The sequence below is a fragment of the Thioclava atlantica genome (assembly GCF_000737065.1).
Taxonomy (GTDB): domain Bacteria; phylum Pseudomonadota; class Alphaproteobacteria; order Rhodobacterales; family Rhodobacteraceae; genus Thioclava; species Thioclava atlantica.
Window position 1 is genome coordinate 1 of the sequence record NZ_AQRC01000018.1, and the last position, 55,075, is coordinate 55,075.

Here is a 55,075-nt window from a genome sequence, read left to right on the forward strand (position 1 = left end):
TACCAGGAGATGAAGCATGAAGACTGTCGCCCCCGCCGACGTGAAGCCCGATTTCGAGATCGAGGTCGAACGCGCTGTTCGGCATTACGTGTCCGAACACGACGGACACTTTCCCAGCCGGCGTAATTTGCTCGCAACCCTCGGCGGTTCGATGCGCGACCTCAATCCGGTCGCGAAGCGAGTGATCCAGCGTCTCCGAGAAGAACAGACCGCTCTTGCGGCACTGCCCGAAATGCCGGAGACTGTGAGGGATGCGACCGATCGCCTCGCGCAGGCGGCTTGGAAAGCCGCGTGCGAGATCGCAAATTCCGAGATTGAGGCACTCCGCACTTTGCAGGGTAAACGCGAAGCGAGCCAGCGCGCGGAACTCGCAGATCTGGAAGACGTAATCGATGATCTTGAGGAAGCGCTTGATATCGAGCGCCACCGTGCCGACGGCGCGGAGAAGCAGATCCGTACTCTCGAGTGTCGGCTCGAGACGGCAGATCGCGAGATCTCCGCGCTCAACGGCCGCCTCGCTGAACGTGCTGCATTGCTCGAAAGCCTGCGTGCAGAGATCACGCAGCCGACCCCGGGTCGGGGCTCAAAGCGCGAGAACAATTCCGGTTTCGACCGCGACGACACTCCCGAAACTTGAAGATCGCGACGGCCGGTGCGGCACTCACCGCTCATCGCCGCCCCGGTCCTTGTCGTCCCGCTTTCTTCGCTCGTTTCGTGTTTTCACCCGCGCGACGTTCATGAGCAGTTTTCTGAGTTTGCCGTGTTCGTTTTCACGGCTCGCTGGCGGCACGAAACGCGCGATCAGTTGCGCCGCAAATTCGGTCACGCGCGCCACGGCGTCGAGGCCATCAGCGAGTTCACGGCGCTCATTTTCGACCAAGGCCTCGGCCTCGGACTGGGCGGTCGTTCTCAAACGGATCAGCGCTGCGCCGAACATCTCTGCCAATCGCGTCGCCGCATGCGGCGCGCGTCTCATACGTGCCAGTTTCGCATGAACGTTTTGGTTCGCCTGCGTCGGCATGCTCTTTAGCAATTCAGGCACCTGATCTGGTGTGGATTCTCCTTGTCCGAGCAGGTCCGCTGTCGCGAGAACGGCATCCGCAGATCGATATCTTCGATCCGCGATCTTCTCTTTCTCCGCTATCTCTTTTTTCTGAGCGATCAGATCTTCGCGCGCATCCCGCAGGCTCCGTTCCTGGGCATCGAGTTCGCGCGCTCGAGCCACATTCGCTTCAGCCTGAGAGGCGTTTTTTCGGCGCAAAATTTCGTCGCGCTCCTTCTCTTCGTTGACTGCGGCGCGATCCGCTGCAATCTCCGCGAGCTGTTCATTGCCGAGCTCGAAAAGACCGTCAGCGGCACGTTTGAGACCTTCCGCCGCCTCGCGTGTTTTCCGAGCCTCCGCAGCCCGGCGCTCATCCATTGCGTTCTGTTCACGAGCCGCCATTCGGCTACGATATTCTGCGCGTGACAACCGCTCGCGCCGGGGGCCGAACCTGAGCAATCCTGCATGGCGCGAGACCGCCTCGTAGAGGTCGTCCTGCCACTCTCTCATCGCTTCTTTGTAGAGCTTGTCGCCCGCTTCTTTTGATAACGACCGCTCGCGCCCGCAGGCGCGTAAATGCCGTCTGCTGTCTTCAAAAGCCGCGCGTCCCGGATGCAAATCAATGACCGATCCTCGCTCCCGATCGAGCGCGAAGAGATGAATGTGCATCTGCGCTTCATCAGTGTGAATAACAGCGAGCGCAAACTCTCCTCCAGCCGCCTCGATCCGACCCTTCTCAAAGGCGATAAAGTCGTCGAAGACGGCGCGGCACTCCTTCATCAAAGCTGGATCGGCGCGCGCTTCCGCGCTCGTGATCGGAAGCGAAAACACGCTCGAATAAAGCGTGTGCGCATCTTTCCGAAGCTTGCGCTGGCGCGTCGTCTTCACGCCGGTCTTTGGATCTGTGTACGGAAAGCTTTGCCTGACATTCGTGGCTTGCTCATGTGCTGCGCGAAGTTCGTCGAAAGACCCACACGAGCCGGGAATGATTTGCGGTGTCCGGTCCGGGCGGTGCACATGATCGCAACTTCCCTCGACACGCTCGGCTTCGTCGAGAACTTGCTGCGCCCGCCAGGCGCGCTGACCGTTTTTGCGCGCGCGACCGACCTTCCCACCCGACTTCGTCGCTCCCTGTTGCGACCAAGTTTCCACATGCCCGAATTGATAGCCCCGCATCCAATTTACCTCGCGTCCCGTTTGATGGATGCGGGGGAACTAAGGACAACTGAGAACGATCAAAAAACGCGCGCGCCGCCGCGTGCCTCGGGCGCTGTAACAACAGGCTATAGGGTCCGACTATACCTATTCGCCGCTTCGCTTCGAATACGTGTCGGCCAAAGGGGGGCGTAGCCGGCCCCCTCTGGACACCCCCGGCGCCGCTACGCGCCACATGGGGGAAGCTCCACATCCCCCAAACCCCCTGGCGCTTTCAGCGAGACGATGGGGAAGCCGCGCATCCCCCTTCGAACCCCCAGCCCAGCCCCACTCGTCGCTCTGTCTGGACCCTCCGGCGCCCCCGGCGGGTCGAGAGGAGGGCCTCTCGACGCTCTCCCTGATGCGCATCTGGATCGCTTGACTGGTCAAGCGATCAATCGCGGTCGCGAAGGAAGCATCGAAGCATGTCTTGCTTGCGTGCTGCGTCTTTGACGCACGCAATCAAGCCACGCTCCGACGCTCCGATATCGGTGAAGTGGTGAGGTGTTGTGCGTCGTTTTCTCTACTCAAAAAACGAGGCTCTCATGCTCCACGACCGATACCTTCACCTGCTGCCGGGTGGGCAGCTCAAGCCAGGTGATATTTTTCTGATGCGCTTCCCTTACGCCTCTGATCGAAGGCCCGACGGGGAGTTCGATATTCCGCCCGGCACACGGCCTTGCTTGCTGCTTTCTCGGGGTCGTATCGGCGATGCACCGATGAATATCGTAGCACCAGGGCTGAGCCCCGAAGGGCGGCTGGTGCGGCCTGATGACATCGTCGTCGAAAATGACGATCAGGCGAAAGCTTGCGGCCTCTATCGCCCGACAATGTTTCGTGCATCGCACCGCCTTTTCATCTCGACCGGCTCCAAATTGTTCGAACGCAACGCACGCATTGGTCGACTCGGGCTTGAACAGCGAGCGCAGTTCGAAGCAGTCGATAAGATGCTTGCGAACGTGCGACTGGAAATCCGATCGCGGCTCAAGCCGCCGGTCGAAATCTACCGTCCGAAGCGCCTCCTGAAACCGTGAACCGCGCTCCTCACAGGGCTGCAGTTTCCGTCCGCCTAACTCGTGAGGCGGACAGATCTTGCAGCTCTGTTTCTCTCCCATTCTACATTTGAAAGGCCCCGACATGACCCACGCAAAACACCCGTCCGAAATGACGCGCGAGGAACTCCGCGCTGAGCGCGATCTGCTCACGACAATCGTCGCTGCCGCAACCGAGCGCCCGACTCCGCAAGAACTGGCGAACGCGCCCGTTATCGACGATTGGTCGCTGTTCACCGCCTTCAATGACCTCTCGCTCGTGGGCCGCATCACGGAAGCCAGCGGACGGTCCCGAGTACGAACGACGCGCGCGATCATCGCACTCGATGATGATCTGAACTGGGTGCGTTTTGAAGACGGATGGATGCGTCTCGGACCGAGGTTCGGCTTCGAGCCGGCTGCTCCCTATGTCGTCTATCATGCTGCACCGGTGGATCTACGCAAGATCCGCGACCATCTGAAAGGACAGGCCAAGTGGCTTCAGATGGCGCTGGATGCTCTCGGCAGTCCACGTTGCGATGCGTGACTCCAGGATCGCCCGATGGGCGGCTGAACTACGATCGCTGCGGCCCTGCAAGTGAGGGCCGCAGCGCCCACCGTTCAGCTTCGAGAGGATGCCAGATGTTTCATCAAATGAACCCGATTGACGACGTGATCTCGACGGCGCGCGCAGCTCTCGAGGCGCTCGACGTCTTGCCTCCCGTGTGCTTGTTCGGCACCGAGGAAGATCGCAATTTTTTCCAGGAAATCGTGACACGCGGCGAGGTACTCGGCGAGGATTTTCGTGATTGCGGTGCAAGCCTCTTGCGGCACTTGGCACGAGTTGAACCTGACGAAGAATTCGAGCGGAATATCGACACAGCTATCCGTCAGATCCGAGATGCTATTAACGGCTCGTACTGCATTGCAGGAGGCCTTGCCAACGATTGCGAGCCCGGCATCCTGCGAGCCGCATGACCGAGATACGACGCGAAATTGCGTCAGATATGGCGGTGTGAACCCGCCCGGGCGCGCCATAGAAACCTTTCCGCACTTGCTCCACAAACCAAACGGAACCGGCGCGCCCGACTTTCCCTCAATACCAGCTAATTTGAAGCGGAGGCTGGAAGATGATTTCATTTGAAATCTGAAAGCCTAATAAAAACAAGGGACTCACAATTTTCTTCGACTTTGATGGAGTCGCTCCAACTGGTCGAACGAATATTGAATCCAGAATGAATTTTCTGGAGCCAAAAATGTCCTTTCACCCCCGCGATTTCACCAGCCGTCCCGCCGCGAACGACAACGGCGACACCCCGGCATCCCATGACTTCTCCCAGATCGTATCGGCGGAGCAATTCGTCCGCTTCCTCGCACGCGTCGAAACGCATCGTCTGCACGCGGCAAATGAGAATGCAGCTCCGGGTCCGGGCCAAATTCAGGAGTAAACGACGATGACTAAACGGGTCGCAGTCTATGCACGCTACAGCTCGAAACTTCAAAAACCGACCTCGATCGACGATCAGTTCGACATGGCGGAGCGGTTTGTGCAGACACAGGGCTGGACCGTGACACAGCGCTTTTCGGACTCGGAAATATCCGGGCGCCTCGGCCAACGCCCCGGTCTTCTGGAACTGCGCGAGGCGATCCGACGGGGAGCAGTCGATGTCGTCGTCGTCGAAGCAATCGACCGTCTTACACGTAACGTGACCCACGCGCTTCAAGTCTTCGATCTGATGAGCTTCGCAAACGTTGAACTGCACTCGCTTGCAGAAGGACCTCAGAATTTCATGTCGGTCATGCTGACGGCCTGGGGTGCGCGTGAATATTCGAACAACGTGAGCATCCATACTAAACGTGGCATGCAAGCGGCGTTGAAACGTGGGACGTTCCATATGCGTCCATATGGCTATCGCAAATGCGAAGGCGGCGAAGGCCGCAACCGGGAGATCGACCCCGATCAAGCGCGGATCGTTCGGCGAATTTTCAAAGCGTTCGCCGACGGTCAGTCCGCGCTCGCTATCGCGCGGAGGCTGAATGCCGAAGGAGTTCCGGCACCGCGCGGGGGCACGTGGGAGCCAAGGACGATTCGTGGCAACAGCGAGCGCCAAGAGGGTATTCTGCACAACCCAATCTATATTGGGCGTGTACTCATGTTCCGTACGACGAAGCGCGTCCATCCGGAAACCGAAGCCTGCATCACGGAAGCGACGCCAGATCGGGTTGAAGAAATCGAGATCCCGGCGCTCAGGATCATCCCTGATGATCTCTGGGAAACGGTACAGGCGCGCGCCGCGAAAACCCGACGCAAAGTCACCACTCGCAATAACCCCGAGGGCGCACGGCGTAAGAAATACCTCCTGAGCGGGCTTCTCAAGTGCGGCTGCTGCGGTCGGAGCTTCGTTATGCGTTCCCGGGACCATTACGGCTGCGCAGAGAACATCAAAGGGGTGTGCCCAAACCGCTCCTACATCAAGCGCGAAGAGATCGAAGCGCGGGTCTTCGCGGCGCTCCGCGCGCCGCTCGCCTCGGAAAGCCTTTCAAAGACGTTCGATGCCGCGTTGAGGCAAGAGATTAAGGAGCTTCGCAAGAACCCACCAGATGCGGAACTGCCAGCCAAACGCGCCGCCTTGGCGCGAACAGAAAGGAAGCTGCGGGCGCTTGTGCAATCCCTCGAAGATGGCGCGCCTTTTGCTCAGATTAAGGGACGCATGAATGAACTTGAGGCACAGCAGGTGAAATTTAAGGACGAAATCGCTCGCCTCAGTGCTGCAGCGCCAAGTGCGCCCCTCGTCGAGAGCGCGCCTCGAGCTCTCTCTCAGGTGCTGCAGAGGCTCGAAGAAGTGCTGAATGACCCAGACTGGGTCCATCTCGCAAACGAGCACTTATCAGCGCTGATAGGGAGGGTGACGCTGCTACCCGACCCAGATGACGAAGGTCGTATGAACGCCGAGATCATGATCGATCTCGGCGATTTGCTTTCTGCCGCAGGCCAGCCACAAGCGCTCGCAGACGCCTTCCGTGACAAACGACAAATAACGGTCAAACTGGGGGCGCTGCCCCCTCTGGCTTCGCCATTCACCCCCGGGATATTTGGGGCATTTGGAAGCCTGCTTCCTCTTGATCCAAATATCCCGGGGGAGACCGCGAAGCGGGCGGGGGCAGAGCCCCCGTTTTGACGGTTGAATGTCGCCATCCGTCGAGGGAGGGGGCCGCTCCCCCTCTTGTCTCACCCCTCGGCGCGTGCGGCGCGCTTGCGCTCATGCGGGTCGAGATGGCGCTTGCGCAGGCGGATCGCCTTGGGCGTCACTTCGACCAGTTCGTCATCGTTGATATAGGCGATGGCTTCCTCGAGGCTCATCCGGACCGGCGGGGTGAGGCGGACCGCCTCGTCGGTGCCGCTGGCGCGCACGTTGGTCAGCTTCTTGCCCTTGAGCGGGTTCACCTCGAGATCGTTGTCGCGCGAATGCTCGCCGATGATCATGCCGGTATAGACCTGCTCCTGCGCGCCGATAAAGAGCTTGCCGCGCTCCTCGAGGTTCCACAGCGCATAGGCCACGGAGACGCCGTTCTCCATCGAGATCAGCACGCCCTGACGACGGCCTTCGATCTGGCCCTTGTAGGGCGCCCAGCCGTGGAAGATCCGGTTCAGCACGCCGTTGCCGCGCGTGTCGGTCATGAACTCGCCCTGATAGCCGATGAGCCCGCGCGAAGGCACGAGCGCCACGATGCGGGTCTTGCCGTGGCCGGCGGGGCGCATCTCGGTCATCTCGCCCTTGCGCGCGCCGGTGAGCTTCTCGATCACCACGCCGGAGAATTCGTCATCGACATCGACGATGACCTCCTCGATCGGCTCCATGCGCTGGCCGTCCTCCTCGCGGAAGATCACGCGCGGACGCGAGATCGACAGCTCGAAGCCCTCGCGGCGCATGTTCTCGATCAACACGCCCATCTGCAATTCGCCACGGCCCGAGACCACGAAGGCCTCGCCGCCCGGCGTGTCCTCGACCTTGATCGCGACATTGGTCTCGGCCTCCTTCATCAGGCGTTCGCGGATCACCCGCGATTGCACCTTGGAGCCGTCCTTGCCGGCGAGGGGCGAGTCGTTGATACCGAAGGTCACCGAGATCGTCGGCGGGTCGATCGGCTGCGACGGGAGCGCTTCCTCGACCTCGGGGGCGCAGAGCGTGTCGGCCACGGTGGCCTTGGTCATGCCCGCGACGGTGACGATATCGCCCGCGACGGCCTCGTCGATCGGCTGCTGGGAGAGGCCGCGGAAGGCGAGGATCTTGGTGCAGCGGAAGCTCTCGATCCGCTCGCCCTTGCGCGAGAGCGCCTTGAGCTGGTCTCCCACCTTCAGCCGGCCGGCCTCGACGCGGCCGGTGAGGATGCGGCCGATGAACGGGTCGGCCGAAAGGGTGGTGGCGAGCATCTGGAACGGCTCGTCGGCGCGGAATTCCTGTTTCGGCGGCTCGACATGCTTCAGGATCAGGTCGAAGAGCGCGTCGAGGTTCTCGCGCGGCCCGTCCAGTTCGGTATCCGCCCAGCCCCCGATGCCGGAAGCATAGAGATGCGGGAAGTCGAGCTGGTCGTCATCGGCGCCGAGATTGGCGAAGAGGTCGAAGACCTCGTCGAGCGCGCGGTCGGGTTCGGCCGCGGGCTTGTCGACCTTGTTGAGCACGACGATCGGCTTGAGCCCGAGCGCGAGGGCCTTCGAGGTCACGAACTTGGTCTGCGGCATCGGGCCTTCGGCCGCGTCCACCAGCAGCACCACGCCATCGACCATCGACAGGATGCGTTCGACCTCGCCGCCGAAATCGGCGTGGCCGGGGGTGTCGACGATGTTGATCCGCGTGCCTTTCCACTCGACCGAGGTGGCCTTGGCGAGAATGGTGATGCCGCGTTCACGTTCGATGTCGTTGCTGTCCATCGCACGTTCGGCGACGGCCTGGTTTTCACGAAACGCGCCGGATTGGCGCAGGAGCTGGTCCACGAGCGTCGTCTTGCCGTGGTCCACGTGAGCAATGATCGCAATGTTGCGAAGATCCATGGGAGGTCCGCCTGTTTTGAAGTTGCCCCGCCCTTAAGGGAAAAAACCGGGCGCGGCTAGCCCCCGGAAACCGATCGCGGTGGCAGTTCATTGGAAATGTGACTTCGAGAAGAGGTTGATGATCACGATCCCGGCCAGGATCAGCGCGATCCCGATCAGGGCAGGCGCGTCGAGGCGCTGGCCGAAGAGCGCCCAGCCCGCCCCGGCGATCAGCACCATCCCGATGCCCGACCACAGCGCATAGGTGATCCCGAGCGGCAGGACCTTCAGCACCAGCGTGAAGAAATAGAGCCCGCCGAGGAACCCGGCCGCCACCCCGAGCGAGGGCCACAGGCGCGTGAATTGCTGGCTCGCCTGCAGGCAGGCCGAGCCGAAGGTCTCGAAGGCGACCGCGATCAGCAGGAAGAGATAGGTCTTGAGCATGGCGTGCAGGGTGCCAGATCAGGTCACCACATACCAGTCGCGTCGATGGTTCATCGCGATGACGAAATTGAGCACCATCGCGCCGAGAAGCGACCAGAGCACCTGCGGCGGCGCGAGGACGAGGCTGGCGATCACGAAGAGGATCAGATCGTGGAGGAGCTGCGTCCAGCCCGCACGGAAGCCGAATTTGTCCTGCAAGATCACCGCGACGATGGAGACGCCGCCGAGCGAGCCGCCATGCCGGAAAAGTCCCAGCAGGCCCACCCCCGCGGAGATCCCGAAAAGCGTGGCGGCGACGGCCGGGTGGATCTGAGCGACATGCAGGAAGGGTTTGAGCGCCTCGGCCATCAGCGAGACGAGGCTCACGGTGAAGAGGCTCTTGAGCGCGAAGCTCGTGCCGCGCGCATGATAGGCGAAGGCATAGAAGGGGATGTTGATCGCGAAGAACACGAGGCCGAAACTGATCCCCGTCACATAGGAAAGGATCAGCGCGGCCCCCGCCGTGCCGCCCGTCACAAGCCCTGCCGCACGCAGCAGGTGGATGCCGAGCGCCGCCTGCGCGGAGGCGATGACGAGGCCCTGAAAATCCTCGATCCGGGAGTAGCGCGGGCGCGGCTGCGTATGAAGGTCAATATCCATGACCTAAATATGAGGCAGATTCGCCGAATTTCAAAACCGCCCCATGCAGGGCGGCTATGAGCGCGCGGAATGGGTCAGGGGGCGTTCAGGTCGCGATGTAGCGGTCGCGGCGGTGATTGATCAGGATGATCACGTTGAGCACCATCGCGCCCAGAAGCGACCAGAGCACCTTGTCGAGCGGCAGCACGAAAAGCGCGAAGAGAAAGACGCAGCAATCGAACAGGATCTGCGTGCGGCCCGCCTTGAAGCCGGTCTTGTCCTGCAGATAGAGCGCGACGATCCCGACGCCGCCCAGGCTCGCCCCGTGCCGGAAGAGCGCCAGCAGACCCGCGCCCGCGGTCACCCCCGCCAGCACCGCCGAGGCGGCCGGATGGAGCGTCGCGAATTGCAGCAGCTGCGGGAAGATCTCGGTGAAGCCCGAGAGCAGGGCGACCGAGAGCACCGTCTTGATGGTGAAGCGCATCCCCATCCGCCGGAAGGCCAGCCAGTAGAAGGGCAGGTTCAGGGTGAAGAAGATCGCGCCGAAGCTCCAGCCGGTGACATAGGAGAGCACCAGCGACAGGCCCGCGATCTGCCCCGTGAACAGCCCCGCGCCATGCAGCAGCAGCACCGAGAGCGTGACCAGAAGCGTGCCAGTAAGCAGCCCCTGGCTGTCCTCCACGAGGGAGTGACGGGTCGGATTGGAGTGGCGCGACATGGTCATGGCCGCCAGATGCCATGCGCCGTGCGCGCGCGCAAGTACTGCGGCGCTTCCGCCACAGGTGCGCCGCAAAGGTCGGGATCGCGGCTTGAAAAGGTTGCGCGCTTTTGTCGCATCGGGCCAAGTGCCGGCAGTTCGCAACGCCCATGCACGAAAGGAGGGCCTACATGACTTATCGTCGTCTCGCCCTCGCGTCGCGTCGCGGACATTCCGTCAGCACCCATCGCGTCACCGCAGATCGCATCGGCCTCCAGCGTCGACAGCAATTTTCGCGCCTGACCCGCCGCTGACGTTTTCGGGGCCTGATCGGCTCCATCCCGCAACCTGATCCGATTCCGCGTCCCGGGCCGTCCCGTGACGTCACAGCCGTGACCGCGGGTTCGGATCGTCTCTTCAAACTGCAAAATGAAAGGCCGGTTGCGGGGTGGACCCTCGCGCCGGGAGAGATCCATGATCCAGACCATCGACCACAAGGCGGACCCCGTCACCATCGAGGCCGCAATCGCCAAGTTCGGCGCCGCGAAATTGCTGCGTGCGGCTCTTGTCGCGCTGATCGCCCGGGGGCCCAAGCCCAGCAAGCTCGATGCGGGGCAGCTGAGCGATCACCTGCGGCGCGATATCGGGCTGGGGCCCGCCGAGCCTCCACCCGAGCCGTGGAGCCTGCTCCGGTAAGCGAAAGGGCCGGGCGTCTCACGCGCCCGGCCCCCATCAGTTTCTTCTCGCGATTGCGCCTGGCGATCAGACGGTCAGCGCCTTGTTGAGATACTCGTCCACCTTCTCGAGGAAGCCCATCGTGGTGAGCCACTTCTGGTCGGGACCGACGAGCAGCGCGAGGTCCTTGGTCATGAAACCGTCCTCGACGCATTGCACGCAGACTTTCTCGAGCGTGGTCGCGAAGGTCATCAGCTGCTCGTTATTGTCGAGCTTGGCGCGGTGCTTGAGGCCGCCGGTCCAGGCGAAGATCGACGCGATCGAGTTGGTCGAGGTCTCTTTGCCGGCCTGATGCTGGCGGTAGTGACGGGTCACGGTGCCATGCGCGGCTTCGGCCTCGACGGTCTTGCCATCGGGCGTCATGAGGACCGAGGTCATCAGTCCGAGCGAGCCGAAGCCCTGCGCGACGGTGTCCGACTGCACGTCGCCGTCGTAGTTCTTGCAGGCCCAGACATAGCCGCCCGACCATTTCAGAGCCGAGGCGACCATGTCGTCGATCAGGCGGTGCTCATAGGTGATGCCGGCGGCTTCGAACTTCTCGGCGAACTCTTCCTCGTAGACCTTCTGGAACAGATCCTTGAAGCGGCCGTCATAGGCCTTGAGGATGGTGTTCTTGGTCGAGAGGTAGACCGGCCAGCCCTTGACGAGACCGTAGTTCATCGAGGCCCGCGCGAAGTCGATGATCGACTCGTCGAGGTTGTACATCGCCATGGTCACGCCCGAACCGGGCGCGTCGAACACTTCCTTCTCGATCACCTCGCCGTCGTCGCCGACGAACTTGATCGAGAGCTTGCCCTTGCCGGGGAAGCGGAAATCGGTGGCGCGGTACTGGTCGCCGAAGGCATGACGGCCGACGACGATCGGCTTGGTCCAGCCCGGCACGAGGCGCGGGACGTTCTTGCAGATGATCGGCTCGCGGAAGATCACGCCGCCGAGGATGTTGCGGATCGTGCCGTTGGGCGAGCGGTACATGCGCTTGAGGCCGAACTCCTCGACGCGGGCCTCGTCGGGGGTGATGGTCGCGCATTTCACGCCGACGCCGTATTTCTTGATCGCCTCGGCCGCGTCCACGGTGATCTGGTCGTCGGTGGCGTCGCGGGACTCGATGCCCAGATCGTAATATTTCAGGTCGATATCGAGATAGGGCAGGATCAGCTTCTTCTTGATGAAGTCCCAGATGATCCGGGTCATCTCGTCGCCGTCGAGCTCGACGACGGGGTTCTCTACCTTGATCTTGGTCATGAAGGCCCTCTTGGTTTGGGTGACTCGGGATTGCGCGCGTCATAGCCCATTCCGGGACGCTTGGCTAGGCGGTATGCGATTGTATGCCGAGGGGTCGCGGGGGCAGGGGTCAGACGCGGTCGCGGGCCGCGAACCAGGGTTCGACCTTCGCCTTCACCCAGTCCCAGACCCCCGGCAATCCGCGGGCGATCTTCTGGCCCACCCGGCTCTCGAGCTGGCCGAACTGCACGTCATACTCGACCCAGGAGCCGCCGCCCGAGAGATGGTTGAGCAGCACCGGCTGCACCCGGTCGAGCGACTTGGCGAAGATCGCGTCGGCGCTCTCATTGGCCTCGAATTCGTGCCAGAGATCGAGCAGCGCCGCGCCCTGTTCCTGGGGCAGCAGGCCGAAGATCCGTTCGGCCGCGCGCGCCTCGGCGGCCGCGATCTCGGGCGCGCCATGCGCCGCGCCGTTCTGGCTGTGGATCGGCACGTCGCCGACGTCGATCTCGACGAGGTCGTGCAGGAGCAGCATCCGGATCGCGCGGTTCACGTCGACGCCCTCGGGCGCGTGATCGGCGAGCACCAGCGCGTAGAGCGCGAGGCTCCAGCTGTGCTCGCCGGAATTCTCGGGGCGCGAGGCATCGTGGATCGGCGTCGCGCGGGTGACCGATTTGAGCTTTTCAGCTTCGGCCAGGAAGGCGAATTGCTGGTCGAGCCGGGTCACGCCGGGTCCTTGTCGTCGGATTTGCCGGCGCGGGCCTCGAGCGCCGCGATCTTCTGTTCGAAGAACGTCCGACCGCGCCGTTCGGCCAGATGCAGGCGGCAGGCCGTCAGATAGGCTTCCTGCAGCGAGGGCGACGAGGTGCCGATATGGTTGCCGATCTCCAGAAACAGGCGATCGTCTCCATATTTGGTCATCGCCTCCATCGTGTCGGCGGCGAGTTTCTCGGCAAGCTCGTCGATCAGCGCCATCAGCGCGTGCCCTCCGTCAGCCTCCGGCGCACATAGGCCTGGACCGTTTCGATCATCGGCTTCATATGCGCCTCTTCGTTCTTGAAGAAGTGATCCGCGCCTTCGACCACCTCATGGGTGATCGTGATGCCCTTCTGCTCCTGCAGCTTGGAAACCAGTTGCTCGGTCTCTTTCGGCTGGGCGATCCGGTCATTGCTGCCGTTGATGATCAGGCCCGAGGAGGGGCAGGGCGCAAGGAAGCTGTAATCGTAGTTGCCGGGGCCGGGCGAGGAGGGGCCGGGCGGGGCCACCGAGATGAAGCCGGTGATCTCGGGGCGGCGCATCAGGAGCTGCATGCCGATCCAGGCGCCGAAGGAATGGCCCGCGACCCAGCAATGTTTCGAATTCGGGTTCATCGCCTGCAGATAGTCGAGAGCGGAGGCCGCATCCGACAATTCGCCCACGCCCTGATCGTATTCCCCTTGGCTCCGGCCGACGCCGCGGAAATTGAAACGCAGCACGGTGAAGCCGAGCTTGTGGAAGGCGTAATGCAGGTTGTAGACGACGCGATTGTTCATCGTGCCGCCGAATTGCGGGTCGGGATGCAGAATGATCGCGATCGGCGCGTCGGGGGCGGCTTGCGGATGATAGCGCCCCTCGAGGCGACCTTCGGGACCGGGGAAAATGACTTCGGGCATCGTCTCTCGTTTTTATTCGCCAGCTTTCCTGAGGGAGGGGTCGCGACCGCCACCGCATTTCTTGACGGGTCGGCGCGGCTGCCCTAGGAGGAAGCCACCCCCGGCGCCATGCCGGGAGATCGGGTATTGGTGGAGGTAATCGGCCCGCGCGCTTGCGTCAATGCTTTGAGCGGGATTTGCATGCTTTGGCGGAGGTTTTCCCCGCCGGATCACCGGGAAACGGGAGAGGGTCGCATGAAACTTTCGACGAAAGGGCGCTACGCGATGGTGGCGCTGGTCGATCTGGCGCTGGCAGGCGAGGGGCAACGCACCTCGCTCTCGGCGCTTTCCGAGCGTCAGGATATCTCGCTGCCCTATCTCGAACAGCTCTTCGTGCGGCTGCGCCGGGCGGGGCTGGTGACCTCGGTACGCGGACCGGGCGGCGGCTACCGGCTTGCGCGCGAGCCTGCCGAGATCCGGATTTCCGATATCTTCGAGGCCGTCGACGAGACCGTCTCGGCGATGCATGTCGGGGCAGGCGCCTCGGGCGGCATTTCCGGCTCGCGCGCGCAATCGCTGAGCAACCGGCTGTGGGAGAGCCTCTCGGCGCAGGTCTTCGTCTTCCTGCATCAGACCACGCTTCAGGACGTGGTGAAGAACCAGCTCAAACCCTGTCCGGCAGTGCCGCATCTCTTCTCGGTGGTGGACGAATAACACCCGCGCACCATCTCGAGCGGTCGTGACGGGTATTTTCATCTAGGTGAAGGGGAGCGCAGGGCGCCGTTTCCTCTCGTCGGAATTCTCTCCGCCGCAGACTTTCTTTCTTTATCCCGGGCGATCCGCGATGGCTGACAGAACCTATCTCGACTGGAATGCGACGACACCGCTGCGCGCGGAAGTGCGCGCGGCGATGATCGCGGCGATGGATGTCGTGGGCAATCCCTCCTCGGTCCATAGCGAGGGACGCGCGGCCAAGGCGCTGATCGAGCGCGCGCGCGCCCAGGTGGCGGCCGCGCTCGGGGCCGAGGGGCAGGATGTGGTCTTCACCTCCGGCGCGACCGAGGCGGCGGCGCTGGCACTGGCGGGGCGCGAGATCCATTGCGCCGGGGTCGAACATGACGCGGTGCGCAGCTGGTGCATCGAGGATCTGCCGGTTTCGGCCTCCGGGCGGATCACGGTGGCCGATCCCGCGCATTCGGCGGTGCAGCTTGCCAATTCCGAGACCGGCGTGGTGCAGGAGCTGCCCGAGGGGCTCTGGTTCTCCGATCTCACGCAGGGTTTCGGCAAGATCCCCTTCGCCTTCAACTGGCTCGGCTGCACCGCGGGCGCGATCTCGGCGCACAAGCTGGGCGGCCCGAAAGGGGTGGGGGCGCTGGTCGTGCGCCGCGGCACCGAGATCGCCGCGCAGCTCAAGGGCGGCGGGCAGGAAATGGGCCGGCGCGCGGGCACCGAGAACATCATCGGCATCGCCGCTTTCGGCGCCGCGGCCCAGGCGGCCGCGCACGATCTCGAGGCCGGGATCTGGGGCCGGGTGGAAAAACTTAGAAACATTCTAGAGAACGCCATTGCGGATCGGGCAAAAGAAACTATTTTTGTCGGGAAAGAGTCGCACAGGCTTCCGAACACCTCCTGCTTCCTCACGCCCGGATGGAAGGGCGAGACGCAGGTGATGCAGATGGATCTGGGCGGCTTTGCGGTTTCGGCGGGCTCCGCCTGTTCGAGCGGCAAGGTCAGATCGAGCGCGGCGTTGCGCGCGATGGGCTTTGACGAGGAGCAAGCCGGCTGCGCGATCCGGGTTTCGCTGGGGCCCGATACGCGCGAAGAGGATGTGATGCGTTTCGCCGAACACTGGCTGAAATGCGAAGGGAAACACCGCGCACGGCGCGGATGAGCGACAGGAGAGGCCGGATATGGCGAGCGTGGATCAGGTCGAAGTGCGTGAGGGTGTGGACCGCGAGACGGTCGAGACCGTCCAGAACATGGGCGCCTACAAATACGGCTGGAACACCGAGATCGAGATGGAATACGCGCCCAAGGGCGTGAACGAGGACATCGTCCGCCTGATCTCGGAAAAGAACAACGAGCCGGAATGGATGACCGAATGGCGCCTGAAGGCCTTCGCGCGCTGGCAGGACATGAAGATGCCCGAGTGGGCGCTTCTCGACATTCCCGAGATCGACTTCCAGGACCAGTATTACTACGCGCGTCCGAAGAGCATGGTCGAGAAGCCGAAATCGCTCGAAGAGGTCGATCCCAAGCTGCTGGCGACCTATGAGAAGCTCGGCATCCCGCTGAAGGAGCAGATGATCCTCGCGGGCGTCGAGGGGGCCGAGGACATGGTGCCGGGCGATCGTCAGGTTGCCGTGGATGCGGTCTTCGACAGCGTCTCGGTCGGCACCACCTTCAAGGAGAAGCTCGCGGAGGCGGGCGTGATCTTCTGCTCGATCTCCGAGGCCATCCAGGATCACCCGGAACTGGTGAAGAAATATCTCGGCTCGGTCGTGCCGCAGGCGGACAATTTCTACGCCGCGCTGAACTCGGCCGTGTTCTCGGACGGATCCTTCGTCTACGTGCCGCCGGGCGTGCGCTGCCCGATGGAGCTGAGCACCTATTTCCGCATCAACGCGGAAAACACCGGGCAGTTCGAACGCACCCTGATCATCGCCGACAAGGGCTCCTACGTGTCCTATCTCGAAGGCTGCACCGCACCCAAGCGCGATGTCGCCCAGCTGCACGCCGCGGTCGTCGAGATCATCATCGAGGAAGACGCGGAGGTGAAATACTCCACCGTGCAGAACTGGTATCCCGGCGATGAGGACGGCAAGGGCGGCATCTACAACTTCGTCACCAAGCGCGCCGATTGCCGTGGCGACCGCGCCAAGGTGATGTGGACGCAGGTCGAGACCGGCTCGGCGATCACCTGGAAATACCCGTCCTGCATCCTGCGCGGCGATGACAGCCAGGGCGAGTTCTACTCGATCGCAATCGCGAACAACTACCAGCAGGCCGATACCGGCACGAAGATGCTGCATCTGGGCAAGAACACCCGCTCGCGCATCGTCTCGAAGGGGATCTCGGCGGGCCACGCGCAGAACACTTATCGCGGTCAGGTCGCGATGCATCCGAAAGCCACCGACTCGCGCAACTACACGCAATGCGACAGCCTTCTGATCGGCGACAAATGCGGCGCGCACACGGTTCCCTATATCGAGGTGAAGAACAATTCCTCGCGCGTCGAGCACGAGGCGACCACCTCGAAGGTCGATGACGATCAGCTGTTCTATTGCCGCGCGCGCGGGATGGACGAGGAAGAGGCCGTGGCGCTCGTCGTGAACGGGTTCTGCCGCGAAGTGCTGCAGGCGCTGCCGATGGAATTCGCGATGGAAGCGCAAAGCCTTGTGGCGATTTCGCTGGAAGGGAGCGTCGGGTGATCCTCTCCGCCTTACAGACGGAAATTTCCCCGGCCTCGCCCAAATTCGGGCGTAATTGCTGGCCATTTCTCGACCTGTCTAAAGAGACAGGTGAGGTGAGCCATGACGATTGCCAGATCCAATTTCAGCGACCGCATCGCGCGGATCGAACGGGACCGGATCACGACGCAGGGCAAGGTGCGGCTGCATGTCGGCGATCGCGAGATGCAGGTGCGCGCGGACTCGGCGATGCTGCGCCAGGCGCTCCACGCCAAAGCGCGGACGCGCGGTCATTGGCTGAGCGTGGTTCCGGCGCTTCTGACGGGGCTCGCGGGCGTCGTCGTGGTCACCGCGTTGCGGGTACGCTTCCTGCCGCCGGAGATCGAGCTGAGGCTGGCCGCCCATTCGGAGCTTGCGGGCTTCGGCATGGCGCTGGCCGTGGCGGTGCTGTTCGGCGTCCTGCTGAACTTCTTCTCGGCGCGTCTGCTGGTCTGGCAGGCGATCGGGGTCGTGTTCGCGCTCGCCAGCCTGCACAATGCCGCCTTCTGGCAGCCCGCGCTTTCGGATGCGGTGTTCACGCCCGGCTGGGTGCAGACCCAGCAGGACCTGCACGCACCGCGCACGCTGGCCCTGGGCGGGATCGCGATCGGCTTCTGATCGCCGGATGTGCAGGCCTCCCGGAGGGCAAATCCGGAGGCCGCGCATGATCGTCACCACCACTCCGAGCGTCGAGGGACGCCCGATCACCGCCTATCACGGCATCGTCGTGGGCGAGGCGATCATGGGCGCGAATATCGTGCGCGATCTCTTCGCGCAGGTCACCGATATCGTCGGGGGCCGCTCGGGCGCCTACGAATCCAAGTTGCAAGATGCCCGGGCCACCGCGCTCCGCGAGCTTGAGGATCGCGCCCGCGAACTGGGCGCGAATGCCGTCGTCGGCGTCGATCTCGATTACGAGATCGTCGGCCAATCCATGCTGATGGTGTCGGCTTCCGGCACCGCCGTAACCGTTTCCTGAAGGACCGAGAACATGCTTGAGATCAAGAACCTGCACGTCAAACTGGAAGAAGAGGACAAGCAGATCCTCAAGGGCGTGGACCTGACCGTCGAGAAGGGCAAGGTCCATGCGATCATGGGGCCGAACGGCTCGGGCAAATCGACGCTGTCCTATGTGCTTTCGGGCCGTGACGGCTACGAGGTGACCGATGGCGCGGCGAGCCTCGAAGGGCTCGACCTGCTCGAGGCCGAACCCGAGGAGCGCGCGGCCGCGGGCCTGTTCCTCGCATTCCAGTACCCGGTCGAGATCCCGGGCGTGGGCAACATGACCTTCCTGCGCACCGCGCTCAACGCGCAGCGCAAGGCGCGCGGCGAGGAAGAAATCTCCGCCGGCGACTTCCTGAAACTCGTGCGCGAGAAGGCGAAATCGCTCAAGATCGACGCCGACATGCTCAAGCGTCCGGTGAACGTGGGCTTCTCGGGCGGCGAGAAGAAGCGCAACGAGATCCTGCAGATGGCGATCCTCGAGCCGAAGATGTGCATCCTCGACGAGACGGATTCGGGTCTCGACGTCGACGCGATGCGTCTGGTGGCCGATGGCGTGAACGCGCTGCGTGACGAAGGCCGCTCCTTCCTCGTGATCACCCACTACCAGCGCCTGCTCGACCACATCAAACCCGATGTCGTGCACATCATGGCCGATGGCCGCATCATCGAGACCGGCGGGCCGGAGCTTGCGCTCGAGGTCGAGAAGAACGGCTATGCCGATCTGCTGGCGAAACACGGGATCTCGGAGGTGATGGCGTAATGTCGGCAGTCGAGAAGATGACCCCCGCCGAGACGCGGCTGGCGCGTCTCACGCTTCCCGAAGGGTTCGCCCCTGCGCGCCGCGCGGCGCTCGAACGCCTGACTGCGATGGGCCTGCCGGGCCGCCGCGACGAATACTGGCGCTGGTCCAACCCGACCGATTTCATCGCGCCCGAGCCGCCCGCGGCCGCGCCCTTCCAGGATGACGAGCCCGATCTCTTCGCCGAGATCGACCGGCTGAATATCGTCTTCCGCGATGGCGTCTTCGATGCGCAGGCCTCGGACGATCTGAGCATGTCGGGCGTCGAGATCCTGCGTCTGGCCGAAGCGGGCGACGTGAACTGGGCGAGCAGCCTTTACGGCACGCTCGAGGCCGATGGTCAGACCCCGGTCAAGCGTCCCTTCGCCGCGCTCAACACCGCGACCGCCACCGATGGCGTGCTGATCCGGGTGACCGGCGCGGCCGAGAAACCGGTGAGCCTGGTCTACCTGCACGAGGACGAGAGCTCCGACCCGGTGCTGCACCATCTGGTGAAGCTGGAAGAGGGCGCCGAGATCACGATCCTCGAGAACGGGCCCGCGGGCGCGCGTTTCAACATGCTGATGGAAGTCGATGTCGCCAAGGATGCGCGCTTCCACCATATCCGCGTGCAGGGCCGCGACCACGAGCGCCGCGCCGTGACCGGGATCTTCACCCGGGTCGCGGAAGGGGCGCTGTTCAAGAGCTTCACGCTGACCTCGAACGGTATTCTGACGCGCAATGAATGCGTGATCGACATCGTGGGCGACGACGCCAACGCGCATGTCGCGGGCGCGGCGCTTGGCGATGGCAAGACCGGCGCGTTCCACCATGACGACACGGTCTTCATCACCCATGACGCCGAGCGTTGCGAGAGCCGTCAGGTCTTCAAGAAGGTGCTCAAGAACGGCGCCCAGGGCGTGTTCCAGGGCAAGATCCTCGTGAAATCGGGCGCGCAGAAGACCGATGGCTACCAGATCAGCCAGTCGCTGCTGCTCGACGAGGACAGCCAGTTCCTCGCCAAGCCCGAGCTCGAGATCTACGCCGATGACGTGCAATGCTCGCACGGCTCGACCACCGGCGCGATCGACGAGACGGCGCTCTTCTACCTGCGCTCGCGCGGCGTGCCGTATGAAGAGGCCACGGCGCTTCTCGTCCTGAGCTTCCTCGCCGATGCGATCGAGGAGATCGAGGAAGAGCGGTTCCGCGACGCGATCCTGACCCGTCTCGAAGGCTGGCTGTCGCGCCATCGCGGCTGAGCGCAAATGGCGGCGACGGACGATATCCTGCGGAGCTACCGGCGTCCGCGCGCGGTGATGCGCGAGCATCTTTCCCGCGCGCGGTCCGAGCCGCGCGCGCTGGTCTTCCTGCTCGCCGCGCTCACGGTGATCTTCATCGGCCAATGGCCGCGCCTGTCGCGGCTGGCCCATGAGACCCCCGATCAGCCAATGGTCGGCCTGATGATGGGCACGGCGCTTGCGCTTCTCGCGACGGTGCCCATCTTCTACCTGCTCGCGGCGCTCGGCCATGTCGTCATGAAACTGTTCGGCGGCCGGGGTAGCTGGTATGGGGCACGGGTGGCGCTGTTCTGGGCGCTGCTCGCCGTGTCGCCCCTGATGTTGCTTCAGGGGCTGGTCGCGGGTTTCATCGGGGAGGGGGCGCAACTGTCGCTCGTCTCGGTGGTGGTGACGGCGGTCTTCGCGATCTTCTGGATCGCCGGGCTCCGGGTGGCGGAATTCGAAGAGGTTTCGAGCTGATGCAGATCGACCTGAAGGACTTGCTGACGCGCAGCTTTTCCGACCCGCGCGGTGTCGCACGCGACCTGATGGCGTTGCCGCTGTCGAACGCGACCCGCTTTCTCGCGATGATGCTCGTGGTCATCATGACCGCGATCCTCGGCACGCTGGCGCAGATGGTCTTCGGGGTGATCACCGGGGTGGAGATGGGCGCGCTGACGCCGCCGCTCGCCGTGGTCGGGCTGCAGGCGACGCTCCTGGTCTACGGCGCCTTCGCGATGAGTTTCGTCGGCCAGCGCTTCGGCGGGAAGGGCAGCTTCTCGGATGCGCTGATCCTGCTCACCTGGATCGAGTTCGTGCTGATGATCGGCCAGGTGATCCAGGTCCTGCTGATGGTCTTCTTCCCGATCTCGGCCACGCTGATGTCGATCCTGCTGATCGGTCTGATGTTCTTCCTGCTGGTGCAGTTCACGATCGAACTGCACGGCTTCGAGAACCCTTTCGCCGTCGCGGTCGGCGTGCTTTTGACATTCATCGGCTCGGCGCTCGTCGCGGGCATCGTCCTGGTCTCGACCGGGCTCGTGCAGATGCCCGCGCCGCCGATGCCGCAGTAAGGACAGGCCATGTACGATATTCAGAAGATCCGCGCGGATTTCCCGATCCTGTCGCGTGAAGTGAACGGCAAGCCGCTGGTCTATCTCGACAACGGCGCATCGGCGCAAAAGCCGCGCGTCGTGATCGACGCGATGACCCGGATGTACGAGGAGGATTATTCCAACGTCCATCGCGGGCTGCATACGCTGTCGAATATCGCGACCGAGAAATACGAGGGCGTGCGCGGGATCGTGGCGCGGTTCCTCGGCGTGAAGGACGCGGAGGAAATCGTCTTCACCACCGGATCGACCGAGGGGATCAACCTCGTGAGCTATGCCTGGGCCGCGCCGCGGTTGCAGGCGGGCGACGAGATCGTGCTCTCGGTGCTCGAGCATCACGCCAATATCGTGCCGTGGCATTTCCTGCGCGAACGCCAGGGCGTGAAACTGGTCTGGGTGGAGCCGGAGGCGGATGGCTCGCTGCCGGCCGAGAAGGTTCTCGAGGCGGTGACCGACCGCACCAGGCTGATCGCGATCACCCATATGTCGAATGTTCTGGGAACGAAGGTCGATGTGAAGGCCATCGCCCATGCCGCGCGCGAGAAGGGGATCGCGACGCTGGTCGACGGATCGCAGGGCGCGGTGCACGGCCCGGTCGATCTCGACGATATCGGCGCGGATTTCTACGCGATCACCGGCCACAAGCTCTACGGGCCGAGCGGGTCGGGCGCGATCCATATCCGCCGCGAGCGGATGGAGGAGATGCGCCCCTTCCTCGGCGGCGGCGACATGATCGACACCGTCACCCGCGACAGCGTCACCTACAACAAGCCGCCGATGAAATTCGAGGCCGGGACCCCCGGCATCGTCCAGCAGGTGGGGATGGGCGTCGCGCTCGACTACCTGATGCAAGTGGGCATGGAGAATATCGCCGCGCATGAGCGCGATCTGCGCGACTATGCGCAGCAGAAGCTCTCGGGGCTGAACTGGCTCAACCTGCAGGGCAGCGCGCCGGACAAGGGGGCGATCTTCTCGCTCACCCTCAACGGCCCGGCCCATCCGCATGACATCTCGACGATCCTCGACAAGCGCGGCGTGGCGGTGCGTGCGGGCAGCCATTGCGCGATGCCGCTGATGGACTGGCTCGGCGTTTCGGCCACCGCGCGGGCGTCCTTCGGGATGTACAATACCCGCGAGGAGGTCGATGCGCTCGTCTCGGCGCTCGAGCTTTGCCACGAATTGCTGGGGTGAACCGCGTCAGGCCTTGGTCTCAGGCCTTGGTCGCGGCTAGCTTCGCCTTGGTCTTCTTCGCCTCTTTCGGCTGCGGATAGACGAGGCCGGCCGAGATGATCAGCTTGGCCGCATCCTCGACCGACATGTCAAGATAGCTCACCTGAGATTGCGGCACGAAGAGCAGAAAGCCCGAGGTCGGGTTCGGCGTGGTCGGCAGGAAGACCGACACCAGAGGATCATCCTCCTCCGCCGTGGCCGCGATCTCGCCCTTCGCGCTCGAGGAGACGAAGGCGATGGCCTTGAGCCCCTCGCGCGGATATTCGATCAGGCAGGCGCGGTCGAACTTGGCCTCCGACTGGCTCAGCACCGTCTCGGCGATCTGCTTGAGCCCGTTATAGACGGTGCGCACCAGCGGCAGCCGGTCGACGATGCTCTCGCCGAAACGGATCATCGTACGCCCGAACAGCCCCTTGGCGAGCCAGCCCACGATCACCGTGAAGAACAGGAAGATGATGACGCCGATGCCGCGGACATTGATCCCGATATAATGCTCGGGGCGCATCTCCTGCGGCACGAGCGGCAGCACCCAGCCATCGACCCAGCCCGCCATCGTCCACATGATCCAGATCGTCAGCCCCACCGGAGCGACCACGATCAGCCCCGTGAAGAAAGAGGTGCGCAGCGCGGCAAAGCGCGAGCGGCGACGCGCGGGGTGCTCTTCTGGATCGGTCATGGGGCTCTCGGCGGTGAATGTGTCTTCTATCTAGGCAGAGCCGCAGACCGGGGCAATGGGCATTGCATCACCCTCGCGTGGCCGAGGCGATTTCGCCCGCGATTGCGGCGGCGAGCCGGGCATTGTTCAAAACGAGGGCAATATTGGCCTGAAGCGAGCGGCCCGAGGTCAGCTCGAAGATCCGCTGCAGCAGGAAGGGCGTGACCGCCTTGGCCGCGATGCCCTGCGCCTCGGCCTCCGAAAGCGCGGCCTCGATCACCGGAACGATCTCCTCGCGGGGGATTTCGGCCTCGGTCGGGATCGGGTTCGCGACGAGCTGCCCGCCCGGCAGCCCGAGCCGCGCCCGCATCAGCTGCGCCTGTGCGATCTCGGCGGCGCTGTCGGCGCGCAGCGGGGCAGGGAGGCCCGATCCGCGCGACCAGAAGGCGGGAAACTCGTCCTGCCCATAGGCGATGACCGGGACGCCGTGGGTCTCGAGAACCTCGAGCGTCTTCGGCAGATCGAGGATGGCCTTCGCGCCGGCCGCGACCACGGTGACCGGGGTCTGGGCCAGTTCGAGCAGGTCGGCCGAGATGTCGAAGCTTTCCTCCGCGCCCCGATGCACCCCGCCGATCCCGCCCGTGGCGAAGACCGCGATCCCGGCGAGATGCGCACAGATCATCGTCGCCGCGACCGTCGTGGCCCCGGTCGCGCCTTTGGCAAGGCAGACCGCCAGATCGGCGCGGCTCACCTTCATCGCATCGGGTGTCTGGGCGAGCCGGTCGAGCGTCTCGGGTTCGAGCCCGATATGGATATTACCATCCATCAGCGCGATCGTCGCGGGCACGGCACCCGCGCGGCGTATCTCGGCCTCGACCGCGCGCGCGGTCTCGAGGTTCTGCGGATAGGGCATCCCGTGGGTGATGATCGTCGATTCCAGCGCCACGATCGGGGCGCCTTGCGCGCGCGCATCGGCCACCTCGGCCGAGAAGATCAGGGGGGCTTCGGTCATGTCGCGAGTTCTCCGGAAACGTAGCGCGCGGCGGCACGAAGCGCACGGTCGAGCGCCTCCTCGCGGGTCGCGTCGCGCTGTTCGGCCACCAGATGCGCGGCCATGAAAGTGTCGCCCGCGCCGGTCACACGGGTCACGAGAACGGCGGGCGGCGCGGCCGAGATGACCCCGCCGGACGCTGCGCATCCATCGGCCGCGGCCTTGCCCCCATCGGTCACGAGCACGCGCCGGGCGCCGCGTTCGAGCAGGTCCGAGGCCGCCTCCGCCGCGCTCTCGAAATTGCGTTGGCACAGGATGCCCGCCTCTTCGAGATTGAGATAGAGCGTCGCCTTTCCGTCGCCCAGAAGCGGCATCAGGCGCTCGGCCTTGCCGGGGCTTGCCGGCGCCACGCGCAGATCCGATTTCGCGAAGAGCGGCGAGCGGGCGATCTGCGACAGCAGCGCCTCGGTCAGATTGCCGTCGAGCGCGATCGGCCCCGCCCAGGGCGCGCTCTCCGAACCGAGCCGCCCGTCGGAAAGCGGGGTCAGGATCTTGTCGCCCGCCGCCTCGAGACTATGGGCGTCGGCAATGGCCGCGATCAGACCGTTCGCGCCCTCGATCGCCATGTAACGGTCGGTCGGCAGGTCGTCGGAGCGGTAGAGATAGCTGCAATCGATCCCGAGCACTTCCGCCGCCCGGATCAGATCGCTGCCCTGGCTGTCGCGCCCGAGCGCGGTGAGGATCGCCGGCCGCAGGCCGAACCGGCGCAGCGTCATCGCGATATTCATCGCCACCCCGCCGGGCAGCCGCTCGATCCGACCGGGCATGTCGGCGCCCGCGCGCATATGCACGCTGGCGCGGCCGATGATGTCCCAAAGGGCCGATCCGATACACAGAATGTCAGGTCGTTGTGTCATGGGCTCCGATTGCACCGTCGCGCGCTGCGGTGCAAGAGGAGAGTGTCGGGCCCGCGCGCAGCGCCCCGAACGCGCCCGATGCGCACAGGCGCGCCTGGGGCTTGCCATCGCCGCACGCAGCGTCTATATGGCGCGCACTTCACAGGCGGAGGCGGGCCGACGGGAGAGACATCCCCGAAGGTCCACCGGTTGGGGCATATGCCCTGAGATCCTCCGCTCAGGCGCAAACCGGAAAAGGAAATGGACATGGCGCTTCCCGATTTCTCCCTGCGTCAGCTTCTCGAAGCTGGCGTTCACTTTGGTCACCAGACGCAGCGCTGGAACCCCCGCATGGGTCAGTACATCTACGGCGAGCGGAACGGGATTCACATCCTCGACCTCACCCAGACCGTGCCGATGCTCGACCAGGCTCTGCAAGTCGTGCGTGACACCGTCGCCAAGGGCGGCCGCGTGCTCTTCGTCGGCACCAAGCGTCAGGCCGCCAAGCCGATCGCGGATGCCGCGGAACGCTGCGCGCAATACTACATGAACCACCGTTGGCTGGGCGGTACGCTCACCAACTGGAAGACCGTTTCGCAGTCGATCAAGCGTCTCAACGAGATCGACGAGAAGCTCGAGCAGGGCGCGGAAGGTCTGACCAAGAAAGAGCGTCTCGGCCTCGAGCGCGATCAGGCGAAACTGCAGGCCTCGCTCGGCGGGATCCGCGAAATGGGCGGTCTGCCGGACCTGCTGTTCGTGATCGACGTGAACAAGGAAGACCTCGCCATCGCCGAAGCCAAGAAGCTCGGCATCCCGGTCGTGGCCGTGGTCGACACCAACTGCCCGCCGGATGGTGTGGATTACGTCATCCCGGGCAACGATGACGCCGCGCGCGCCATCGGGCTCTATTGCGATCTCGCCTCGCGCGCCGCTCTCGACGGCATGAGCGCCCAGATGGGTGCCGCGGGCGTCGACGTCGGCGCGCTGACCGAGACCCCGGTCGAGGAAGCGCTCGCCGAGGCCGGGATCGAGTCCGAGGCCTGATCCCAGACCGTCACCCAGTTGACATGAGGGCGGGCTATCCCGCCCTCGCAGACTTCTTGAAGGAGATCCGACCATGGCGATTACGGCTGCAATGGTGAAGGAACTGCGCGAATCGACCGGCGCAGGCATGATGGACGCGAAAAAAGCGCTGACCGAAACCGATGGCGACATGGAAGCCGCGGTTGACTGGCTGCGCACCAAGGGCCTCGCGAAGGCCGCCAAGAAATCCGGCCGCGTGGCCGCCGAAGGGCTCGTGGCGCTCGCCGTGACCGACGGCAAGGGCGTCGCGATCGAGATGAACTCGGAAACCGACTTCGTCGCGAAGAACGCCGACTTCCAGAAACTCGTCTCCGACATCGCCGAAGTGGCGCTGGAGACCGGTGAGAATGTCGAGGTCGTCAAGGCCGCGCATCTGAACGGCAAGAAGGTCGAAGACGTGATCACCGACGCCATCGCGCGCATCGGCGAGAACATGACCCTGCGCCGGATGCACCTGCTGAGCGGCGACACGCTCGTGCATTACGTGCACAACGCCGCGGCCGAAGGCATGGGCAAGATCGGTGTGCTCGTCGCGCTCAAGGGTGCTGACAACGGCATCGGCAAGCAGGTTGCGATGCATATCGCCGCGACCAACCCGGCCGCGCTCTCGGAAGCCGATCTCGACCCGGCGATCGTCGAGAAGGAACGTCAGGTCCAGATCGACATCGCGCGTGAATCGGGCAAGCCCGAGCAGGTGATCGAGAAGATGATCGAAGGCCGCATGAAGAAATTCGTGGCCGAGGTGACGCTGCTCAACCAGCAATTCGTGATCAACCCTGACGTCACCGTCGCTCAGGCGGCGAAGGATGCGGGCGTCGAGATCACCGGCTTCGTGCGCATGGAAGTGGGCGAAGGCATCGAGAAGAAGGAAGAGGATTTCGCCGCGGAAGTGGCGAAGACCGCCGCGGGCAACTGAGCCCCGCATCTTCGATGACATGATGGGCGCCGCTCCCCCGGGAGCGGCGCTTTTTCATGTCAGGCACGCACCGGCGCGGCGTTGAGGAAGATCTGCTTTTGCAGCGAGGCCTTGAGCACCGCCTGCGCGGTCGTATCGACGTCGAGCGCCTCGCGCGCAAGCCGCAGGTGCTTCTCGACGGTGGAGTTCGTCAGCCCCATGATCACCGCGATATCGGCGATCGTCTTGCCCTCGGCGACCCATTCGAGCACCTCGCGCTGCCGGTCGGTGAGCGCGCGCCGGGCCGTCGAATAGGGCATGGTCGAGATCCGCAGGTGGACGAGCGAATTCATCGCCATGAGGACGCGTGCATTCTCGGCCCAGATCCGGTCGACCGCGTCCTGCGGCAGGCCTGGGCGGGCGCAGAGCCCGATCGCGCCGCGGGCACGGCTCGCCGGGTCGCCGAACCCGATGGAATAGCCTGCGGTGACGTTGAACTTGTGATTGAACTCGATCACCTCCTGCTCGGCTTCGGTCAATTCGCCCCGCGCGAAGCGTTCCGCCACGATCCGCCACGAACAGGGACCGTCATGGTTCGCGGCCCAGGTCACCATCGGGGCATTGCGGTACAGCCCTTCGCCCACGAACACGTCGAGATACTCCCGAACGTGGTTCGACAGGATGAGCATGTCGTCGATATCGCCGTAATTCGTGCCCTGCCGGAAGCTGGTGAAGCCGTAGATCAGACGGTTGAATCCGAATTTAGCCATCTCGCGGCAGTGAAGATCCCAGATCTCCTTGATGCCGTTAGATTTAAGAACAGCTTCAACAAATTCCAGCATGCCCACACCTCTTCCTATAGAAGAGGTCCCCCTTCGACGACCGTCCTCTTGCATTGCGCAAATGAAACCGACCGATCAAGTCGATCACAAGGTTAACAGTTTTTGAACCCCGGTGGAACGCGTGTTTAGCGATGCGTCTCGCAGCGAGATTGCTCGAGCGTGTCCCGGGTCATCTTGGGCGCGAGAGTCGCCAGGGCGTCGTAATGGGTGAGGTAGATCTGGCCGGTCAGCTGGGTGAGAAGATCGGAGCGGGTGAGGCGGTCCATCACCGGTCCCTTCACCTCCGAGAGGTGCATCCGGACCCCCGCGTCACGCAGCTGGGCATTGACCTCCTCGAGCGCCTCGAGCGCGGAGGCGTCGATATGGTTGATCGCGGGGCAGTTCAGCACGACATGCTTGATCGAGGTGTCCTCGGCGATCCGGTCGTAGATCAGCTCCTCGATATAGCGCGCATTGGGAAACCACAGGCTCTCGTCGATCCTGAGCGACAGGATGCCCGGCGCGGTCTCGACGCGGTGGCGCAGGATGTTGCGGAAATGCTCGGTGCCCGGGACCTGCCCGAGCTCGGCCACATGCGGGCGCGAGCTGCGCCAGAGCTGCAGCCCGATCGAGAGCAGCACGCCGGCCGCGATCCCGTCGGTCACGCCGTAGATCAGCGTGATCGCCATGGTCGCGATCATCGCCAGCCCTTCGGATTTCGAATAGGTGAAGACGCTGCGGATCGCGCCGAGATCGACCAGCGTCAGGACCGAGACGAAGATCGTCGCGGCAAGGGTCGCCTGCGGCAGGAAATAGAGCGCGGGGGTGATGGTGAAGGTCGCGAGCGCCACGCCGACCGCGGTATAGGCGCCCGCGGCGGGGGTGGCCGCGCCCGCCTCGAAATTCACCACCGAGCGCGCGAAGCCGCCGGTGATCGGGAAGGCGCCCGAGACGGCGGCGGCGATGTTCGAGCCGCCGAGCGCGATCAGTTCCTGATCCGGGTCGATGCGCTGACGCTTCTTCGCGGCCAGCGTCTGGGCGACCGAGATCGTCTCGACATAGCCGATGATCGAGATCAGCAGCGCCGGCATGAAGAGCTGCTTCCAGAGCCCCGGATCGAACGGGGGCAGGGTGGGCGCGGGCATCCCGCGCGGGATCGTCCCCACGACCGCGACGCCGTGCTTGTCGAGCCGCAGCGCCCAGGCAAGGATCACCGTCACCGCGACCGCGACCACGGGGGCCGCGCGCACGAGAATATCGGCAAGCCTCGGCGCCAGTCCGCGATGGATCAGCACCGGTTTCAGCCCGCGCCGTGCCCAGTAGAGGAACGCCACCGCGAGGATCGAGATCACCACGCTTGCGGCGTTGGTCTGGCCGATATTGCGCCAGAGCCCGTCCGCGATCTCGGGCAGCGTGTCGCTCGGGGCTTTCACGCCGAGGAAATGCTTGATCTGCCCGCCCGCGATCAGGAGGCCCGTGGCCGAGATCACCCCCGAGATGACCGGATGGCTGAGAAACGAGGTGATGAAGCCAAGGCGCAGCACCCCCATCACCAGCAGCATCACCCCCGACAGGAAGGCCAGCGCGATCGCCGCGGTCGTGTATTGCGGCGTGCCGCGAAGCGCCAGATCCCCGATCGCCGTCGCCGTCATCAGCGAGATCACCGCGACCGGCCCCATCGCGAGCGGCCGCGAGGTGCCGAGCACCGCGTAGATCAGGAGCGGGATCACCGAGGCGTAGAGGCCCAGTTCAGGCGGCAGCCCGGCCAGTTGCGAATAGGCCAGCGATTGCGGGATCAGCATGATCGTGACGATGACCGCCGCGATCATGTCCGCCTCGAAGGTGGCGCGCGTATAGTCGCGCGCCCAGCCAAGGATCGGGAAATAGCGTTTGAGCATAGAAGGTTATCAGAGGATCTTGCCGCGACGCGTGGCGTAGAATTTCAGGACCGGCATCAGCGAGGAATGATCGTAGCCCGCATGGGCCGCGGTCTCGATGATCTTGTCGAGCTCCATCTTGCCTGCCTGGCTCATGCCCCACAGATGCGACGAGCGCGTGCCGGAGCGACAATATCCGAAGGCCGGTTTCGGGGCCGATTTCATCACCGCCTCGAAATCGGCGACCAGATCGAAGGTCATCTCGCCCGGGTAATAGGGCAGGTAGTGGTAGTTCATCCCCGCCTTCGCGGCGGCCTCGGCCATCGCCTTGCTCGAATGCGCCTCGTCCACCTCCTCGTCGGGGCGGTTGGTGATCAGCGTGCGAAAGCCCATCTCGGCGAGCTTGGCCACGTCTTCGGGCTCGATCTGCGGCGCGACCGAGAAATCATCGGAGAGTTTGCGCGGTTCCATGTGGTTTCCTGTACGTCCTGCCTGTCGTGGTGGAAAGGGGCGGGTGTTCGCGTCCCGCCCCCTCTTTCTGCTCAGAGCCCGTTCACGGGCACCTTGAGATAGGTCTTGCCGTCCTCGTCGGCGGGCGGCATCTGCCCGGCGCGCATGTTCACCTGCAGCGAGGGGATGATCAGCTTGGGCATCGCGAGGGTCGCGTCGCGCTCGGTCCGCATGCGCACGAATTCCTCGGCCGATTTTCCGCCGCCGATATGGATGTTGCGCGCCTTCTCCTCGGCCACGCTGGTCTCCCAGGCATATTCGTCGCGCCCCGGCGCCTTGTAGTCGTGGCCGACAAAGATGCGGGTCTCGTCGGGCAGCGCGAGGATCTTCTGGATCGAGGCATAGAGCGTTTCCGCCGAGCCCCCGGGAAAGTCGCAGCGCGCGGTGCCGAAATCGGGCATGAACAGCGTGTCGCCCACGAAGGCGGCATCGCCGATCACGTAAGTCAGACAGGCAGGCGTGTGGCCCGGCGTGTGCAGGACCCGGCCTTCCAGCGCGCCGACGGTGAACGTGTCGCCCTCGACGAAGAGCTTGTCGAATTGCGATCCGTCGCGCTGGAACTCGGTGCCTTCGTTGAAGATCTTGCCGAATGTGTCCTGCACGACCTTGATCCGGTCGCCGATGCCGATCTTGCCGCCGACCTGCTGCTGGATATAGGGCGCGGCGGAGAGGTGGTCGGCATGGACATGGGTTTCGAGGATCCACGCCACCTCGAGCCCGTGCGCCTTCACATGGGCGATGACCTCATCGGCGGATTTGGTATCCGTGCGCCCGGAGGAATAGTCGAAATCGAGAACGCTATCGACGATCGCGCAGGCAGTGCTGCCCGGGTCTTTCACCACATAGGAGACGGTGAAGGTGGCGGCGTCGAAAAACGCTTTAACGTCGGGTTTGATCATCGTGGCCTCCGTGATCTGCGCGGACCTTATCTAGGTCACTCCCAATCTAGGTGATTGCGTCACTCTGTCCCAGCCCCCGCGTGATCTCAACCGGTAAGGGATGGGAGAGGTCGGGCAGCAGCCAGTCCGCACTGCCGAACTCTCCGTCCTCGGTATAAGCCGAGGGCGTCAGCACCACGCGCAGACCGGCCGCTTGCGCCGATTTCAGCCCCATTTCGCTATCCTCGAAGGCGATGCAGGCCTCGGGCGGCAGCGACAGGCGGTTCAGCGCAAGCTCGAACACGTCGGGGGCGGGTTTCTTCGCGCGGACCTCGTCACCGGCGGCGATCGCGTCGAACAGGTGATCGGGATCGGCGCCCAGCGTCGCGCGGATCAGCGCATCGACATTGGGCCGGTTCGTGGTGGTCGCGATGGCGAGCCGGATCCCGGCATCGCGCGCATTGGCGATGAGGCGCGCCACCCCGGGGCGCAGCGGTACCTCTCCGCTGGCGATGATCTCGACATAGCGGGCGGTCTTGAGCTTGTGGAGCTCCGCGATCTCCGCGTCCGAGGGCCCATGGCCCAGCTCGTCGCGATGGCGCGCCATGCGCTCCTTGCCGCCGGTGGTCTTGAGAAGTTCGCGGTAATCCTCCGGCGACCACGCCCAGTCGATCCCCTGGGCGGCGAAGGTTTCGTTGAAGGCGCGGCGATGGGCCTCTTCGGTCTCGGCGAGCGTTCCGTCGACGTCGAAGATCAGCGCGCTCACCATTTCCAGCCCTCCACCAGACCGGGGAGCATCGCCCAGTCCGAGAAGGCCACGTCATGGGGCACCTCATGCAGCGGTGCCTTGCGATACCCCTCGGAATAGATCGCGAAGGGGGCCTTGGCATTCACCGCCGTTTCGGCGTCGACCTCGCTATCGCCCACATAGATCATCCGCCCGCCGCCCAGGGCCTCGTGGCAGTGATGCAGCATCGCGGGTTCGGGCTTTCGGGTGGGCAGGGAATCCCCGCCCAGCGTCATCTCGAAATACTCCCACAGGCCGACATGGCGCAGCGCCGCCTCGGCCGGACCGAAGGGTTTGTTGGTGCAGACCGCCATCCGGCAGCCCATCGCGGCGAGCGTATCGAGCGCGGAGACCACGCCCGGATAGGGCACGTTGCCCTCCACATCGGTCTCGTAGCGCGCGATCAGGGCATGTTCGACGCGGGGGAAGAGCGGCCCGTCGGGATCCTCGCCGGAGGTGATCAGCAATTGCCGCACGAGGTTGGGAACGCCCTTGCCGACGAAGCTGCGGATCGTCGGCAGCGAGAGGGGCTCGAACCCCAGTTCGGTCAGCACCGCGTTCGAGACCGAATGGATTGCGGGCACGGAATCGATCAGCGTGCCGTCGAGATCGAAGATGACGGCGGGGGAGGAACCGGCGCTCATGCGGCTTTCCACTTGATCGAGCAGCCCATCGAGGGGATCTGATCCTTCGGGCCGACGCCGGTCTCGGCCACCATCATCATCCCTTCGAACAGCTCGCGGCGCGCGTCGGCCGGACCCGCCTGCTTGGTCGACGCATCCAGTCGGCCGCGATATTGCAGCCCGTCCTCGGCGTCGAAACCGAAGAAATCGGGGGTGCAGGCCGCGCCATAGGCTTTCGCGACCTCCTGGCTCTCGTCATGGAGATAGGGGAAGGTGAAGCCCTTCTCCTGCGCGAGCTTCGCCATGTTCTCGAAACTGTCCTGCGGGTATTCCGTCGCGTCATTGGCCGAGATCGCGACAACCCCGATCCCCGCCGCCTGCAACCCGGCCGCATCGCGCAGGATGCGATCGAGGATCGACCGGACATAGGGGCAGTGATTGCAGATGAACATCACCAGCGTGCCCTTGGGGCCGCGGATGTCCTCGAAGCTGTAATCCTTGCCGTCGGTGCCGGGCAGGGTGAAGCCCGGAGCCTTCCAGCCGAAGTCGCAGACGGGGGGTGTGACGGCCATGATCTCTCCTATTCGAATTCCATTTCCTCGTAGACGACGCCGGCATTCTTCGTCGCCAGTTCCTCGAACGTGTCGAGAGTCTCGTAGGGCGACTGGTCGACGTAATAGGCCTGCGCCAGGTCGCCGCCAGTCTCGATATGCTCGCCGATCTTGCCGCGCAGGTATTTCAGATAGCCCGTCGTGCCCCGAGTCACCTTCTCGAGATTGGTCGGATGGCCATGACCCGGGATCACGAAACTCGGGTCGAGCGGGACGAGCTTGGTCTCGAAGGTCTCGATCCAGCACGAGGTGCAGGTGCCCGAGAAGATCGGCGGCATGCGCTCTGAAAAAGCGATATCGCCCGCGATCAGGAACCCCTGCTCGGGCAGCCAGACCTGGGTGTCACCGGGGCTGTGGGCGGGGCCGAGATGCATCACGTGGATCTCGAAATCGCCCATAGTGATGATCTTTTCCTCCTCGAAGGTCTCGGTCGGCCCCATCGGGTCGGTGCCTTCGGCGTTTTCCTTCGCGTAGGATTTCAGCGCGGTCCAGGCGCCGGCCATGTCATGTTCGAACTCGGCCGCCGCATCGACATGGGCGAGCACCGGCACGCCCTGTTCGATCCAGTAATTGTTGCCCAGCATCGCATGGCCCTGGCCGTTCTCGTTGATCACCAGCTTCACGGGCTGATCGGTGACCGCCTTGATCTCGGAATGCAGCGCCTCGGCCAGCTTGTAGGACGCGCCCGAATTGACCACGACCACCCCGTCACCGGTGACGATGAAGGTGAGGTTGTTGTTATGGCCCGCATTCTCGTAGGTCGGCGGCGCGGTGGCCCCGATCGAGGACCAGATGCCGGGGATCACCTCATAGGGTTTCGAATAGAGGACCGACTGCGGATACTGGTCGGGGATGTCCTCGGAGGCGACAGCGGCGCCGACCTGCAACATCCCCGACAGGAGACACGTTACCAACAAGGCTTTCACGTCAGGCCTCCGGCACATAGCGGTAGGCATCGTCCTTGCGCTCGACATGGCCGACCCCGCCCTCGGGCAGGTGGAAGCCGATGATCGGCATCTTCTCCGAGGCGAGCTGATCGAGCAGCGCGACGCGGGTCTTCGCCCCCAGATCGGGATCCTGATCCGAGCCCGAGGCCATCGCGGGAGCCGCGAAGGCGAGGTAGTGATTGACGATCGCATCGCCGGTGACGAAGGCCGAGCTGTTGCCGTTGCGGATCTCGAAGGACATGTGGCCCGGCGTGTGGCCGGGCGTCATCCGCGCCGCGATACCGGGCAGGATTTCCTCGCCATCCCCGAAGGTTGCGATCTGATCTTCAAGCGTCTCGAGCCGGCGCAGGGCGCCCGCGGCGAAGGTCTTGCGCCCGTCATCGATCGTGTTGACCGTATCCGGGTCGCGCCAATAGTCGAACTCGTCCTTGCCCATCATATGCGCGGCGTTGAAGAATATCGGCTCGTCGAAATCGTCGAGCACGCCCCACAGATGGTCGGGATGGCCATGGGTGAAGACGACGTGGGTGACGTCCTCGGGGGCCACCTCGAGCGCATCCATCGCTTCCATGATCTTGCCCGCGGTGGGCATGAAATCGGGGCCTGCGCCGACATCGAACAGCACCGTGTTGGTGCCGTCGCGATAAAGCGTCACGTTGCAGGGCGGCTCGACCTGGGGGCCGGTGATCCCGTATTCCTCGAGGATCGGCTTGGCGGCCGGATCGCTGCTCACGAAGCCCATCGGCAGGATGAGATTGCCATCCGAGAGCGTGTCGATCCGGGCCGCGCCGAGCTCGAGCGTGTTGGCGGCGAAGGTCATCCGGGGCAGGGCGGTCATCGCACCAGCCGCCATCGCCCCGCGCAGAATCGTGCGTCGCGTGAATTTCATGCCTGTTCCTCCCTCGACAGGTATTCAATCCTGCGAATATGACCGACCCGACGTCGCGGGGCAAGCGCTCAGATCACGCATCCGCGATGGCGGTTTGATCGCCGCTGCCCTTACTGCGCCGCCTTCAGCGCCCCTTCGGCGGCCGCGCGGATCGCGGCGATGTTCTGGCCATAGACCTCCGGCTTGTCGACCGAGCCGCCCTTGAACACGGCCGAGCCCGCGACGAAACAATCCGCGCCCGCCTCGACGAGCGAGCCGACGGTGGAGGGATCGACGCCGCCATCGACCTGGATATGGATTTCGCGGTCGCCGATCATCTCGCGCACCTGACGCACCTTGTTGATGCTCGAGGGGATGAATTTCTGCCCGCCGAAACCGGGGTTCACGCTCATTACCAGCACCATGTCGACAAGGTCGAGCAATTCCGAGATCACGCTTGCGGGCGTGCCGGGGTTGAGCGAGATGCCGCATTTCACGCCCTGCGCCTTGATCGCCTGAAGCGTGCGGTGCGGGTGGGGGCCTGCCTCCCAATGCGCCACGATCATGTCGGCGCCCGCCTCGGCATAGGCCTCGATATAGGGGTCGACCGGCGCGATCATCAGATGCACGTCCATGAAGGTCTTCACATGCGGGCGGAACGCCTTCACGGCCGGAGGACCGAAGGTCAGGTTCGGCACGAAATGCCCGTCCATGACATCGACATGGACCCAGTCGGCGCCCTGCGCCTCGATGGCGCGGATCTCGGCGCCGAAATTGGCGAAATCGGCCGAAAGGATCGAGGGCGCGATCTTGATGGAACGGTCAAAGCTCATGGGGTCCTCCGTGGGGCCTATTTCGTCAGTTGCGCGAACAGGGTCGGCAGTTTCTCGGGCAGGCGCTCGACCTGATCGATGATCGTGTAGTTGTTGGTCCCGAAGATCCGCGACACGTAGCGGTCTGCCTCGGGGTCCAGGGTCAGGCAATAGCTGTTCACCGCCATCTGCTGCAACTCGGAAACCGCCTTCTTGGCGTCCATGCGCAGATATTGCGGATCGCGCTCGTCGATATCGGCGGGTTCGCCATCGGTGACGATCAGCAGAAGCTTGTGCGCCTCGGGACGCGCGGCAAGGTGATGGGCGGCATGGCGCATCGCGGCCCCCATCCGGGTCGAGAGCCCGCCCTTCATTCCCGCCATCCGGGATTTCGCTTCTTCGTCAAGACGTTCCTCGAAGTCCTTGAAGCGGAAATACCGAACGTCATGGCGCCCGTCCGAGGCAAAACCATGGATCGCGAAAGGATCGCCGATCCCCGAGATCGCCGAAGCCACCAGCGCCGATGCCTCGCGCGTCAGATCCAGCACGGTCTTGTCCGATCCGCGCACGGTTTCATTGGTGCTTTCCGACAGATCGAGCAGGATCACCACCGCCAGATCGCGCCGGTTGATGACGTTGCGCATGGTGATGCGCATGTCGGGCTGCATGCCGATGCGTTGCATCACCATCGCATCCACGGCCGCGTTGATGTCGAGCTCGTCTCCATCCTCCAGCCGGCGCTGGCGCGACACCCCTTGCGGGCGCAGCCGGTCCACGATCTGCTTGATCCGGTGGCGGATGCCGCGATGCTCGCTCAGCACCCGGTCGATGATCTTCGGATCGCCCTTGCCCGCACGGCGCTCGTAGACGGTGGCCCAGCTCGGGCGCATCAGCTGCACCTTGTAATCCCATTCGCCGTAATGGAACGGGTCCGAGACCGGCTCCTTGCCCTCCATCTCGTTATAGGAGACGCCCTCGTCCTCGTAGGGGAAAAGCTCCGAGGACAGCACCCAGACCTCTTGCGCATCGTCGCCCGCGGTCTCGACATCGACCTCGTTGACGAATTCCATCAGGCCCACATGCTTGCGCACCTGTCCCTGGTCGGGCTGGTAGGCGGACATGTTGTCCCAATCGTACTCCTCGAGCGCCCAGATGAAGCGGTTGTCGTCGCGATAGGGGATGTTGAGCGATTCAAGGATGCGCAGGGAGGGCACGGCCCGACGCTGCGCGAGGATATTGTAAAGCTCCACCCCGAGCGACCATGAGAACATCGTCTCGCGCTCATTGCCCGCGATCTCGGAATGGAAGGTCTCGACGAGATTGTCGATCTCGAGATCGCCGGTGCGCAGCCCGGGCACGTTCAGCGCCTTGGCGACCTTCTCTAGCAGATACATCGTTTCGTGCTCGTAGGCCTTCGGCCCGGTCTCGGGCATCAGTGAGGCAAAGAGCGCCTTCAGGCCCGGGAAGGCCTGCGTGGCGCAATATTCAACGCGCGCATCCTCGATCATCCCGATCAGGAAAATCTGTGCGGGATTGAGCGCCTGCTGGCCCAGACCGCGATCGGAATAGACGATATGGGCGGCCATATGCGCGCACATCGCGCGATAGAGATCGAGCCCGGTCCGGCCCCCGATCCCGTCCACGGCGTCGGGCAGGTGCAGCGCGCCATCCTCGATGAACGGGCGGAAGCCCGCGAAATCCGCAGCCGAGGGGCGCAGGAAGAAATCGCGCCCCCAGAAGGCGCGCAGGTAGAAATTGAGCCGCCGCTGGCTGTCGATGAAGAGCGTTCCACGGCGTTCCTGTTTCAGAACGGCCCGGCTGTCTTCGGAGACCAGCCCGAAATAATCCGCCTGTTTCGGCAGGTCGCGGCGATAGGCCTCGGCGCCGAAATCGACCCAGCGACGCAGGCCGGACAGCGTGAGTTTGCCCAGCAATTCCTCCAGCACGCCGAACATCGGCCGAAGGCCGCGCGGCGCGATCGCCGCGAGCCGGTGCAAAAGGCCGAGATAGCCGCGCAGAAGTTCCGGATCGCCGAAACGCCGGGCCGCGCCGGGCAGGGTGGAGATCATCAGCGTGAGCACTTCGCCCGACACCATCGAGGCGAGTTTCAGCACCGCGCCGACCACGTCGCGGATCACGTCCTCGCCGCATTCCTTGGCCACCTGCGGCATCTCGTCGAGATAGCTCACCAGCAGCCGCGGCCCCTTGCCGAGAGAAGTCATCGCCCGCGCGCCATCCATGTAGTCCTTCAGCCCCGCCGGAGACATCAGCCGCGCGGCCTCGTGGAACAGCCCTTCGAGACTGTCCTCAAGCTCAGAAGCCGCCTTGACCAGCTCCTCGCGGTACTCCTCGAGATCGACCTTCATCCCTGCCTCACGCGACCTTGGAGCTGTCGGTGATCTCGGGGAAGAAGGTCTGGACGGCGGCCTGCAGCGTGTCGCGCATGTCCGGATCGTCGGTCAGCGGCTCCACCAGCGCCATCTGGCAGGCGGCGGGCGCGGGGATGTCCTGCGAGATCAGCTGGCCGGCATAGACCAGAAGGCGCGTCGACATTCCCTCATCGAGCCCGTGGCCCTTGAGGTTGCGCGAACGCTCGGCGACCTGCACGAGCCGCTCGGCGGTCTTCAGGTCGATCCCGGCCTCGTGGCTGACGATCTCGGCCTCGGTCGCGGCCTGCGGATAGTCGAAGCTCATCGCGCCGAAGCGCTGCTTGGTCGATTGCTTGAGATCCTTCATCATCGACTGGTAGCCGGGGTTGTAGGAAATCACGACCTGGAAATCGGGATGGGCGTTGACCACCTCGCCCTTCTTCTCCAGCGGCAGCTGGCGGCGGTGGTCGGTCAGCGGGTGGATCACAACGGTGGTGTCCTGACGGGCCTCGACGACCTCGTCGAGATAGCAGATCGCGCCGATCCGCGCGGCGATGGTCAGCGGGCCGTCCTGCCACTTGGTGCCGTTGATATCGAGAAGGAAGCGCCCGATCAGGTCGGAGGCGGTCATGTCCTCGTTGCAGGCGACCGTGATCAGCGGACGCTGGAGCTTCCACGCCATGTATTCGACGAAGCGGGATTTGCCGCAGCCCGTGGGCCCCTTGAGCATCACCGGCATCCGCACGTCATAGGCGGCGGCGAATTGCTCCACCTCGTTCCCGACGGGTTTGTAATAGGGTTCGTTCTCGATGCGAAACTGGCTGGTGTCGATCTCGCTCATGGGATGGCCTTCTCGTTCGCGCTAGGGAATTCCGTGAAACGGGGCAGGGCGGGCCACCGCAGACCGGCAGCCCGTCCCGAAAGCCTTGTCAGGCCTTCATTTCGGCGCGGTGCACCACCATCGAGGTGCCCTGCGACTGCTTGAAGTTGTCGTAGCCCACAAGACGCACGTGATTGCCCGGGTTCGCCTTCTTGCACATCTCGATCTCGTTGAAGATCGCGTCGACATCGGTCTCGCCGAACATCGGCAGTTTCCACATGTACCAGAAGTTCGAGCGCATGTTCTCGGGCTCGGTATGTTCGATGGCCGGGTTCCAGCCCTTCGAGACGATATACTCCACCTGCTTGCGCAGCTCGTCATCCGTCAGTTGGGGCAGATAGGAAAAGGTGCCCATCTTGCGGCTGTTCGGATCCGAGATCCGCGAGCCGTAATCCTGCATTCCGCTCATGATTTCAATCCTTTCTCAGGCGTTCGTGAGGGGCGCACCTTAGCGGTGCGCCACGTCCAGCTTGTCCACGGTGTCGAACTCGAACTTGATCTCTTTCCACGTCTCCATGGCGATCTTCAGCTCCGGGCTGTGCTTGGCAGCCTCGGTCATGATGTCCTTGCTCTCCTTTTCCAGCTCGCGGCCCTCGTTGCGCGCCTTGACGCAGGCCTCGACCGCCACACGGTTCGCGGCCGCACCCGCGGCGTTGCCCCAGGGGTGGCCCAGCGTGCCGCCGCCGAACTGAAGGCAGCTGTCATCGCCGAAGATGTTGACGAGCGCGGGCATGTGCCAGACATGGATCCCGCCCGAGGCCACGGGCAGAACCCCCGGCATCTGGCCCCAGTCCTGATCGAAGAAGATGCCGCGCGAGCGGTCTTCCTTGACGTGCTTCTCGCGCATCAGGTCGATCCAGCCCAGCGTCGCCTCGCGGTCGCCCTCGAGCTTGCCGACGACGGTGCCCGAATGCAGGTGGTCGCCGCCAAGAAGGCGCAGCATCTTCGCGAGAACGCGGAAGTTGATGCCGTGCTTGGGGTGACGGTCGATCACACCGTGCATCGCGCGGTGCACATGCAGCAGCATGCCGTTGTCGCGGCACCAGCGGCTCAGCGAGGCCTGCGCGGCCCAGCCCATCGTCAGATAGTCCGACATGATGATCGGCGAGCCGATCTCCTTGGCGAACTCGGCGCGCTTGTACATCTCCTCGATGTTGGGCGCGGTCACGTTGAGGTAGTGGCCCTTGCGCTCGCCGGTTTCCTTCTCGGCCTTCTCGATCGCTTCCTGGCAGAATTCGAAACGGTCGCGCCAGCGCATGAAGGGCTGCGAGTTGATGTTCTCGTCATCCTTGGTGAAGTCGAGACCGCCCCGCAGCGCCTCGTAGACCGCCCGGCCGTAGTTCTTGGCCGAGAGGCCCAGCTTCGGCTTGATCGTGCAGCCGAGGAAGGGACGGCCGTATTTGTCGAGCTTGTCGCGCTCGACCTGGATGCCGTGGGGAGGGCCGTCGCAGGTGGTCACGAACCACAGCGGGAAGCGCACGTCTTCGAGACGCAGCGCACGCACGGCCTTGAAGCCGAACACGTTGCCCACCAGCGAGGTGAAGACGTTGACCACCGAGCCCTCTTCGAAGAGGCCCATCGGGTAGGCGATGAAAGCATAATAGCTCTCGTCGTCGCCCGGCACGTCCTCGATCGCATAGGCGCGGCCCTTGTAGTAATCGAGATCGGTCAGCAGGTCGGTCCAGACCGTGGTCCAGGTGCCGGTCGAGCTTTCCGCGGCGACGGCGGCGGCCGCCTCTTCGCGCGGCACGCCGGGCTGCGGGGTGATCTTGAAACAGGCCAGGACGTCGCTGTCCTTGGGCGTGTAGTTCGGTTCCCAGTAGGTTTCGCGGTATTCCTTGACGCCGGCGGAATACTTGCCGGGATTCGTTTGCTGGTTCATCTGAGGGTCTCCTTGTCTCCCTGAATCTCCGATGCGTCCCGGCAGCGCCCCGCCGGAAAGCGGGTTATGCGGCCTGCGCCTTCGCGACGGACGGGTCGAGTGCGCCGCTCGCATAGCGCTTGGCCATCTCGTCCATGTCGATCACGCCGATCTTCGAGGCGTTGCCGGCGGTGCCGAAGCGTTCGAACCGGTCGAGACAGAGCTTCTCCATCTCCTCCATCGCCGGGATCATGAATTTGCGCGGGTCGAACTCGGTCTTCTTGCTCATCGCGACCTTGCGGAACTGCCCGGTGATCGCCATGCGGTTGTCGGTGTCGATATTCACCTTGCGCACGCCAGACTTGATGCCGCGCTCGATCTCCTCGACGGGCACGCCATAGGTCTGGGGCATCTCGCCGCCGGATTCGTTGATCAGATCCTGCAGGTATTGCGGGACGCTCGACGAGCCGTGCATCACCAGATGCACGTTCGGGATGCGGGCGTGGATCTTCTCGATCTGGCTGATCGCGAGGATGTCGCCGGTGGGCTTGCGCGAGAACTTGTAGGCGCCATGCGAGGTCCCGCAGGCGATGGCGAGCGCGTCCACCCTGGTCAGCTTGACGAATTCGGCCGCCTCGTCGGGATCGGTCAGAAGCTGATCATGGCTGAGCTTGCCGACCGCGCCCGAGCCATCCTCTTCGGCGGCCTCGCCGGTCTCGAGATTGCCGAGCACACCCAGCTCGCCCTCGACCGAGGCGCCGACCCAATGAGCCATGTCGGCGACGCGCTTGGTGATGCCCACGTTGTAATCCCAGTCGGCGGGCGTCTTCATGTCTTCCTTCAGCGAGCCGTCCATCATCACCGAGGTGAAGCCGTGGCGGATCGCGGTGAGGCAGGTGGCCTCGTTATTGCCGTGGTCCTGATGCATGCAGAGCGGGATGTGGGGATACATCTCCGAGAGCGCCTGGATCATGTGGCGCAGCATGATGTCGCCCGCGTAAGACCGCGCCCCGCGGCTGGCCTGCATGATCACCGGCGCGTCGCATTTCGCGGCCGCGTTCATGATCGCCAGGCCCTGTTCCATGTTGTTGATGTTGAAAGCGGGCACGCCATAGCCGTATTCGGCCGCGTGATCGAGCAACTGTCTGAGCGTTATCAATGCCATGTCAGGTTCTCCTCATCTCCGTGGTCTTCCTCTTGACCGAAATATCCCGGGGGTCCGGGGGCGGCGCCCCCGGCCTTGCCCGCTCAGATCAGCTTGCCCATCGCGACGGCCGTGTCGGCCATGCGGTTCGAGAAGCCCCATTCGTTGTCGTACCAGCTCAGGATCCGGACCATCCTGCCGTCCATCACCTTGGTCTGGTCCATATGGAAGACCGAGGAATGAGGATCGTGGTTGAAGTCGCTGGAAACATTGGGTTTGTCGGTATAGCCGAGGATCCCCTTCATCGGGCCGTCGGCGGCCTTGCGGATCGCGGCATTGACCTCTTCGACCGTGGTGTCCTTCGCCGCCTCGAAGACGAGATCGACCACCGAGACATTCGGCGTGGGCACGCGGATCGCGACGCCGTCGAGGCGACCGTTGAGTTCGGGCAGAACCAGCCCCACCGCCTTCGCAGCCCCGGTCGAGGTCGGGATCATGCTGAGCGCCGCGGCGCGGGCGCGATAGAGATCCGAATGCATCGTGTCGAGCGTCGGCTGATCGCCCGTGTAGGAGTGGATCGTGGTCATGAAGCCTTTCGAGATCCCGATCGCGTCATTGAGCGCCTTGGCCACCGGCGACAGGCAGTTCGTGGTGCAGGACGCGTTCGAAACCACCAGGTCGTCCTTCGTCAGCGCACCGTCATTCACGCCGAAGACGATGGTCTTGTCGGCACCCGAGGCCGGGGCCGAGACGAGCACGCGCTTCGAGCCGTTCTCGAGATGGAAGGCCGCCTTGTCGCGCGCGGTGAAGATGCCCGTGCATTCCATCGCGACATCGACATCGCCCCAGGGCAGGTCCTTCGGGTCGCGGATCGCGGTCACCTTGATCCGGCCGCGGCCCGCGTCGATCCAGTCCTCGCCGGTCGTGACCGTGTTGGGAAAGCGCCCGTGGACGCTGTCGAATTGCAGCAGATGGGCGTTCGTCTCGACCGGGCCGAGATCGTTGATCGCGACCACCTCGATATCGGTGCGGCCGGATTCGATGATTCCGCGCAGCACGTTGCGACCGATGCGCCCGAACCCGTTGATGGCAACTTTAACCGTCATTCTCTCTTCGTCCCTCAGATCATATTTTTCGCTTCCGAGACAATTGCCTCGGGGGTGATGTTGAAGTGTTTGTAGAGCGCGGGGGCCGGGGCCGAGGCACCGAAGCCCGTCATTCCGACGAAGGCATCCTCGGGGCGCAGGAAGAGATCCCAGCCCTGACGGATCGCCGCCTCGCAGCCCACGCGCGGGGCCTCGCCCAGAACGGAGGCGCGATAGGCCGCGTCCTGCTGCGCGAAGAGTTCGAAACAGGGAGCGGAGACGACGGCGGCTTTGAGGCCCTGCTCGGCCAGCGCGTCGGCGGCGGCCATCGCGATCTCGACCTCGGAGCCCGTCGCGATCAGCGTCACGTCGCGCGTGCCCGGATCGCGCAGCAGATAGGCGCCGCGCGCAGTGAGGTTCTCGGGCTGATGCTCGGTGCGCTGCGTCGGCAAGTTTTGCCGCGAGGCCACGATCATCGTCGGCGTCGCTTGCGAGGTCATCGCGATTTCCCAGGCCTCGGCGGTCTCCACCGCATCAGCCGGCCGGAGGACGAGCAGGTTCGGGATCGCACGGAGCGAGGCCAGCTGCTCAACCGGCTGATGGGTGGGACCGTCCTCGCCGAGGCCGATCGAGTCATGGGTCATCACGTAGCAGACCGGCACACCCATCAGCGCCGAGAGGCGGATCGCCGGGCGGCAGTAATCGGCGAAGGCCATGAAGGTGCCGCCATAGGGCTTGAACCCGCCATGCAGCGCGATGCCGTTCATCGCCGCGGCCATCCCGTGTTCGCGGATGCCGTAATGAAGGTAGTCACCGTAGAAGTCATTCGGCGTGATCGAGGTCATCCCCGAGGATTTCGTGAGGTTCGAGCCCGTCAGGTCCGCCGAGCCGCCCACGGTGAAGGGCAGGGTCGCATTGACCACCTCGAGCGCCATCTGGCTCGCCTTGCGGCTGGCGACCTTGGGCTTGTCCTCGGCCAGCTTGCGCTTGTAGGCGTCGATCGCGGCGGGCAGGGCGCTCACGTCGCCCTCTTGCGCGGCGAGGAAATCGGCGCGGGCGGTCGCGGTGTTCAGCCGCGTTTCCCACTCCGCCCGCGCCGTTGCGCCTCGCGACGCAATCCGGCCCCATTCGTCATAGATCGCCTGGGGAATTTCGAAGGGCGCATGGTCCCAGTTGAGCCGCTTGCGCGCCGCCGCGATCTCGTCGTCGCCGAGCGGTGCGCCATGCACGTCGTGCCCGCCCTGCTTGTTGGGTGCGCCGAAGCCGATGATCGTGCGGCAGGCGATCATCGAGGGACGATCATCCTTGCGCGCGGCCTCGATCGCATCGGCAATCTCGGTCGGCGCGTGGCCGTCGCATTCGAGAACATGCCAACCGGCCGCCGCGAAGCGCGCCTTCTGGTCCATCGAGGTCGAGAGATCCGTGTCGCCGTCGATGGTGATCGCGTTGTCGTCCCACATCACGATCAGCTTGCCGAGCCTGAGATGCCCCGCGAGGTCGATCGCCTCGTGGCTGATCCCTTCCATCAGGCAGCCATCGCCCGCGATGACATAGGTGAAATGTTCCACCAGATCATCGCCGTATCGTGCGTTGTTCATCTTCTCGGCGATCGCCATTCCGACCGCGGTCGCGATCCCCTGGCCGAGCGGGCCGGTGGTGACCTCGATTCCGTCGGCATGGCCGTATTCGGGATGGCCGGCGGTGCGCGAGCCCAGCTGACGGAACGCCTTGATCTGGTCCATGTCCATATCGGCGTAGCCCAGCAGATGGTTGATCGCGTAGATCAGCATCGAGCCATGACCGGCCGACAGCACGAAACGGTCCCGGTCGGGCCATTTCGGCGCGGAAGGGTCGATCTTCATGAAGCGGTTGAACAGGACGGTTGCCACATCGGCCATGCCCATCGGCATGCCGGGATGGCCCGAATCGGCCTTTTGCACCGCATCCATCGCGAGCGCGCGGATTGCGTTCGCCATGCGGGTTTCCTGAGTGATATGAATATCTTTCATCGCTCTGTTCATCCTTCTCAGGCCCGCTGTGCCTCGCGCACGAGGCGCTCGATCAGGGGCGTCAGGATCAGCTGCATCGCCAGATCCTGCTTGTTTCCGGGAATGACGATCGAGTTGGCGCGGCTCATCCAGGAGCCCGCGATCATCGAGGTGAGATAGGGGAAGTCGATCCCGCGCGGGTTCTTGAAGCGGATCACCACGAGGCTCTCGTCGGCGGTCGGGATCCAGCGCGCGATGAACGGGTTCGAGGTATCGACCACCGGCACGCGCTGGAAATTAATGTCGGTCTCGGTGAATTGCGGGCAGATGCAGTGCACGTAGGCGTGCATCCGGCGCAGGATCACGTCGGTCACCGCCTCGGTCGTGTAGCCCCGGCTGGCGCGGTCGCGATGGATCTTCTGGATCCATTCGAGGTTGATCACCGGCACCACGCCGATCTTGAGATCGGCCAGGGCCGAGAGGTTCACCTCGTCATTGACGACGCAGCCATGCAGGCCCTCGTAGAAGAGCAGGTCGGATTGCGAATCGAACTCGCTCCAGTCGGTGAAATGACCCGGCGGCGTGCCGTATTTCTCGGCCTCGGCATCATCGTGAACGTAATGGCGGGTCTTGCCCTTGCCGGTCTCGCCATATTCGCGAAAGACCCGCTCCAACTCCTTGAGTTCATTCGCTTCGTAGGAGAAATGCGAGAAGCCCTGATCGCCGGATTCATAGCGGTTCTGAAGCTCTTCCTTCATGTCCGCGCGGTTGAACCGGTGGAAGGCATCGCCCTCGATCGAGACCGCCTTGATCCCTTCGCGGCGGAAGATCTGATCGAAGGTGGACTTGACCGTCGAGGTGCCAGCTCCCGAAGACCCGACGACGGAAATGATGGGGTGTTTCTTGGACATTCTCAGCTCCGGAACAGGCCGCGTTTGTTGAAGAGCGCGTTGGTCTCGTCCTGCGGCAAATCATGATAGGCGGCGACGCGCGCGACCTTGGAGGCCGAGCCGAACACGAAGGGCGTGCGCGCGTGCAGCCGGTCGGGCAGGGCGGTCAGGATCGGGTCGGCCCCGTCGGTCGCCCCGCCGCCAAGCTGGGTGACGAGCATCGCGATGGGCGCGCATTCGTAGACATGGCGCAGACGGCCGCGCTCATAGCCCTCGCGATCGTCGCCCGGATAGAGGAAGACGCCGCCCCGCGTGATGATCCGATGGGTCTCGGCCACGAGCGACGCGATCCAGCGCATGTTGAAATTGCGCCCGCGCGGCCCCTCGGCCCCCGCCACCATGTCATCGACGAAGGCGCGGATCGGCTGCGGCCAGTGACGGTAGTTCGAGGCGTTGATCGCGTATTCCGAGGTCTCGGTCGGCAGGGGTTTCGGATCGGCGACACGGGTCCAGATCTCGGTGCCCGGCTCGAGTACCCATTGCTGCACGCCATTGCCGAAGGTCACCACGAGCGCGGTCTGCGGCCCGAAGATGATGTAGCCGCCCGCGATCTGCTCGGTGCCGGGGCGCAGGAAGCTGGCCTCCGGCGTCTCGGCCGCGGGGAAGATCGAGAAGATCGTCCCGATCGAGACGTTCACGTCGATATTGGACGAACCGTCCAGCGGGTCGATCGCAAGCGCCAGCGTGCCGGCGCCGAAATCGACCACCTCGTCCTGTTCTTCGGAGGCATAGTGGCACACCGCGCCATCGCGCAGCGCATCCATGAACATGTCATCGGCGATGAGATCGAGCGCCTTCTGGCCGTCGCCGCCCGCATTGGTGCCCGCGGCCTCGGCCAGATTGCCATCGAGACCATTGCGCGCGATGATGCGGGCGAGACGGGCACCGACCCCTGTCAGACGGGTCATAGTGTCGGCAAGATCGGCCGACAGGCCGAGGCCGTCGAAATTCACTGACATCGCTTTCTCCTCCCAGACGATATGCTCGTCGAGGGGAAGCATTGCGGAATTTGAATTTATATGAAATTTAAATAATAGGAATGTGTGTTAAAGGGAATCTAATATCCATGCGGATGAATGCCTTGACCCTGAAACAGTTGCGCGCGCTCGATGCGGTGGCGCGGGGCGGCTCATTGACGGCGGCCGGAGAGGCCCTCGGGCTGACGACGCCCGCAATCCACACCCAGATCAAGGGGTTGGAAGAAGCGATCGGGATGAAACTGATCCAGCGCGCAGCCGATGGCGCGGGCTCGGAGCTGACCGAGGCGGGCAAGACCCTGCGCGAGACGGTGCTGCGAATCGAAGACAACTTGTCGCAGGCCGAAGCCAATTTGCGCGCGATCGCACGGGGCGAGGTCGGGCGCGTCACCCTCGGGGTGGTCTCGACCGGCAAGTATTTCGCGCCGCGCCTGGTGAAGATGCTGCAAGATGCACATCCCGATATCGAGTTCGCGCTGCGCGTCGGGAACCGCTCGACGATCATCGAAGGGGTCGAGCGCGGCACGTTCGACATCGCCATCATGGGCCGTCCGCCGCGCCATCCGCCGGTGATCGCGGCGCCGATCGGCGCGCATCCGCACGGGTTGGTCGCGCCGCCGGATCATCCGCTGATCGGGCAGGGGGCCTCGGTCGATCTTCTCTTCGAGGAGACCTTCCTCGCGCGTGAACAGGGTTCGGGAACGCGGATCCTGATGACGCGCTGGCTCGACAGGATCGGCGACGGGCGGCTTTACGACACGCTCGAGATGGAGAGCAACGAGACGATCAAGCAGGCGGTGATGGCAGGGCTCGGCATCGCGTTCCTGAGCCTGCACACCGTCACCGACGAGCTCGAGACCAGACGGCTGGCGCTGGTGGATGCACCGGGGCTGCCGCTGATGCGGCACTGGTTCATGGTGCGACGCGAGAACGACCGGCCGCGCGAGCTGGCACTGCGGATCTGGGACGAGATCGTGGAGCTCGACGGCTGCTTTCTGCCGCATCCGCTTGCCGATTGACCTTGCCCTTGCGGAGCGCCACTCTGGCGCCGAACAGGGAGGTGCGCATGGCATATGCAATGGCAATCAAGGCGCCCGGCGGGCGCGACCAATTCCACCGGATCGAGATCGATATCCCGCAGCCGGGACCGGGTGAGGTCACTTTAAGACATACCGCTATCGGATTGAATTTCATCGACGTTTACTTCCGAACCGGTGCCTATCCCTGGCCGGTGGAACGCGATCTGGTGACCGGGGGTGAAGCCGCCGGGGTGATCGAGGCCGTGGGCGAAGGCGTCGGTCTTCGGGTCGGGCAGCGCGTGGCCTATACGATGCCCAACGGCGCCTATGCGAGCCATCGTGTCGTCAAGGCCGACCAGCTCGTCATGGTGCCGGACGCCATTTCCCACGAGGTGGCGGCAGCGGTGATGCTCAAGGGCCTGACCGTGCATTACCTGATCCATCACTCTTATCCGGTAAGCTCCGGGGAAACCGTTCTTTTCCACGCCGCAGCCGGTGGCGTCGGCCTGATCGCCGGGCAATGGCTCGCCGCCAAGGGCGTGCGCGCGATCGGCACCGCTGGCGGGCCCGAGAAATGCGCGCTGGCGAAGGCGCATGGTTATGACGCGGTGATCGATTACCGGGCGCAGGATTTTCTCGCCGAGGTGAAGGCGCTGACCGATGATGCCGGCGTCGAGGCGGTCTATGACTCGGTGGGCGCCGATACGCTGATGAAGTCGCTCGATTGCCTCAAGCGCTTCGGCACGCTCGTGGCCTTCGGTCAAAGCTCCGGTCCGCCGAGCGAGTTCAAGATCGGCGATCTCGCGCGCGGCTCGCTGCGGCTCACGCGCCCGACGCTGTTTCATCACACGGTGCGCCCGGGATGGCTGCAACAGGCCTCGGGGGAACTCTTCGAGATGATCGCCTCGGGCAAGATCAAGATCGAGATCGCGCAACGCTTCGATCTTTCCGATGTGGCGCAGGCGCATGAGGCGCTTGAAGGCCGCAAGACGGTGGGGAGCACGGTTCTGATCCCGTGATCTGGCCGGAAACAGCCCCATAAGTTACATAATACCGATTATCGGGTTATTGTATGCACGCCGTGGTAGAAATTCCGCGGCGCCCTTTTTTCAAGAACGCTGCGGAAGCCTTTGATTCCGCGCGGTAAAAACAACGCGTTTTCAGCTCAGGTAATCACGTCCGGCCCCGCGCGCCCGGTGCGCTCGCGAATGCCGACAAGCGTTTCCGTCGCCGCGATCATCGGCGCGAGCGCCTCCTGCGGATCATGATCGAGCCCGTCTGGCTCCGGCGCGTAGCGTTCCAGATAGACCCGCAGCGTCGCGCCTTCGGTGCCGGTGCCCGAGAGCCGCAGCACCACACGAGAACCGCCCTCGAAGAGTATCCGGAACCCCTGTCCGCGCGAGATCGAGCCATCGACCGGATCGGTGTAGGCAAACTCATCCGCACTCGCCACGCTCAGCCCTTCGACCTCGCTCCCCACGAGATCCCCGAGCCGCGCGCGCAGATCGCCCAGCATCGTCTCGGCCTGTTCGATCGGCAGCGCCTCGTAATCGTGGCGCGAGTAATAGTTACGCCCGAACCGCGCCCAGTGATCGGCCATGATCTCGGCGACGCTCATCTTCCGCGCCGCCAGGATGTTGAGCCACATCAGCACCGCCCAGAGCCCGTCCTTCTCGCGCACATGGTCGGAGCCGGTGCCGAAGCTCTCCTCGCCGCAGAGCGACACGCGCCCCGCATCCATCAGATTGCCGAAGAACTTCCATCCCGTGGGCGTCTCGTAGCAATCGAGCCCGAGCGCCTCGGCCACCCGGTCGACCGCAGCCGAGGTCGGCATCGAGCGCGCGATCCCCTTCAGCCCGCCGGCATAGCCCGGGACCAGATGCGCATTCGCGGCCAGCACGGCAAGACTGTCCGAGGGCGAGACATAGGTGCCCGCCCCGAGGATCATGTTGCGATCGCCATCGCCATCCGAGGCGGCGCCGAAATCCGGGGCGGCGTCGCCCATCATCTCGTCCATCAGCTCATGCGCCCAGGTCGGGTTCGGATCGGGATGCATGCCGCCGAAATCGGGCAGCGGCGTGGCATGGGTCACCGTGCCCGTGGGCGCGCCGAGACGGTTTTCGAAAATCTCCACCGCATAAGGCCCGGTGATCGCGCACATCGAATCCATCCGCATCCGGAAGCCGGAGTCGAAGAGATCCCTCAAGGCCTTGAAATCGAACAGGGTTTCCATCAGATCGGCATAGGCCGCAACGGGATCGACCACTTCGACGGTCATCTCGCCCAGACCGGTCTCGCCCAGGCTGTCGAGATCGGGATCGGGCGCGTCGAGCTTGCGATACTCGGTGATCTCCTGCGTGCGCTGATGGATCGCGGAAGTGACCGATTCCGGCGCGGGACCGCCATTCGACATGTTGTATTTCACGCCGAAATCCTCGTCCGGGCCGCCGGGATTGTGGCTTGCCGAAAGGATGATCCCGCCATCCGCGCCGCGCTGACGGATCAGGTTCGAGGCCGCGGGCGTCGAGAGCCACGCACCCTGCCCCACGATCATCCGCGCGGCGCCATTGGCGGCCGCCATCTTGAGGATCGTCAGCGCCGCCTCGCGCCCGAAAAAGCGCCCGTCGCCGCCCAGCACGAGCGTCTTGCCCTGAACGCCGCCCACCGCGTCGAAGGTCGCCTGAACGAAATTCTCGAGGAAGTTCGGCTGCATGAAGACGCGGGTCTTCTTGCGCAGCCCCGAAGTGCCGGGTTTCTGGCCGTCGAAGGGCTGGGTCTCGTGGCGGGTCATTGTTCCTCCTGCGATGTCGCACGGGTGAAGACTTGAACGGATTGCGCGGCAAGACAAGTCTCCGCCGCGTCGAAGAGTTCCTCGGGGGCTTCGGGACGCGCGGTATCAAGGAGACGCGTCCAGCGGCCCGGCGGCAGTGTCGCGCTGCAGTCGCCCCCCGCATTGAAGATCAGATAGACGGCTTCGGATCCGGCCTCGCCCGCCGGGCCTTCGGCCGCGCCGCGGATCTCGACGCCGATGAAGCGCAGTTCGGGATCGTTCCAGTCCGCCGGTTGCGGCTCCGCGCCCGAGGCAAGTCGCCAGATCAGGTCGCGGATACCGTCCTGCTTGCGGGTCAGCGAATGAAGAAACCGCGTCTGGCGCAGAACCCGGTGGTCCTTGCGAATGGCGATCAAGCGCCTGGTGAAAGCCCGCAATGTCTCGTCGGGGCTGCTCCAGTCGATCCAGCCGATCTCGTTATCCTGCGCATAGGCGTTGTTGTTGCCGCCCTGCGAATTGCCGATCTCGTCGCCGGCCAGCAGCATCGGCGCGCCTTGCGACAAAAGCATCGTGGCAAGCAAGGCGCGCTTGCGGGCCTCTTGCGCTTCCCGGTCCTCGAGCGCCTCCGAGAAATTCGCGTCATGCCCGTCGCGATTGTTCTCGCCATTGGCGTGGTTGCGCTTTTCTCCATAGGACACGAGATCTTGCAGGGTGAATCCGTCATGCGCGGTGACGAAATTGACCGAGGCCGTCGCCGGCCGACCGTGCTGGTCGAAAAGCTCGGCCGAGCCCGCGACCCGCCGGGCCAGATCGCCCGCCATGCCCCGATCACCGCGCCAGAACCGCCGCGTGTCGTCGCGAAAGCGGTCATTCCATTCGCAAAACGGATGCGGGAAGCCGCCCAGATAATAGCCGCCCGGGCCGACATCCCAGGGCTCGGCGATCAGTTTCACGCCGCGCAGCACCGGGTCCTGCAGAATAGCGGTAAGAAAGGGCGCATGCGCCTCGACCGCGCCCGTGCCGCCCCGGGCCAGCGTCGCCGCCAGATCGAAGCGGAACCCGTCCACGCCCATCTCCTCGACCCAGTGGCGCAGACAATCCATCACCAGCCGCAATCCGAGCGGATTTGCGAGGTTGAGCGTGTTGCCGGTGCCCGTCTCGTCGATATAGGCGCCCCCGGGCCCGAGCCGGTAATAGCTCGCATTGTCGATCCCGCGCAACGACAGGATCGGCCCGCGCGCATCGCCCTCGCCGGTATGGTTGAAGACCACGTCGAGGATGACCTCGATCCCGGCCGCATGGAAGCGCCGCACCATTTCGCGAAACTCACCGCGCGGGTCGGGCCCGGAATAGCGCGGCTCGGGTGCGAAGACGCCGATCGGCTGGTAGCCCCAGTAATTCGACAACCCCTTCTCGACGAGGAACCGATCATCGAGAAAGGCGCAACTCGGCAAAAGCTCGATCGCGGTGACGCCCAGATCGCTCAGATGCGCGAGGATCGGATCGGAGGCCAGTCCCGCCCAGGTTCCGCACAGCGCCTCTGGCACCTCCGGATGGGTCATGGTGAGCCCCTTGGGATGGGCCTCGTAGATCACGGTCTCGGCCCAGGAATGGCCCGGGCGCTGCCAGTTGGGGCGGGCGATCTCGGCCACGACCGAGGCCGGGACGACACGCGCGCTGTCGCGCCGATCAGGCTTGGTCTTGCCCTGCTGCATCGCCGCTTGCCAGGTGATCTTCGCATCGAGCTGGCGGGCATAGGGATCGATCAGCAGCTTGTGCGGGTTGAAGCGGTGGCCTTCCTCCGGCGCCCAGCGTCCATGCACGCGGTATCCATAGCGCGCACCGGGTTTGAGCCCCGGCACGAAGCCATGCCAGACCGGCCCGGCCCGCCCCGGCACTTCCAGCCGCGTCTCGTCCTCGCCGGTGAACAGGCACAGTTCCACCGCCTCCGCATGGACGGAGGCGAGCGCGAAATTCACGCCGCCGTCGCCAGGCGTCGCGCCGAGCGGATCGGGCCGCCCCGGTGTGATCGTCAGCTTGCGCATAGGGCGTCATATAGCGCGGCGTAGCGCTGCGCCGAGCGGGCCCAGCTAAAGTCGCTCTTCATCGCGCGACGCATCATCTGGCCCCAGAGCTTGCGATCGGCATGCAGGCTCACGAGCCGCATCAGCGCCTGTCGCAGCGCCAGATCGTCGACCGGGTGAAAGGCGACCCCCGTGGCCGCCTCCGCCGCGAGCGTCGCCGGGCTCGCGCCGATCACCGTATCGGCGAGCCCCCCGACCGCCGCGACGACCGGCAGGCAGCCATAGCGCAACCCGTAGAGCTGGGTCAGGCCGCAGGGCTCGAAGCGCGAGGGCACCAGAACCGCGTCGCCGCCCGCGAACATCCGGTGGCTGAGCGCCTCGTCATAGCCGATCCTCACACCGACCCTGCCCGGATGGCGCGCGGCCAGATCGCTCAACGCGCTTTCCGCCCAGCCATCCCCCGAGCCGAGCACCGCGAGCCCGCCCCCCGCGGCGAGGAAGGGCTCGATCGCCGGGGCGATCAGGTCGATGCCCTTCTGGTCGGTGAGCCGCGAGACCACGATCGCAAGCGGTCCGGGCACCTCGAGACCGAACTCGGCCTCGAGCGCCGCGCGGTTCTTCGCCTTCCCGCCTGGCCGCGCCGCGCTGAAGGGGCTGCATTCCGGGTCGGTCCCGGGGTTCCAGGCTTCGGTATCGATCCCGTTGAGGATCCCGTGCAGTTCCCCTGCCCGCGCCTGGATCACGCCTTCGAGCCCCATCCCGAACTCGCGCCGCATCAGCTCCTCGGCATAGCGCGGGCTGACCGTGGTGATCGCATCGGCCGCCATCAGCCCCGCCTTCAGCGTCGAGACATCGCCCCAGAATTCCACCCCGTCGCGGTGGAAATCCTCCGCGGCAAGGCCCAATACGGGAAGGGTCTCGCGCCCGAACCGGCCCTGGAAGGCGATATTGTGGATCGTCATCACCGTCGGAATGCCGCTGTCGCGCAGATACCAGGGCACGAGGCCGGTCTGCCAGTCATGACAATGCACCAGATCGGGCGTCCATCCCGCGATCCCCTCGCGCGCGACGAGGGCCGCGACCTGGCTCAGCGCGGCGAAGCGCGCGGCATTGTCGGGATAATCGCGCCCGTCTTGCGCATAAGGGCCGCCGTCGCGGTCATAGAGATGGTCGGCCTCGAGGACGAGCACCTCCATCGCGCCCGCCTTCCCCCGCACCAATCGCGCAGGCCCGCCGTGAAGATCCGGGCTTTCCCATACCGGTTTCGGCGATTTCAGCTTTTTCAGAATTCCCCGATAGGCGGGGATCATCACCCGCATCTCGCAGCCCAAAGGCGCCAGGGCCCCCGGCAGCGCGCCCACCACATCGGCCAATCCGCCGGTCTTGACCAGCGGAACCGCTTCCGAAGCGACCGAAAGAACCCGTTTCATGACCTTCCAAATGCTCCAAATATCCCGGGGGGCGCGTCAGTGCGGGGGCAGAGCCCCCTCTTGGACTGTGAATTGTCGCCATCCGGCGACGGATGGGGCAGCGCCCCCTGCCCTCAAACTCCTTCCCTCAGCCCAGCTTACGCAGGCGCGCGATCAGCGAGGACGTGTCCCAGCGATTGCCGCCCATCGCCTGGACCTCCTTGTAGAACTGGTCGACCAGCGCGGTCACCGGCAGCGAGGCGCCGATCTCGTCGCCGGTCTTGAGACAGATCCCAAGATCCTTGCGCATCCAGTCCACCGCGAAGCCGAACTCGAATTCGTTCTTCGCCATCGTCTCGTAGCGATTGGCCATCTGCCACGATCCGGCCGCGCCCTGGGAGATCACCTCGACGACCGAGGCGCTGTCGAGCCCGGCCTTCTCGGCGAAGTTGAGGCTCTCGGCGAGCCCCTGCACGAGCCCGGCGATCGCGATCTGGTTGCACATCTTCGTCACCTGACCCGCGCCGCTCTCGCCCAGGCGGCGGCAGATCTTGGCATAGGCCGCGATCACCGGCTCGGCCTTGTCATAGGCGGACTGATCGCCGCCGCACATCACCGAGAGCTGGCCGTTCTCGGCGCCCGCCTGGCCGCCCGAGATCGGCGCGTCGACGAAGGCCACGCCGTGACCTGCGGCCTCCCCGGCGAGCTCGCGGGTGACGGCGGCCGAGACGGTGGTGTGATCGACGAAGACCGCGCCGGTCTTCATCCCCTTGAACGCGCCGTCCTTGCCGAGACAGACCTCACGCAGATCGTCGTCATTGCCAACGCAGGACATCACGAAATCGGCCCCCT

General features: G+C 64.5%; 56 protein-coding genes (1 of these 56 cut by a window edge). 21 read left to right on the forward strand and 35 right to left on the reverse strand.

What is annotated here, in order from left to right; translation table 11 throughout:
- Nucleotides 1-16 precede the first annotated feature (16 nt).
- The gene (locus DW2_RS17345; protein WP_038148517.1) at nt 17-637 is read left to right on the forward strand and encodes a DNA-binding protein; all 621 of its coding nucleotides are present in this window, start codon (nt 17-19) and stop codon (nt 635-637) included.
- A 24-nt stretch (nt 638-661) separates the two neighbouring features.
- Here the strand turns inward: DW2_RS17345 and DW2_RS19895 are convergent, their stop codons facing one another.
- Nucleotides 662-2,218 carry a plasmid recombination protein gene (locus tag DW2_RS19895; RefSeq protein ID WP_156103018.1) on the reverse strand — a complete coding sequence of 519 codons (1,557 nt, stop codon included), beginning with the start codon at nt 2,216-2,218 and terminating at the stop codon, nt 662-664.
- A 563-nt stretch (nt 2,219-2,781) separates the two neighbouring features.
- Here DW2_RS19895 and DW2_RS19900 point away from each other — a divergent pair.
- The 5 genes from DW2_RS19900 (at nt 2,782) to DW2_RS17380 (ending at nt 6,446) form a co-directional block, all read left to right on the forward strand.
- Nucleotides 2,782-3,270 carry a hypothetical protein gene (locus tag DW2_RS19900; protein WP_156103020.1) on the forward strand — a complete coding sequence of 163 codons (489 nt, stop codon included), beginning with the start codon at nt 2,782-2,784 and terminating at the stop codon, nt 3,268-3,270.
- A gap of 103 nt (nt 3,271-3,373) precedes the next feature.
- Entirely contained in the window at nt 3,374-3,814 is a 441-nt protein-coding gene (locus DW2_RS17365; protein ID WP_152842949.1) for a hypothetical protein, read from the forward strand.
- A gap of 95 nt (nt 3,815-3,909) precedes the next feature.
- Nucleotides 3,910-4,245 carry a hypothetical protein gene (locus DW2_RS17370; RefSeq protein ID WP_038148523.1) on the forward strand — a complete coding sequence of 112 codons (336 nt, stop codon included), beginning with the start codon at nt 3,910-3,912 and terminating at the stop codon, nt 4,243-4,245.
- 257 nt (nt 4,246-4,502) lie between these two features.
- A complete protein-coding gene (locus DW2_RS17375; RefSeq protein WP_156103022.1) occupies nt 4,503-4,715 on the forward strand; it encodes a hypothetical protein in 213 nt (70 codons plus the stop codon).
- A gap of 6 nt (nt 4,716-4,721) precedes the next feature.
- On the forward strand, nt 4,722-6,446 hold the full coding sequence (locus DW2_RS17380; protein ID WP_038148525.1) for a recombinase family protein: 1,725 nt from the start codon (nt 4,722-4,724) through the stop codon (nt 6,444-6,446).
- A 50-nt stretch (nt 6,447-6,496) separates the two neighbouring features.
- On the opposite strand, the gene typA is transcribed toward DW2_RS17380, so the two are convergent.
- The 4 genes from typA to DW2_RS17400 form a co-directional block, all read right to left on the reverse strand.
- Nucleotides 6,497-8,317 (reverse strand): translational GTPase TypA, encoded by a 1,821-nt coding sequence (gene typA / locus DW2_RS17385; RefSeq protein WP_038148526.1) that lies wholly within the window; start codon nt 8,315-8,317, stop codon nt 6,497-6,499.
- Nucleotides 8,318-8,404: 87 nt separating this feature from the next.
- Entirely contained in the window at nt 8,405-8,740 is a 336-nt protein-coding gene (locus tag DW2_RS17390) for a DMT family transporter (RefSeq protein WP_038148527.1), read from the reverse strand.
- Nucleotides 8,741-8,758: 18 nt separating this feature from the next.
- Nucleotides 8,759-9,379, reverse strand: coding sequence for a YitT family protein (locus tag DW2_RS17395; RefSeq protein WP_051856385.1), 621 nt, complete (start codon nt 9,377-9,379; stop codon nt 8,759-8,761).
- Between the two features lie 85 nt (nt 9,380-9,464).
- On the reverse strand, nt 9,465-10,082 hold the full coding sequence (locus tag DW2_RS17400; RefSeq protein ID WP_038148528.1) for a YitT family protein: 618 nt from the start codon (nt 10,080-10,082) through the stop codon (nt 9,465-9,467).
- Between the two features lie 447 nt (nt 10,083-10,529).
- Here DW2_RS17400 and DW2_RS17405 point away from each other — a divergent pair, with 447 nt between their 5' ends.
- Complete coding sequence (locus DW2_RS17405) at nt 10,530-10,751, forward strand: hypothetical protein (protein ID WP_038148529.1); 222 nt, start codon at nt 10,530-10,532, stop codon at nt 10,749-10,751.
- A gap of 66 nt (nt 10,752-10,817) precedes the next feature.
- Here DW2_RS17405 and DW2_RS17410 read toward each other — a convergent pair whose 3' ends face one another.
- From DW2_RS17410 to DW2_RS17425, 4 genes are all read right to left on the reverse strand, one after another.
- A complete protein-coding gene (locus tag DW2_RS17410) occupies nt 10,818-12,032 on the reverse strand; it encodes an NADP-dependent isocitrate dehydrogenase (protein ID WP_038148530.1) in 1,215 nt (404 codons plus the stop codon).
- Between the two features lie 109 nt (nt 12,033-12,141).
- Nucleotides 12,142-12,738, reverse strand: coding sequence for an HD domain-containing protein (locus DW2_RS17415; RefSeq protein ID WP_038148531.1), 597 nt, complete (start codon nt 12,736-12,738; stop codon nt 12,142-12,144).
- Nucleotides 12,735-12,986 (reverse strand): hypothetical protein, encoded by a 252-nt coding sequence (locus DW2_RS17420; RefSeq protein ID WP_038148532.1) that lies wholly within the window; start codon nt 12,984-12,986, stop codon nt 12,735-12,737. Before DW2_RS17420 ends, DW2_RS17415 begins: the two co-directional genes overlap by 4 nt.
- The gene (locus DW2_RS17425) at nt 12,986-13,663 is read right to left on the reverse strand and encodes an alpha/beta hydrolase (protein ID WP_038148533.1); all 678 of its coding nucleotides are present in this window, start codon (nt 13,661-13,663) and stop codon (nt 12,986-12,988) included. The genes DW2_RS17420 and DW2_RS17425 overlap by 1 nt, the downstream gene beginning before the upstream one ends.
- Before the next feature lie 234 nt (nt 13,664-13,897).
- Between DW2_RS17425 and iscR the strand changes: the two genes are divergently transcribed.
- The 10 genes from iscR (at nt 13,898) to DW2_RS17475 (ending at nt 22,454) form a co-directional block, all read left to right on the forward strand.
- Nucleotides 13,898-14,356, forward strand: a complete 459-nt coding sequence (gene iscR, locus DW2_RS17430; RefSeq protein ID WP_038148534.1) for a Fe-S cluster assembly transcriptional regulator IscR — start codon at nt 13,898-13,900, stop codon at nt 14,354-14,356.
- A 130-nt stretch (nt 14,357-14,486) separates the two neighbouring features.
- Nucleotides 14,487-15,533 carry a cysteine desulfurase family protein gene (locus tag DW2_RS17435; RefSeq protein WP_038148535.1) on the forward strand — a complete coding sequence of 349 codons (1,047 nt, stop codon included), beginning with the start codon at nt 14,487-14,489 and terminating at the stop codon, nt 15,531-15,533.
- A 19-nt stretch (nt 15,534-15,552) separates the two neighbouring features.
- The gene (gene sufB / locus DW2_RS17440) at nt 15,553-17,073 is read left to right on the forward strand and encodes a Fe-S cluster assembly protein SufB (protein ID WP_038148536.1); all 1,521 of its coding nucleotides are present in this window, start codon (nt 15,553-15,555) and stop codon (nt 17,071-17,073) included.
- Nucleotides 17,074-17,175: 102 nt separating this feature from the next.
- Entirely contained in the window at nt 17,176-17,709 is a 534-nt protein-coding gene (locus tag DW2_RS17445) for a hypothetical protein (protein WP_038148537.1), read from the forward strand.
- Nucleotides 17,710-17,755: 46 nt separating this feature from the next.
- A complete protein-coding gene (locus DW2_RS17450) occupies nt 17,756-18,070 on the forward strand; it encodes a heavy metal-binding domain-containing protein (RefSeq protein ID WP_038148538.1) in 315 nt (104 codons plus the stop codon).
- Nucleotides 18,071-18,082: 12 nt separating this feature from the next.
- Nucleotides 18,083-18,856 carry a Fe-S cluster assembly ATPase SufC gene (gene sufC / locus DW2_RS17455; protein ID WP_038148540.1) on the forward strand — a complete coding sequence of 258 codons (774 nt, stop codon included), beginning with the start codon at nt 18,083-18,085 and terminating at the stop codon, nt 18,854-18,856.
- On the forward strand, nt 18,856-20,133 hold the full coding sequence (gene sufD / locus DW2_RS17460) for a Fe-S cluster assembly protein SufD (protein ID WP_038148541.1): 1,278 nt from the start codon (nt 18,856-18,858) through the stop codon (nt 20,131-20,133). Before sufC ends, sufD begins: the two co-directional genes overlap by 1 nt.
- A gap of 6 nt (nt 20,134-20,139) precedes the next feature.
- Nucleotides 20,140-20,631: a Yip1 family protein gene (locus tag DW2_RS17465; protein WP_038148543.1), complete on the forward strand. Its 492-nt coding sequence runs from the start codon at nt 20,140-20,142 to the stop codon at nt 20,629-20,631.
- Nucleotides 20,631-21,224 (forward strand): YIP1 family protein, encoded by a 594-nt coding sequence (locus DW2_RS17470; protein ID WP_038148545.1) that lies wholly within the window; start codon nt 20,631-20,633, stop codon nt 21,222-21,224. Before DW2_RS17465 ends, DW2_RS17470 begins: the two co-directional genes overlap by 1 nt.
- Before the next feature lie 9 nt (nt 21,225-21,233).
- Entirely contained in the window at nt 21,234-22,454 is a 1,221-nt protein-coding gene (locus DW2_RS17475; RefSeq protein WP_038148547.1) for a cysteine desulfurase, read from the forward strand.
- 19 nt (nt 22,455-22,473) lie between these two features.
- On the opposite strand, the gene DW2_RS17480 is transcribed toward DW2_RS17475, so the two are convergent.
- The 3 genes from DW2_RS17480 to DW2_RS17490 form a co-directional block, all read right to left on the reverse strand.
- Nucleotides 22,474-23,169 carry a DUF502 domain-containing protein gene (locus DW2_RS17480; protein WP_038148549.1) on the reverse strand — a complete coding sequence of 232 codons (696 nt, stop codon included), beginning with the start codon at nt 23,167-23,169 and terminating at the stop codon, nt 22,474-22,476.
- 67 nt (nt 23,170-23,236) lie between these two features.
- Nucleotides 23,237-24,160 carry a pseudouridine-5'-phosphate glycosidase gene (locus DW2_RS17485; protein WP_038148550.1) on the reverse strand — a complete coding sequence of 308 codons (924 nt, stop codon included), beginning with the start codon at nt 24,158-24,160 and terminating at the stop codon, nt 23,237-23,239.
- A complete protein-coding gene (locus DW2_RS17490; protein WP_038148551.1) occupies nt 24,157-25,056 on the reverse strand; it encodes a PfkB family carbohydrate kinase in 900 nt (299 codons plus the stop codon). Before DW2_RS17490 ends, DW2_RS17485 begins: the two co-directional genes overlap by 4 nt.
- A gap of 246 nt (nt 25,057-25,302) precedes the next feature.
- On the opposite strand from DW2_RS17490, the gene rpsB reads away from it, so the two are divergent.
- Together rpsB and tsf are read left to right on the forward strand one after the other, a co-directional pair.
- Nucleotides 25,303-26,079, forward strand: a complete 777-nt coding sequence (gene rpsB, locus DW2_RS17495) for a 30S ribosomal protein S2 (protein WP_038148552.1) — start codon at nt 25,303-25,305, stop codon at nt 26,077-26,079.
- A 73-nt stretch (nt 26,080-26,152) separates the two neighbouring features.
- Nucleotides 26,153-27,034, forward strand: a complete 882-nt coding sequence (tsf, locus tag DW2_RS17500; protein ID WP_038148553.1) for a translation elongation factor Ts — start codon at nt 26,153-26,155, stop codon at nt 27,032-27,034.
- A gap of 59 nt (nt 27,035-27,093) precedes the next feature.
- On the opposite strand, the gene DW2_RS17505 is transcribed toward tsf, so the two are convergent.
- From DW2_RS17505 to DW2_RS17595, 19 genes are all read right to left on the reverse strand, one after another.
- A complete protein-coding gene (locus DW2_RS17505) occupies nt 27,094-27,855 on the reverse strand; it encodes a helix-turn-helix transcriptional regulator (RefSeq protein ID WP_038148556.1) in 762 nt (253 codons plus the stop codon).
- A 125-nt stretch (nt 27,856-27,980) separates the two neighbouring features.
- Nucleotides 27,981-29,732 carry a SulP family inorganic anion transporter gene (locus tag DW2_RS17510; RefSeq protein WP_038148558.1) on the reverse strand — a complete coding sequence of 584 codons (1,752 nt, stop codon included), beginning with the start codon at nt 29,730-29,732 and terminating at the stop codon, nt 27,981-27,983.
- A 9-nt stretch (nt 29,733-29,741) separates the two neighbouring features.
- Nucleotides 29,742-30,182 (reverse strand): TIGR01244 family sulfur transferase, encoded by a 441-nt coding sequence (locus tag DW2_RS17515; protein ID WP_038148559.1) that lies wholly within the window; start codon nt 30,180-30,182, stop codon nt 29,742-29,744.
- A gap of 71 nt (nt 30,183-30,253) precedes the next feature.
- Entirely contained in the window at nt 30,254-31,117 is an 864-nt protein-coding gene (locus DW2_RS17520; RefSeq protein WP_202900129.1) for an MBL fold metallo-hydrolase, read from the reverse strand.
- Nucleotides 31,118-31,166: 49 nt separating this feature from the next.
- Complete coding sequence (locus tag DW2_RS17525) at nt 31,167-31,868, reverse strand: HAD family hydrolase (protein WP_051856388.1); 702 nt, start codon at nt 31,866-31,868, stop codon at nt 31,167-31,169.
- A complete protein-coding gene (locus DW2_RS17530) occupies nt 31,862-32,530 on the reverse strand; it encodes a phosphoglycolate phosphatase (protein WP_038148561.1) in 669 nt (222 codons plus the stop codon). Before DW2_RS17530 ends, DW2_RS17525 begins: the two co-directional genes overlap by 7 nt.
- The gene (locus DW2_RS17535; protein WP_038148562.1) at nt 32,527-33,081 is read right to left on the reverse strand and encodes a thioredoxin family protein; all 555 of its coding nucleotides are present in this window, start codon (nt 33,079-33,081) and stop codon (nt 32,527-32,529) included. Before DW2_RS17535 ends, DW2_RS17530 begins: the two co-directional genes overlap by 4 nt.
- A gap of 8 nt (nt 33,082-33,089) precedes the next feature.
- Entirely contained in the window at nt 33,090-34,010 is a 921-nt protein-coding gene (locus DW2_RS17540) for an MBL fold metallo-hydrolase (protein ID WP_038148567.1), read from the reverse strand.
- 37 nt (nt 34,011-34,047) lie between these two features.
- Nucleotides 34,048-34,956: an MBL fold metallo-hydrolase gene (locus DW2_RS17545; protein WP_038148568.1), complete on the reverse strand. Its 909-nt coding sequence runs from the start codon at nt 34,954-34,956 to the stop codon at nt 34,048-34,050.
- Nucleotides 34,957-35,066: 110 nt separating this feature from the next.
- Nucleotides 35,067-35,768 carry a ribulose-phosphate 3-epimerase gene (rpe, locus tag DW2_RS17550; protein ID WP_038148569.1) on the reverse strand — a complete coding sequence of 234 codons (702 nt, stop codon included), beginning with the start codon at nt 35,766-35,768 and terminating at the stop codon, nt 35,067-35,069.
- 17 nt (nt 35,769-35,785) lie between these two features.
- Nucleotides 35,786-38,113 (reverse strand): nitric oxide reductase activation protein NorD, encoded by a 2,328-nt coding sequence (locus DW2_RS17555; RefSeq protein WP_038148570.1) that lies wholly within the window; start codon nt 38,111-38,113, stop codon nt 35,786-35,788.
- 7 nt (nt 38,114-38,120) lie between these two features.
- Nucleotides 38,121-38,957, reverse strand: a complete 837-nt coding sequence (locus tag DW2_RS17560) for a CbbQ/NirQ/NorQ/GpvN family protein (RefSeq protein WP_038148571.1) — start codon at nt 38,955-38,957, stop codon at nt 38,121-38,123.
- An 88-nt stretch (nt 38,958-39,045) separates the two neighbouring features.
- Nucleotides 39,046-39,405: a ribulose bisphosphate carboxylase small subunit gene (locus DW2_RS17565; protein ID WP_038148572.1), complete on the reverse strand. Its 360-nt coding sequence runs from the start codon at nt 39,403-39,405 to the stop codon at nt 39,046-39,048.
- Between the two features lie 39 nt (nt 39,406-39,444).
- On the reverse strand, nt 39,445-40,878 hold the full coding sequence (locus tag DW2_RS17570) for a form I ribulose bisphosphate carboxylase large subunit (protein WP_038148573.1): 1,434 nt from the start codon (nt 40,876-40,878) through the stop codon (nt 39,445-39,447).
- Nucleotides 40,879-40,942: 64 nt separating this feature from the next.
- Nucleotides 40,943-42,022 carry a class II fructose-bisphosphate aldolase gene (gene fba / locus DW2_RS17575; RefSeq protein WP_038148574.1) on the reverse strand — a complete coding sequence of 360 codons (1,080 nt, stop codon included), beginning with the start codon at nt 42,020-42,022 and terminating at the stop codon, nt 40,943-40,945.
- 83 nt (nt 42,023-42,105) lie between these two features.
- A complete protein-coding gene (gene gap / locus DW2_RS17580) occupies nt 42,106-43,107 on the reverse strand; it encodes a type I glyceraldehyde-3-phosphate dehydrogenase (protein ID WP_038148575.1) in 1,002 nt (333 codons plus the stop codon).
- A gap of 14 nt (nt 43,108-43,121) precedes the next feature.
- Nucleotides 43,122-45,095 (reverse strand): transketolase, encoded by a 1,974-nt coding sequence (tkt, locus tag DW2_RS17585; RefSeq protein ID WP_038148576.1) that lies wholly within the window; start codon nt 45,093-45,095, stop codon nt 43,122-43,124.
- A gap of 17 nt (nt 45,096-45,112) precedes the next feature.
- Nucleotides 45,113-45,985 carry a phosphoribulokinase gene (locus DW2_RS17590; RefSeq protein WP_038148577.1) on the reverse strand — a complete coding sequence of 291 codons (873 nt, stop codon included), beginning with the start codon at nt 45,983-45,985 and terminating at the stop codon, nt 45,113-45,115.
- Between the two features lie 2 nt (nt 45,986-45,987).
- Nucleotides 45,988-46,983, reverse strand: a complete 996-nt coding sequence (locus DW2_RS17595; protein WP_038148610.1) for a class 1 fructose-bisphosphatase — start codon at nt 46,981-46,983, stop codon at nt 45,988-45,990.
- A 107-nt stretch (nt 46,984-47,090) separates the two neighbouring features.
- Between DW2_RS17595 and cbbR the strand changes: the two genes are divergently transcribed.
- Nucleotides 47,091-48,020 (forward strand): LysR family regulator CbbR, encoded by a 930-nt coding sequence (gene cbbR, locus DW2_RS17600; protein WP_038148578.1) that lies wholly within the window; start codon nt 47,091-47,093, stop codon nt 48,018-48,020.
- A gap of 47 nt (nt 48,021-48,067) precedes the next feature.
- Nucleotides 48,068-49,039 (forward strand): quinone oxidoreductase family protein, encoded by a 972-nt coding sequence (locus DW2_RS17605; RefSeq protein WP_038148580.1) that lies wholly within the window; start codon nt 48,068-48,070, stop codon nt 49,037-49,039.
- 146 nt (nt 49,040-49,185) lie between these two features.
- Here DW2_RS17605 and DW2_RS17610 read toward each other — a convergent pair whose 3' ends face one another.
- The 4 genes from DW2_RS17610 to DW2_RS17625 all read right to left on the reverse strand — a co-directional run.
- Entirely contained in the window at nt 49,186-50,811 is a 1,626-nt protein-coding gene (locus tag DW2_RS17610) for an alpha-D-glucose phosphate-specific phosphoglucomutase (protein WP_038148582.1), read from the reverse strand.
- Nucleotides 50,808-52,835 (reverse strand): glycogen debranching protein GlgX, encoded by a 2,028-nt coding sequence (glgX, locus tag DW2_RS17615; RefSeq protein WP_038148584.1) that lies wholly within the window; start codon nt 52,833-52,835, stop codon nt 50,808-50,810. Before glgX ends, DW2_RS17610 begins: the two co-directional genes overlap by 4 nt.
- Nucleotides 52,823-54,244, reverse strand: coding sequence for a glycogen synthase GlgA (gene glgA, locus DW2_RS17620; RefSeq protein ID WP_038148585.1), 1,422 nt, complete (start codon nt 54,242-54,244; stop codon nt 52,823-52,825). The genes glgX and glgA overlap by 13 nt, the downstream gene beginning before the upstream one ends.
- A gap of 127 nt (nt 54,245-54,371) precedes the next feature.
- On the reverse strand, nt 54,372-55,075 hold the 3' portion of the coding sequence (locus DW2_RS17625) for an NAD(P)-dependent oxidoreductase (protein ID WP_272944434.1). Its footprint extends 256 nt past the window's final position; 704 of the gene's 960 nt are visible here — the last part of the coding sequence; its start codon lies beyond the right edge, outside the window — the gene reads right to left on this strand; it ends in the stop codon at nt 54,372-54,374.

Excerpts from the sequence above, each read along its gene's own strand:
- DW2_RS17345 (WP_038148517.1), top strand. The coding sequence starts at position 17 with ATGAAGACTGTCGCCCCCGCCGACGTGAAGCCCGATTTCGAGATCGAG.
- DW2_RS19895 (WP_156103018.1), bottom strand. The coding sequence starts at position 2,218 with ATGCGGGGCTATCAATTCGGGCATGTGGAAACTTGGTCGCAACAGGGA.
- DW2_RS19900 (WP_156103020.1), top strand. The coding sequence starts at position 2,782 with ATGCTCCACGACCGATACCTTCACCTGCTGCCGGGTGGGCAGCTCAAG.
- DW2_RS17365 (WP_152842949.1), top strand. The coding sequence starts at position 3,374 with ATGACCCACGCAAAACACCCGTCCGAAATGACGCGCGAGGAACTCCGC.
- DW2_RS17370 (WP_038148523.1), top strand. The coding sequence starts at position 3,910 with ATGTTTCATCAAATGAACCCGATTGACGACGTGATCTCGACGGCGCGC.
- DW2_RS17375 (WP_156103022.1), top strand. The coding sequence starts at position 4,503 with ATGAATTTTCTGGAGCCAAAAATGTCCTTTCACCCCCGCGATTTCACC.
- DW2_RS17380 (WP_038148525.1), top strand. The coding sequence starts at position 4,722 with ATGACTAAACGGGTCGCAGTCTATGCACGCTACAGCTCGAAACTTCAA.
- typA (WP_038148526.1), bottom strand. The coding sequence starts at position 8,317 with ATGGATCTTCGCAACATTGCGATCATTGCTCACGTGGACCACGGCAAG.
- DW2_RS17390 (WP_038148527.1), bottom strand. The coding sequence starts at position 8,740 with ATGCTCAAGACCTATCTCTTCCTGCTGATCGCGGTCGCCTTCGAGACC.
- DW2_RS17395 (WP_051856385.1), bottom strand. The coding sequence starts at position 9,379 with ATGGATATTGACCTTCATACGCAGCCGCGCCCGCGCTACTCCCGGATC.
- DW2_RS17400 (WP_038148528.1), bottom strand. The coding sequence starts at position 10,082 with ATGACCATGTCGCGCCACTCCAATCCGACCCGTCACTCCCTCGTGGAG.
- DW2_RS17405 (WP_038148529.1), top strand. The coding sequence starts at position 10,530 with ATGATCCAGACCATCGACCACAAGGCGGACCCCGTCACCATCGAGGCC.
- DW2_RS17410 (WP_038148530.1), bottom strand. The coding sequence starts at position 12,032 with ATGACCAAGATCAAGGTAGAGAACCCCGTCGTCGAGCTCGACGGCGAC.
- DW2_RS17420 (WP_038148532.1), bottom strand. The coding sequence starts at position 12,986 with ATGGCGCTGATCGACGAGCTTGCCGAGAAACTCGCCGCCGACACGATG.
- DW2_RS17425 (WP_038148533.1), bottom strand. The coding sequence starts at position 13,663 with ATGCCCGAAGTCATTTTCCCCGGTCCCGAAGGTCGCCTCGAGGGGCGC.
- iscR (WP_038148534.1), top strand. The coding sequence starts at position 13,898 with ATGAAACTTTCGACGAAAGGGCGCTACGCGATGGTGGCGCTGGTCGAT.
- DW2_RS17435 (WP_038148535.1), top strand. The coding sequence starts at position 14,487 with ATGGCTGACAGAACCTATCTCGACTGGAATGCGACGACACCGCTGCGC.
- sufB (WP_038148536.1), top strand. The coding sequence starts at position 15,553 with ATGGCGAGCGTGGATCAGGTCGAAGTGCGTGAGGGTGTGGACCGCGAG.
- DW2_RS17445 (WP_038148537.1), top strand. The coding sequence starts at position 17,176 with ATGACGATTGCCAGATCCAATTTCAGCGACCGCATCGCGCGGATCGAA.
- DW2_RS17450 (WP_038148538.1), top strand. The coding sequence starts at position 17,756 with ATGATCGTCACCACCACTCCGAGCGTCGAGGGACGCCCGATCACCGCC.
- sufC (WP_038148540.1), top strand. The coding sequence starts at position 18,083 with ATGCTTGAGATCAAGAACCTGCACGTCAAACTGGAAGAAGAGGACAAG.
- sufD (WP_038148541.1), top strand. The coding sequence starts at position 18,856 with ATGTCGGCAGTCGAGAAGATGACCCCCGCCGAGACGCGGCTGGCGCGT.
- DW2_RS17465 (WP_038148543.1), top strand. The coding sequence starts at position 20,140 with ATGGCGGCGACGGACGATATCCTGCGGAGCTACCGGCGTCCGCGCGCG.
- DW2_RS17470 (WP_038148545.1), top strand. The coding sequence starts at position 20,631 with ATGCAGATCGACCTGAAGGACTTGCTGACGCGCAGCTTTTCCGACCCG.
- DW2_RS17475 (WP_038148547.1), top strand. The coding sequence starts at position 21,234 with ATGTACGATATTCAGAAGATCCGCGCGGATTTCCCGATCCTGTCGCGT.
- DW2_RS17480 (WP_038148549.1), bottom strand. The coding sequence starts at position 23,169 with ATGACCGATCCAGAAGAGCACCCCGCGCGTCGCCGCTCGCGCTTTGCC.
- DW2_RS17485 (WP_038148550.1), bottom strand. The coding sequence starts at position 24,160 with ATGACCGAAGCCCCCCTGATCTTCTCGGCCGAGGTGGCCGATGCGCGC.
- DW2_RS17490 (WP_038148551.1), bottom strand. The coding sequence starts at position 25,056 with ATGACACAACGACCTGACATTCTGTGTATCGGATCGGCCCTTTGGGAC.
- rpsB (WP_038148552.1), top strand. The coding sequence starts at position 25,303 with ATGGCGCTTCCCGATTTCTCCCTGCGTCAGCTTCTCGAAGCTGGCGTT.
- tsf (WP_038148553.1), top strand. The coding sequence starts at position 26,153 with ATGGCGATTACGGCTGCAATGGTGAAGGAACTGCGCGAATCGACCGGC.
- DW2_RS17505 (WP_038148556.1), bottom strand. The coding sequence starts at position 27,855 with ATGCTGGAATTTGTTGAAGCTGTTCTTAAATCTAACGGCATCAAGGAG.
- DW2_RS17510 (WP_038148558.1), bottom strand. The coding sequence starts at position 29,732 with ATGCTCAAACGCTATTTCCCGATCCTTGGCTGGGCGCGCGACTATACG.
- DW2_RS17515 (WP_038148559.1), bottom strand. The coding sequence starts at position 30,182 with ATGGAACCGCGCAAACTCTCCGATGATTTCTCGGTCGCGCCGCAGATC.
- DW2_RS17525 (WP_051856388.1), bottom strand. The coding sequence starts at position 31,868 with ATGGTGAGCGCGCTGATCTTCGACGTCGACGGAACGCTCGCCGAGACC.
- DW2_RS17530 (WP_038148561.1), bottom strand. The coding sequence starts at position 32,530 with ATGAGCGCCGGTTCCTCCCCCGCCGTCATCTTCGATCTCGACGGCACG.
- DW2_RS17535 (WP_038148562.1), bottom strand. The coding sequence starts at position 33,081 with ATGGCCGTCACACCCCCCGTCTGCGACTTCGGCTGGAAGGCTCCGGGC.
- DW2_RS17540 (WP_038148567.1), bottom strand. The coding sequence starts at position 34,010 with ATGTTGCAGGTCGGCGCCGCTGTCGCCTCCGAGGACATCCCCGACCAG.
- DW2_RS17545 (WP_038148568.1), bottom strand. The coding sequence starts at position 34,956 with ATGAAATTCACGCGACGCACGATTCTGCGCGGGGCGATGGCGGCTGGT.
- rpe (WP_038148569.1), bottom strand. The coding sequence starts at position 35,768 with ATGAGCTTTGACCGTTCCATCAAGATCGCGCCCTCGATCCTTTCGGCC.
- DW2_RS17555 (WP_038148570.1), bottom strand. The coding sequence starts at position 38,113 with ATGAAGGTCGATCTCGAGGAGTACCGCGAGGAGCTGGTCAAGGCGGCT.
- DW2_RS17560 (WP_038148571.1), bottom strand. The coding sequence starts at position 38,957 with ATGAGCGAGATCGACACCAGCCAGTTTCGCATCGAGAACGAACCCTAT.
- DW2_RS17565 (WP_038148572.1), bottom strand. The coding sequence starts at position 39,405 with ATGAGCGGAATGCAGGATTACGGCTCGCGGATCTCGGATCCGAACAGC.
- DW2_RS17570 (WP_038148573.1), bottom strand. The coding sequence starts at position 40,878 with ATGAACCAGCAAACGAATCCCGGCAAGTATTCCGCCGGCGTCAAGGAA.
- fba (WP_038148574.1), bottom strand. The coding sequence starts at position 42,022 with ATGGCATTGATAACGCTCAGACAGTTGCTCGATCACGCGGCCGAATAC.
- gap (WP_038148575.1), bottom strand. The coding sequence starts at position 43,107 with ATGACGGTTAAAGTTGCCATCAACGGGTTCGGGCGCATCGGTCGCAAC.
- tkt (WP_038148576.1), bottom strand. The coding sequence starts at position 45,095 with ATGAAAGATATTCATATCACTCAGGAAACCCGCATGGCGAACGCAATC.
- DW2_RS17590 (WP_038148577.1), bottom strand. The coding sequence starts at position 45,985 with ATGTCCAAGAAACACCCCATCATTTCCGTCGTCGGGTCTTCGGGAGCT.
- DW2_RS17595 (WP_038148610.1), bottom strand. The coding sequence starts at position 46,983 with ATGTCAGTGAATTTCGACGGCCTCGGCCTGTCGGCCGATCTTGCCGAC.
- cbbR (WP_038148578.1), top strand. The coding sequence starts at position 47,091 with ATGCGGATGAATGCCTTGACCCTGAAACAGTTGCGCGCGCTCGATGCG.
- DW2_RS17605 (WP_038148580.1), top strand. The coding sequence starts at position 48,068 with ATGGCATATGCAATGGCAATCAAGGCGCCCGGCGGGCGCGACCAATTC.
- DW2_RS17610 (WP_038148582.1), bottom strand. The coding sequence starts at position 50,811 with ATGACCCGCCACGAGACCCAGCCCTTCGACGGCCAGAAACCCGGCACT.
- glgX (WP_038148584.1), bottom strand. The coding sequence starts at position 52,835 with ATGCGCAAGCTGACGATCACACCGGGGCGGCCCGATCCGCTCGGCGCG.
- glgA (WP_038148585.1), bottom strand. The coding sequence starts at position 54,244 with ATGAAACGGGTTCTTTCGGTCGCTTCGGAAGCGGTTCCGCTGGTCAAG.